This window comes from Pseudocolwellia antarctica, assembly GCF_049933045.1.
Classification (GTDB): domain Bacteria; phylum Pseudomonadota; class Gammaproteobacteria; order Enterobacterales; family Alteromonadaceae; genus Pseudocolwellia.
In genome coordinates this window covers 4,440,700-4,498,370 of the sequence record NZ_CP187926.1, presented here as the reverse complement: position 1 = coordinate 4,498,370, position 57,671 = coordinate 4,440,700, and the positions used below count along the sequence as shown (strand labels likewise).

Below are 57,671 nucleotides of genomic sequence, written 5' to 3'. Positions count from 1 at the left end.
CTATTTCATCAACCTTTGATTCAATATGCAGTGGATCGAATATCTTCTTACCTAGCATTTGATAACCACCACAAATACCCATTACTTTGCCGCCATAACGAAGATGTTGGTTTATCTCTTGTTGCCAGCCCTGCTCTTTTAAAAATTTAAGATCGGAGGTTACGTTTTTACTACCCGGAATAATAATTAAGTCTGCACCTTGAAGTGACTGACCTATTTTGATGTATTGCAGATCAATATTAGGTTGTAAGCGTAAAGGGTCAAAGTCAGTGTGGTTACTCATATGTGGCAATAGAGGAACGAGGATCTTCACCTTGGCTTGACTCACTTTATTGTCTAAAGCCACAGCATCTTCTGCGTCTAAAGCTAAATCGTGTAGATAAGGTAAAACACCTAAAACAGGTTTTCCTGTGCGTTCTTCTAGCCAAGTTAAGCCTGATTCAAGCAGTTTAATATCACCTCTAAAACGGTTGATGATAAAACCTTTAACGCGCGCTTGTTCCGACTCAGATAACAACGCTAAGGTTCCTACTAAATGCGCAAAAACACCGCCTTTATCAATATCAGCGACAATGAGTACAGGGCAATCTACCGCTTCGGCATACCCCATATTCGCTAAGTCATGGGCGCGTAAGTTAATTTCAGCTGGACTGCCTGCGCCTTCAACCACAAGGATCTCAAATTCATTGGCAAGGCGTTGATGAGACTCAAGCACTGCTTGCATCGCAACTTTTTTATAGTCGTGATATTTATCTGCTTCCATATTTGAAATCGCTTTACCATGCACAATAACTTGTGCGCCAGTATCACTATTAGGCTTTAATAAAATAGGATTAAAATCGATGCGTGCTTCTACTTTTGCCGCGATGGCTTGCAGAGCTTGTGCTCGACCAATTTCGCCACCGTCTTTAGTTACTGCGCTATTAAGCGCCATATTTTGCGGCTTAAATGGCGCAACTTTATGACCTTGATTAACCAAAGCTCTGCACAAACCCGCTACTAGCGTACTTTTACCAGCATCAGACGTTGTGCCTTGTATCATGATGGTTTTCATTAAATTTCACCTCGTGAAGGTTCTGTTTGCACAGAAGTAACAGATTTTAATGAAAGGGGTAAGCCTGCCATAACAAAATCAACTTTATCAGCCACTTCAGCTACAGCTTGATGTAACCAGCCTGATTGATCAACAAACTCACGCGATAAATTGCCCATAGGCACTATGCCGTGCCCTACTTCGTTACTGACTAAAATAATATGGATATTTGGGTGTTTTTGGCTATTGATAAGAGACGTTAAAAGTTGCTGTTTTTCTTGCTCGAAATAAGCTAAATCATGTTGGCACAAACAGTTAGTCAGCCATAACGTGAGGCAATCAATAAGAATGCAATGCCCAATATTTTGTGTGTTATCAGAAGAAGTATTTATAGCCTGATCAACAAGTGAATCTATGGTTTCAGCTAATAAAAGTGGCGACTCTAGCGTTTGCCATTGCTGCGGACGATCTTGTTGATGCAGTGCAATACGCGTTTGCATTTCTTTATCAAGAGCTTGAGCTGTAGCAATATAGGTAACAGGTAGGTTTGATTTTTTAGCACACTGTTCTGCAAGCGAGCTTTTGCCCGATCGTGCTCCGCCTAAAATTAAATGTACTTGTCCCATAATGAGTCCGCTTATATTAGTTAGCTGTGCTGTTAGTTAGGTATTAGTTAGGTATTAGTTAGCTTAAGTATGACTTAGCACTAGCATTATTTAGTTAGTGTAAGGACAGAGAGGCAATAGAACATTTCATCGATTAGAAAAACAGATGAATTAACATGTTCGAGTAGACCCGCTCGACCTAATAGCAAAATTAATCCATCGGATTTGAATCCAATATGAATCACTTGCTATTAATTTCATACATTTTCACCTGATATCCTGACTTACAGCATCTCAACATACACCTTCCCAAGTTAAACTCAGTGGTTTGTAAGTATGTCGCTCTGTTTACAGTTGCGGGTACAGTTGTGGATTTTCACCACATTCCCAGTTTTATTCCTCATTTTCATCTTATCGTTAATATGATTTTTTAACGTTTAAGCTGAACGAAATAAATATGAAAATATATGACTTATTTGGGGCGAGATTATCAACTGCTAGCAAAAAATAGCAAGGTTTATTTTGTACTAAGCCATTAAGATTGAGCATAAGCGAAGGGATGTTGTCTTAAGAGGATCTCTCTTAAATTAATCGAATAAATAACAACGCATAAAAAACGCTCAAACATCTAACCGATGCTGAGCGCTTTATTGTTATTTTCTACAATGATTAACTGAAAGTTAAAACATTTAAGTGAAGTAAAAAACCCCGCAGCAAGCTGTCTCGCTTAGGCTCGTCTTTCACTACGTGAAAGCGGGGTATTAATTAACCCTCTATCACCATAGTTGGAATTGATCATCTGTTATTGATTCTCGCTTAAGTTTTTTATAAGAATCATCTCCTTGATTCTTCACATAATCTTTTATTATTGACTCATTTCCATGCTTACCTACGCTGGTAATAAAGTATCCATCTGACCAAAACTCCCCTCCCCATAATTCCTTTTTAACAAATGGGCATTTCTTAAAAATCTCTCTTGCCGTAATACTTTTAACTATTTGCGCTATTTTTTTAGGGCTATACATCGGGACTGATTGAATCAAAAAATGAACATGATTTTTATCTGTTCCTATTTCTATGAACGCAATTTCATACCTTTTAGATATTTCTTCACAAACACCTTTCAGTACCTGATCAACTTCATCAGTAAATATCGCTTTGCGATATTTAGCTGGACAAACAAGATGATACATTAGAACTGAAACATTATGACTTTTATGGAGAAATATACTCATCCTAATACTTTAGCGCTTATCCCAAATCGCAGCAAGCTGCGGGGAATTAAACCCCAAAGAGATTAAAATCTGAAGTTTAAACGTGCGTAATAACTCATACCGTCAAAACCGTATGGTAAAGCTCTAACTGGATATTTAAATGCACCATTGGTTATAAAATCAAGCGCTTCGTCTTGACCTAATTCATCAGGCGTTTTATCAAAAAGGTTATTAATACCTGCAGAAATCGTAAAGGTTTCATTAATTTGATAATCAAGGTTCACATCAATTAACACAGCTGATTCAACTGTACTTGTTGGTTTAAACTCACCTGTCGGCGATAAAAAGCCAGGTAAGCCAATGTGATCGTTACCGAAGTAAGTGATTTCAGTTTCGCCAAAGTAGTTAGCTCTGATCACAGCAGACCATGCATCTTGTGCGTAATCGAATGTTAAGGTTGCACGTTCTTTTGGCTGCCCGTCAGTTAAAAAGCTACGTTGTAAATCATCTAACGCTACTGACTCTGGAACGCCTTCTGTCGTATTAACGCTGTCAATTTCTGTTTCGTTAATGTTACCCGCGAAAGTAATACCGAAATCACCAGAATACAATTCAGTATTGTAAGCAATAATGATATCTACACCTTCAGTAACCGAATTAACTGAGTTAGAAAAATAGTTAGCTTGTATAGCACCCGTTGCTTCTAATGCCGCTGATGCCTCTGCGTTAAATGCTACATCATCTGCATTAAGTAAGCTTCCTAAGGTAATTCTGTCGTCAATTTCTACACGGTAAGCATCAATGGTTACTGATATTTCATCAGATACTGTGATCACTGCACCTAAACTAAAGTTTTTCGACGTTTCTAAATCTAAACCATCAACACCTAATGCCGCAGGAAATGCAGAACCGGCTGTTGCTGTAAACGATGGTAATAAAACACCACCATCACCTAAGTTAGCCGTAAAAGCAGTGTAAGCACTTTGTTGAAGCGACGGCGCTCTAAACCCCGTAGAAACAGCACTACGAAGTGAAAAGTTTTCAGTAACGTTAAAACGTGTTGATACTTTACCAATTAACTTATCACCTGAATCAGAGAAGTCTTCATAACGAAGTGCTGCGCCAATATTCCAGTCTTCCATTAATTGCGCTTCAGCATCTACATAAAATGCATAGCTGTGTCTGCCTGCTTCACTCGCTGCATCAGGTCTTAAACCTGGGTAAGCTTGAAAACCACATTCAGCAAAAACTGAATCATCAATTACCGAAGGAAACGCTACGTCTTGATTAGCAATCCCACAAGCGTAAGAGGCTTCTTCACCAGGAACAATTGAGTAGTTTTCATCACGATACTCAGCACCAAAAGCAAGATAAAGAGGTTCATCCCAGCCTAAATCAATTAAGCCAGTAACATCAGCATTAACCGTTAATTGGTCGTATCTGAAACCACCTGAATAACCAGAAGTTGGCCCTGCGTTAGCTGCAATGTCAGTGTCTGTAGCATCTGGGTTTTCACTTAAGTATTCAGCTGCGTAAGAAGCATTAATAGTGTTTGCTGAATGGAAGTCATAATCATTTTGACCATAAGTTGCTGAAACATCGTAATCCCACTCATCATTTATTTCACCGCGAACACCTATGGCTGTTGAAAGATCTTCTGCTTCGTTGTCTATTCTAGGTAAGAAACCATCGGCATAAACTTGCGGTACGTTTTTAACTGCATCGCCAAAATCACGATAAAAACCGTTACCTAATGCCGTACGATTTGAAAAACCACCAAAAGCGTATAATTCCATATTACCTACTGGGATCATGGCATTATAAAAAACCGACGTAAATTCTGAAGCCGAGTTACCTTGGATCCAACGAACATCGTCAGACAATTCGCCAGCAAGCACTGTTGAACTTCCACCTGTATCTCGTTCAGCTCGGTTAGTACCGTCTGCGTCACGATATTCAGCTGAAAGGTTTATAAAACCACCTTCAGTGCCAATATCAAAACCTGTGTTTAAACCAAAAGATATTGTATCGCCATCGCCCTCACCTGTTGAGCCAGCTTGAACAAAACCTGTTGTTTCATTAGTTGAGTTTTTTAGTTCTAAGTTAATAACACCTGCAATAGCATCAGAACCATATTGAGCCGCAGCACCATCACGTAAAATTTGTACATTTTTAAGTGCAGTCATTGGAATAGAGTTCATATCTGTTCCCGCTGCGCCAGCACCAACAGTTCCGTTTAAGCCAAAAATAGCTTGGTTATGACGACGTTTACCATTAATTAACACTAAGGTTTGATCTGGTTGAAGACCGCGTAAAGTTGCAGGTCTAAATAAATCAGAACCATCTGAAACTTGTGTACGGCTAAAGTTAAACGATGGTGCACTGGCTTGTAAACTTTGACCTAACTCGCTAAAGCCACCTTTTGTTAGTGATTCAGCGGTAATAATATCAATAGGAGAAGTCGATTCTGTAGCCGTACGTGTTGATACTCTAGAACCTAAAATAGCGATTTTTTCTACATCTTCATTTGTTTTCACTTCTGCAGTTTCAGCAAGTGCAGGTAAACCAACAAATAAAGTACTTAATGCGATAGAAATGGCATGTAAATGGAATTGTTTTTTCATGTTGATACTCTTTAGTTTGAGTTTAATTTATTTTATTTTTTAATGTTTTTATTGCCTGTATTCTAACCACTGCACCTTAGTGATGCAAAAAATATGTCATGCCTGCTTATATAAAAAACGTCTAGCTAAGGTCAAATAATTTAACTATGTAATAAAAAATAAACGCATAAAAAGATCAAATAAATATTGATTTAAATCAATAAAGGTTTAAACTTTCAGAAATTACTGAAACTTCAGAAATAACAAATTATGATAATAACAGATAAAATAGAATCGTTTGTAATGCATTGCGGAGAAATGGGCAGTCGTTGGGGTTTTAACCGAACCGTTGGCCAAATGTATGGTTTGCTTGTGATAAGCAAAGAGCCATTAAGCGCAATACAAATTTCTGAAGCGTTAAATATTTCTCGTGGCAATGTCAGCATGGGTATTAAAGAACTGCAATCATGGCGACTTGTTCAAGTTCAACATAAGCCAAAAGATCGCAAAGAATATTACTCTCCTGCCGGTTCTATTTGGGAAATGGCGATTCGTGTATTTGAAGAGCGCCGCAAACGTGAAGTTGACCCAACCCTGTCTTTATTACGCGATAATTTATTGAACGAACCTGCTAATGAAGAAGAGCAATATGCTCAAGTAAAAATGCATGAAATACATGAATTGCTTGAAACCATTACCCATTGGGCAAGTGAACTTCAAAGTATGAGTCCTGACAAATTAAATACCTTGATGAAGCTTGGCGCTGGGGTAAGTAAAGTAATTGATATTAAAGACAAATTACTGAAGAACAATTAACGATACTTTATAAGCACAACCAATCAGCTCAACCTCACTTATCGCTATTGGCTACCAAGCCATAGCGATCTTTTTAAACATGTTTTAACAACAGCCCACAGCGTGCTGCATAGGGCTAATGGAGTAAAAAATGTTAGATACCTTGATTTTATCTCGCATTCAATTTGCGACTAATATCAGTTTTCATATTCTGTTTCCAGTTATCACTATCGCCTTAAGTTGGTTCTTACTTTTTTTCAAAGTACGATATGTCCAAACTAATGATCCGGTATGGATGCGAGCTTATCGTTTTTGGGTAAAAATATTTGCCTTAACTTTCGCTCTTGGCGTTGTAAGTGGCATTACCATGTCGTTCCAGTTTGGTACTAATTGGCCAAAATTTATGGAAACTGTCGGTAATATTGCAGGTCCATTATTAGGTTATGAAGTGCTAACAGCCTTCTTTTTAGAAGCTGGCTTTTTAGGCATTATGCTATTCGGTATTAATCGCGTATCGCCATTAGTGCATACCCTTTCAACCTTTATCGTTGCTTTTGGTACCACATTATCGGCTTTTTGGATCTTAGCGCTTAACTCTTGGATGCATACACCGCAAGGTTACGAAATGCGTGATGGTGTTGCTTTTCCTGTTGATTGGTTAGCGATAATTTTTAATCCATCATTTCCGTATCGCTTTACCCACATGCTTATTGCTTCGGGCTTAACCGCTGCTTTTTTAATTGCAGGTATTAGTGCCTATCGTTTATTAAAAGGTGACGACAAACGAGCACCTAAACTGACCTTAAAAATAGCTTTAACCGTGGCGGCTATTTTAGCGCCAACACAAGCATTAGTGGGTGACTTTCACGGCCTAAATACCCTAGAACATCAACCACAAAAAGTTGCGGCAATGGAAGGCATTTGGCATACAGAAAAAGGCGCACCTTTGTTACTTTTCGCCTTACCGGATGCTGCAGCAAAAACTAACCATTTTGAAATAGGCATTCCAAATATGGCGAGCCTTATTTTAACGCATGACTTAAATGGTGAGATAAAAGGTCTAAACGAATTTGAAGGTAATCACCCGCCTGTTATGCCTGTGTTTTTCGCTTTCAGGATTATGGTTGGTCTCGGCTTTCTGATGTTATTTGTAGCATGGACTGGACGTATTCAACTCTGGCGTAAGAAGGAGTTATCTCCTTGGGTATTAAAAACCTTACTGTTTATGACATTCTCAGGCTGGGTTGCGACATTAGCTGGCTGGTATGTAACAGAAATAGGACGCCAACCTTGGTTAGTTACCGGTGTATTAAGTGTTAAAGATGCAGCAACAGATATAGCGCCTTCAAATGTAGGTTTATCATTAATCTTATATTTAATCTTGTACACGGTGTTAATGATTGCTTACTTACATACCATTTTCACTATGGCAGGTAGAGCGGTTGAAATTGAAGAAATCAGCGATGATGAAATCACCAAACCCATTATCACATCAGCAATAGAAGGACTCAAATAATGTTTGAAGCTAACACACTAGCCGTAATATTTGTCGCTTTGATGGGACTTTCAATTCTTCTTTACGCCATTTTAGACGGCTACGATTTAGGCGTAGGTATTTTACTTCCTCTTAAACAAGAAGATAACAGCGATACCATGATCGCCTCTATCGGTCCTTTTTGGGATGCTAACGAAACTTGGTTAGTTTTGGCTATAGGCTTGCTACTAATCGCTTTTCCTGCTGCTCATAGTTATATATTTAAAGAGCTGTATTTACCGACTGCTGTTCTATTGATTAGTTTAGTGCTGCGAGGAGTCGCTTTCGATTTTAGAGCTAAAGCCGCATTCAGCCACAAACCTACATGGAACAAAGTGTTTAAAATGGGATCGTTACTCGCCTCTATGAGCCAAGGCTATATGCTCGGCATGTATGTAATGGGTTTTGAAAGCACATTTGCTGCCTACAGCTTTAGTTTACTCAGTGCTTTAGGTGTTGCCGCGGCTTACAGTTACATTGGTGCTTGTTGGTTAATAATGAAAACCGAAGGCGATTTACAAGTGCAAGCTGTTGCTTGGGCTAAAAAGTCGGGTTTAATTTGTTTCATTGGTATATTAGCTGTATCAGCTATCAATCCAATTATTAACCCTAATGTATTTGATCGTTGGTTTGAAACGCCTAACATGTTGCTACTTTTGCCTTTACCTTTAATCTGTTTTGGATTGTTTGTTTACAGCTTTTTTGTACTTAAAAAACTACCTGCTAAAAATGACAAAGGCTGCTGGATACCTTTCACCGCAGCATCAACAATATTTTTACTGTGTTTTATCGGTTTAGGTTTCAGCTTCTTTCCTTACATAGTGCCTAACAAATTGACGATTTGGGAAGCAGCTTCAGCACCAGAATCATTAAGCTTTATTTTATGGGGCGCTATTATTGTTGTTCCTGTGATCTTCAGCTACACCGCATTTTCATATCGCGTGTTTTGGGGCAAGGTACAAGAATTGAGATACCATTAAAAAATAAAATCAAATAACCCTATCTAGTTAAGGTTAAGTAAGGAGTAAGTCGTTTTTTAATGACTTACTCCTTTTTTTTCATCTTTAATTATCACAACTCCCCCCTTCTTTACAATCATTTCAGCACAAGGTTAATTTGAACAAATTATTGCATTCAATGTTATTTTTACGTAGGATAAATTAACTATAAAAACATATCATTATAACATAACTTACTTACCCCAAAATTTGAGAGATTGAGCATGATTAAATACATCAAAAAAGGAAAACAAGAAGAAGAAAAAAAGGATTTTTTACAATCAGTTAAAACAACTGTTGAAAATATTATTGAAGATATCGAAACAGATGGCGACAAAGCTGTAGCTAAATATTCAGAGACTTTTGATAAGTGGAAGCCTGAGTCATTTAGAATAACAAAAGAAGAAATAGCAGCTTGTTACGCTGAACTTGATGATAGTGTTATAGAAGATATTAAATGGGCACAAGAGCAAGTACGTAACTTTGCCCAAGTGCAACGTGATTCAATGAAAGACGTTGAAGTAGAAACAATACCAGGCGTTATTTTAGGTCATAAACATATTCCTATGGAAAGTGTAGGTTGTTATGTACCAGGTGGTAAATATCCTTTAGTTGCGTCAGCACACATGAGTGTTGTTACCGCAAAAGTTGCCGGTGTAAAACGCGTTATCGCTGCTGCTCCTCCATTTGACGGTAAGCCATCGCCAGCGATTGTTGTTGCTATGGATCTCGCTGGTGCTGACGAAATATATTGTTTTGGTGGCGTACAAGCTATCGCGGCAATGGCGATTGGTACAGAAACTATTGCCCCTGTAGATATGATTGTGGGTCCAGGTAACGCTTTTGTTGCTGAAGCTAAACGTCAACTATTTGGTCGTGTAGGTATCGATTTATTTGCAGGTCCAACTGAAACATTGGTTATTGCAGACGACAGTGTTGATGGTGAATTATGTGCGGCTGATTTATTAGGTCAAGCTGAACATGGTCCTACATCTCCTGCTATTTTATTAACCAATAGTGAAAAGCTAGCTCATGAAACGATTGCAGAAGTAGAACGACAGTTAACTATTTTACCAACAGCAGAAGTTGCTGGTGCCGCTTGGAAAGATCATGGCGAAGTTATCGTATGTGACACTTACGAAGAAATGATTAAGGTTGCTAACGACTTAGCTTTTGAACATGTTCAAATAATGACAAGCAATGTGCCTTATTTTAAAGAAAACATGCGTAACTTTGGTGCCCTATTTTTAGGACCAGAAACCAATGTATCTTATGGCGATAAATGTATTGGTACCAATCATACCTTACCTACACGCAAAGCAGCACGTTATACAGGTGGTTTATGGGTTGGTAAATTTATTAAAACTTGTACCTTCCAAAAAGTAACAGAAGAAGCATCTGTGGTTGTTGGTGAGTATTGTTCAAGACTTTGTGCGGTTGAAGGCTTTGCTGGTCATAAAGAACAAGCCGACATACGTTTAAGAAGATATAAAAAATAAACACGACTGCTTAAATTAGCACTTGCTTATAAGCATCTATAATATGTTCAACATTATGGATGCTTCCTTGCTGCATTCGTTGATAATGCCTTAACGTTTTACTTAAATATTTTTTAACGGTTTGAGCTTGTTGCTCTGTATTGTATTCCCATAGTTCTTTCCCTACAGCATCTACATTACGATAATCGGCTTTCTTTGTTGAAACATAAATCACTTCGTAAAAACGCTTATTTTCTTCAACTAGTACTTCCTTTTTCAAACCAAAATCTAACTCGATTAAACGTTGTCGTAATGCAAATTGATGATGTACAGGACACAATAAAAAGTCGATATCTACACTTTGATGCTGTGCGTAAATAGCATTAATAAACTCCATCATTAAGTCACCTCCCACGCCAGCAATAATAACCAAAGGTTTACCTTTATATTGCGCTAAAGGCAACGTGGCTACATCAATACAGTGGGTTTTCCATGAAGCTATTTCTTTTGAAGGAGGGTAAAACTGTTCAAGCTTATTTTCTAGTTGCGCCATCAGTTCAGGCACAATATCTACAAAGTGAATTTGGCTCTTATTATTACTCTCACTTGCATTGAAGCTATCAGCATTACACCGAGCTAAACGAGATAATAAAGCAGCGCCCAAAAAACCATGATCACAGCAACAGTCCCAAATATGATCATATTCAGCAGTTACCATTTGCTCTATTTGTTTTAGTCTTTTACTGAGTTTCAACGTTCGAATATCGATTTTATGAGCAGATAGTCGGCATTGTATAGTGAATCAAGTCATACCAACAAGTGCTTATTAATTGAATTCATCCCCTATTAAACAAGGGTTTTATTGACATTAACCAAGGCAATCTGTAAAAAGGTCTTCGGTCTCTGCATGCTTACTTTATGGGTAAATAACTTATAGAAAATAGCATCATGGAATCCAGTGCTGATAATCTTAATTGCTTATAAATCTGGAGCTGTCCTCGCAACTGTATGTATTGTGAATAAAACATTTCAATCACGAATATAAGCCAGATACATGACGCAGATACCCACTGTTTTGAGCGAGAATACTCAATTTAGCACAGCAATTTTCTAGCCTTTTTTTATAGCTAGCTCTATTTTTTTGAAATAGGGTTCAGTTCGTTATTACGATGCTAGGCTAGCACTCAAATATACACGCGCTGTTCTTTATTTAATTCTCTCACTTATTTTTAATTTATTTTGAGAATTTATGCGCTTCCTAATCTTATCTTTACTCTTTATTAGTTCCATCTGCTCTGCGGTAGAAGATGACTATTTACTTGTACTCGCTTCACAACGTAACTCAGAAACTATCGCTGAAGCTGCTCGTTTATTTTATATCGAGCATCCTCAACACAAGCAATTAATGATCAAAGCACGTAGCGATGTGCAATTATGGGAACTATCACCCGAAGAGCGCTCCGCATTAATAACTAACAGCCGAGCTATTTTAGGTTTTGGCTTATACGGCGCTAGCGTGCCTAATTTAAAGTCATTACTCAGCCAATTCAAAAAGCCTAAGTTAGTCATTAACAGTGATCATCGACTGGTTATTCTAAGCCAATTCAGCACTTATCCTATATTCACTCATTCAAAAGAAATGCGTGAAATAACCAAAAACCAGCCAGGCGATAACTTCTCAGAAGATCTTCAACAGCAAATTACCCAATATCCAAACAAAGCAATATGGCTACAAACCAGAGGTTACTGGAAAGCAGGCGGAGCCAACAACAGCGCTGAAATGTTCGCGTCAATTTTTAATGCCTTAGGTGAAAACATAAACTTTGAAGCACCAGTACCAACACCTGAATTGCGTTGGGTTATTAATAACAACTTTTATAATCAACTCACCAACACCGAACTATCAAAGCTTAATCAACAACCTATTGTTGCCATTATTGATCACGCAGGTGGTGCACGCCCTGCAGATACTAAGCTACTACGCGAAATTTGTGATATCGCTACCAATCAATACAATAATCAATGTTTAGGTGCTATCGCCGCTTGGGGTAAAGCTGGTGTAGATGCAGTTAGACAACTGGTACCGATTAAAGAACGATTAAGCGCAGTGATCATGCTGCAAGATTTTGTTATTGGTGGTGGCGATGGTCGCTCAGAAGTTACAGAATTACTCACGCAACTTAATGTTCCTGTGATCAAAGCAATCAAACTACGCGACCGAACCGCTATTGAACGCCAGCTTTCATCAGACGGTTTAGCACAAGACAAAGTTTATTACCAAGTCGCAATGCCTGAACTACAAGGCGCTAGCCAACCTTTAGTAATAGCAACCGCAGGTGCTGCAAACGACGATCCGCTAACAGGTATTCGTGTACAAGGTGTTACCGCTGAAACAAGCTCGATTCATTCGTTATTAACGCGTACACAACGTTGGAACCAACTACAAACGAAAGATAATGCTGATAAAAAAGTCGCAATTATTTATTACAACCACCCTCCAGGGCGCCACAACATAGGTGCTGATAACTTAGACGTACCAGCATCGTTATGGCAAATATTAAATCAACTAAAAGCTGCAGGTTATAACACAGGTCAGTTACCAAAATCACAAGAAGAACTACTCGATATGATGCAAGCTCGCGGTGTTAATTTACCACGCGACTCTGGCGCTCTAGCAACCATGAGCCAACATATTGAACGCATGACAAGTGCAGAATATAGCAGATGGTTTAAAACCTTACCTGCTAGTGTTCAGCGCGAAATGGAACAAGGCCCATTTGGTTTATTACACGAGCAACTGACCGCAGCCATCAGCCAAAATAAAGGTAAGCTAGCCTCCGATGCGCTGCATCATACCGTGGAAGAAATGCATCATTTACTCGAAGGTGTTGATCACAAAGGTCGCACTCGTGCACTCGCTTTATTAGATCAGCTAGAAACTTGTTACTTAAACGTGATCAAAACACCAGAGCAACAAACCTGCATGGGTGAAGCACCGAATATTATTGATGCACTACAAAAAACAGGCATTGAAGGTTTAGGTGGTTGGGGTAAAGCCCCTGGTAAAGTCATGACCTTTAATGACGAGCTACTTTTACCCGGTTTAACCTTCGGCAATATATTTATTGGTCCACAACCACCAAGAGGTTGGGAGATTAACGAAGAGCTTTTACACGCGAATTTGGCTTTTCCACCACCACATCAATATTTAGCTTTTTATCATTTTTTACGTAATAAATTTAAGGCAGATGCTTTTGTACATTTAGGTCGTCATTCAACCTACGAATTTTTACCTCGTCGTTCAGTAGGTTTAGCACCAGACGATTACTCACGCATTATTGCAGGCGATGTACCGGGCGTTTATCCTTATATTGTTGATGGTGTAGGTGAGGGTATTCAAGCCAAGCGTCGTGGTTTAGCTGTGATGGTAGATCACCTAACACCACCTCTTGCTAGCACGCCACTTTACGACGAGTTGCTACAGCTTCGTCAACTGATAGAAAGCTTTGAAGCCAGCCACGGTACTGATAACGAAGTAATTGCTACACGCCTCGTTAAACAAATACGTGAGAAAGTCGACAAACTCGAACTTAAAGAAGAACTTGCACAAGCCATGTCGGCAGAACTTGCTGTTATGGGCATCAGTTTTGAAGAAGTCGACGACGATATGATGGTGCATGAAGTCGGTCATTACCTTACCGACTTACAAGAACGCTTCATGCCATTAGGTTTACATATTTTTGGTAAAGACTGGCAAGAAAATGCAGTAGAAATGATGCTTAATTCAATGCTTAGCCGAACAGACAGCCAAGACAGCGTTTTGAAAAAAGATATAACCGCTAGATTAGTCGCTTCACCAAAAGCTGAAATGACCGCCCTACTTAATGGTTTAAATGGAGGATTTATTACGCCGGGTCAAGGTAACGATCCCATAAGAAGCCCTGCAAGTTTGCCTACAGGTCGTAACTTCTATGCCCTTGATAGCTCATTAATCCCAAGTCGTGTTGCATGGCAGCTTGGTCAAGAAATGGCAAAATCTGCAAGAAAAAACAACGAAAAATCAGCTGATAAACGCGAAGCCTTAATTCTTTGGGCATCAGACGTAGTACGTGATGAAGGCGTAATGATCGCCTTTGGTTTAGACATGTTAGGACTTGAACCTGTATGGAATAGTCGAGGTTTAGTTAAAGGTTTAAAACGCCAAGCTAACTTTCCAAACAATAATCTAACCGAAGATGGCGAGAAAAATCGAGTACGTCGCGATATGGTATTTACCACTTCAGGCTTATTCCGCGACTTATACGGGCAGCAAATGTTGATGTTAGACAAAGCGACATTAATGGCAATAGATGCCAGTGCTGACACCATCAGAACCGATTACCCTGCACTCAGTTTATCATTAGCAAACGCATTAGAAGTTTTGGGTAAAGAAGCGATAGGCGGTAACGAATCACTTAAAATAAACCAAGTTGCAGCTAACTGGGTGATTCAAGCTAAAGAGTTACTTGCCGCAGGTTTTAATGCTAAAGATGCAGGGATTAGTGCAAGTTTACGTGTATTTGGCGATGCTCCTGGTAGTTACGGTGCAGGTATCAACCGTTTAGTTGAACGCTCGGGAGCATGGGAAAAACGAGAAGAACTCGCTAAAGTTTATACCCGACGTTTAGGCCATAGTTATGGATTGTCATCGTTTGGTACGCCAGCACAAAACACTTTCAAGCGAGTGTTAAGTGATGTTGAAAATACTTACTTTGGTCGTTCAAGTAACCTTTATGGCTTAATCGATAACAACGATGCTTTTGATTATCTTGGCGGCTTGAGCTTAGCGGTAGAAACCTTAACAGGAGAACCACCTAAAAATTATATAATTGATCATGCCGATCCAGACAACGTAAAAACAAAACGTTTAGGGCCAGCACTTCGACAAGAACTTCGCGGTCGCTTCTTAAATCCTGCTTGGCTAAAAGCGCAAATGAAGCATGACTATGCAGGTGCTCGTACTATGGGTAGTGAGTTTCTTGAATATTTATGGGGCTGGCAAGTCACCAATCCTACTTTAGTAGGTGATTGGGCTTGGGAAGAAGTTAAAGCCGTTTACATAGACGATCGTTACGATCTTCAGCTCGATGAGTTTTTAGAAAAAGGTCATAACGCGCATGTTAAAAGTAACATGCTCGCCATTATGTTAGTGGCAGTTCAAAAAGATTTTTGGGATGCAGATAAAGCCACTATCGAGCAACTCGCTGCTAGCTTTGCACGCTTAGTTAAAGCTAATGGTTTACCCGGAAGTGGACATTCAGATCCTGACAATCCTATGTTGCCATGGTTAGAGCAACATTTATCTCCAGAACAATGGCAAGATCTCGCGCAAGTTATCGCTTTAGCCAAAGGTAACGATACACAAGTTGAACCTGAAGAAGTACATCGTGTTGCCGAGCTTAAATTCAAGGCCGAAGAGCTAGCGCCAGAAAGCCCTGATAATGCTGGCAGCGCTAACGCTGAAGAAAAAAAAACATCTGAAAACGAATCAGAAACAAACAACTCAACATGGCAATGGTGGCTAGCCCTAGTGCTTATTGCCTTTATACTTATCAGTTTTTATCGCGGAATAACAAAAGCCAAAAGCCTAAAAAATAGATCTTCAACGGGAGAGCAATAACATGCACACGGAATACGGAATGATATTAGGCTTATTGCATCAATTTGTGGGTTGGTTACTTTATCCTGTTATTTTGGTTTTAGCTTTAGCAGTAATAGGTGTTTTATGGGAGCTAGGTTTAGCTTTTGCTGAACGTTATTATATTTTAAAAGCTTTTATCCAAGCCGCTCACTCGACGGCAACTTCAACTAAAACATTGAAAATAAGCCATACTGAAATTGAACAAGAGTTTCAATCTCATGCAACCAAACGCTTAGAGCGTATCGACTTGTTCGCACGTTCTGGTCCAATATTAGGTTTAATGGGCACCTTGATCCCTTTAGGTCCTGGATTAACAGCCTTAGGTTCAGGCAATATCGATATTTTAGCAACTGCCCTCACCGTCGCGTTCGATACAACTGTTGTCGGGTTATTAGTTGGTTTAGTCGCCTATACCATAGGTCGAATTCGTCGACGTTGGTATGATCAAACATGGCAAAAAATCACTTCGGTTTCTTCTGCAAATAATCTAGCTGAAGCGTCAACTCAAGAGTAAATTTAGGAGAATAATATGTCTAATAAATCTTCGTGGCAGTCTTCTCAATTTGCTGAACAAGACACCGACCCACTCGCAGGCTTTGCTAATATAATGGATGTAATGTTAGTTTTTGCACTTGGCTTAATGCTAGCTTTAGTGGCGCAAAGTAAAGAACTACAAGAAAAATTCTCTATAGAATCTAATAAAACAGAAACAATTGAAATAACAGAAGTAACTACAGGAACTGAACTCGTTGATGCGCCAGAATCAATGTCAAACCCAGTGAATGCAAAAGCCAACGGTATGGAATCATTAGGACAAGTTTATAAAGATCCTAAAACAGGGAAGCTTATTTTAATTAGTGGTGGCTAACGAATGTGAAATCATAAAACTTATTTTAATGAGCTAAAATAAGTTTTATTCGTAATCAGATCTTTTTATAAGAAAATTTTCAGGCCAAACTTCTCTTACCTGACTTTCCCATGCTCTATCTATTTTGCCATTAGGCAACATTCTTAACCAATACTTTACCCATTTACGCACTATTTTTCCTGTTTTACTTAAGGTAAGTGGCGCAAATACGCATTTATAACTATGACCTTGATGTTCAACTATTTGATGATTTTTAGCTCTTCGGTGTAAAGCCATTAATTTTACACTAACAGTTTCAACTTCAGATAAAGGTAAGAGTTCAGCTTTTTTCAAATGCTTTAATATTTTAGCTTTTTTAACTGCTACAAGATTATAAGCATCAATATGAGGAGTGTAGAGCAAGCCCGTTAATCCATAAATAGATTTAAGTTCGCGGTCAGCAAGATCTTTAAGAGGCTTTAGTTCTTCATTAATATTATCTAAATCGTTCATTGAAAACATAAATTAGTACAAACCTTAAAAGGGTTAAGAAGAGTGACTCTACAGAGCTCAATATGAAATATTTATTCAAAGAAGATAAGTGCTTTATTTAAAAAAGCGAACACATTAAACATGAATAACGTTAGTGACCATACTAACATTCATCAAGCCTAATTAGTGCTGTATTTTTGTAGGATATTTTAGCGAGAGTGTTCAATTCGAGATGAAGATTTTGGTAGATTAATGCTGTAAATCGTACTATCGGATTTTAGCTGGTCTTTATATTTAGCAGCTATAGCACTTGAATGGGTATTCTCAGTATTAAGTGTGATCCTCTCTCTCGAATTTAATTTAAATATTTAACTTGTCGCTAACCAAGATAAAAATTGTTTAAAGTCTGATGAACTTGAAAAAGTAACATAACTTAATCCATGGCCATCTTTTATCGCTACGCGATTTTGATTAACAGAAATTGAATGCACTGGTTGCATCACACGGATCTGTTGTCCGTTATAATTGTAAGACATATAAAACTCTAATATATAATACCAATCACAATAATTAATTGATCATTTATACTTGTTTAAATGACCAACTACATCGTTATTTATTTAATAATTAGAACAACTAGTTATTAAAATAAATGTCTTGTATTTGAGCATTTAATCGTCGCATAAAACAGCTTAATTTATTAATGCGTTTGGTATAAGTGTTGTTATTGGGGAGTTGATCACGCAATAAGAACAAAGTGTTATTATTGTTTTTGCTCAAATATAAAGATTTTACGCTGAAATATTTCTATGGAGACTAAACAATAATGGAATAAAAAATCTAATGAGAACTGACATGTTTAAGGAAGGCAGAGCAAGAAGAAATTCATAAAAGGTTCAATGTTAACGGCTAAAAATCATATGTGTTAACTCGAATTGAGATGGAGTCTATAGGATGTTCAAATAGTAAACAAGGTTTATTTGAGTTTAATTTTTTGTGATTTTAGCTGTAATAACGATACTTAGAATAATAAACACCGCACCTAACCAAGCATAAATATCAGGAATATGATGCCAAATATACCATCCCCATAATGCATTAAACGCAATGCCAATATAGCTTACAGGCGCAATAACGCTTGCTGGTGCATAAGTGTAAGCCAGAGTATATAAATACATACCAAAGTAGAGTGAAATAGACACTACCAACACCCAAAGCCACGACGCTTGATTAACAACAATCGCATCACCTTTAGCTAAAACCAGACCTAATGAAAATACGCTGGAAAAAAAGAAGTAAACAAAAAGCGCTTCTTTTGCTGATACGTGATGACTCAACATACGCGTACTTACCATAGATATAGCTAAGCCAATTGCTGATGTAAAGCCAACCAGATGCCATATATTTATGTTGGTTGGGCTTGGGCGCATAATAATTAAGACACCCAAAAAACCTATAAATAAAGGTAACCAACGCCGATGAGCAATCCCTTTTTTGTGTAAGGCAAGCACCACAAAAGGAACACATAACGGCGCGCAAGTTCTTAAAATAGAAGCCTCAACAAGCGGAATATGATTCAAAGCAGTGTAATAACATAGTAAAGCTAAAAAGCCGCCAAAGCTTCGTAAAACAAGCAGACCCCAAACTTTACTGGGGCGATAAATCTTACTCTTAATCACTTGAGGTAATAACAAAAAGGTACATATAAGACTTTGCCAGAATAACAAGGTAGAAATAGAAATACTCAGTTGCACCTGCTTTGCTGCAACTGTTGCGATAGACATAATAAAAGCACAAGCAAGTGTTAATAACACAGCTTTTTTTATGTCTGTTTTCATGATTGCACTCATTAAATCAACCTATTTACTTGCATCAAGCCTAGTGTTTCATCAGCCTAAGCTTACAACAACTTTAACGCTAATATATTTTAACTAAAGACAGCGCTTTGTATCACTTTAAAACATTTTTTAATGGTGTTAGGTAGTCTTCAAAATATCGCCACTGCTCTGTTGCGCTTTTATAAATAGGTTGGCGAACTTGCTCTGAACTTGGGGTTTTAATATTACGCTTGGTTTTATGAAAATCGATACACGATTGTTCGAAATCCAGCCCACAAAAATCTAAAAGGCGATTAACTTCTTTATCTAAGTCTTCCACTACATCTTCATGATTCACTGTCAGCACAAAGTCAGGCAGCACCTTTTTCCAATGGTTCATTAGCTTCAAGTAGGCTTTATAATAACGCCCAATATCTTCAAGGCTGTAGCTAAAGTCTTGCCCTTCAGCGAATAACTGTTTAAAACCACTAAAACAACAAGCCATGGGTGATCGCCTAGCATCTATAATTTTAGCGTTAGGCAGTATAAGTTTGATCAAACCTAAATGCAGAAAGTTATTCGGCATTTTATCAATAAATAACGGAGCGCTTTCTCTATAAACACTTGTTTCATTAATAAATTGTTGTCCAAAACGTTTAAAGTAATCGGTATTAATTTCAGCTAAGTTTTTCGGGTATTGATTGTCGGTATTGTCTTTTTTATTGTTTCTACCACGTAAACGAGACGCTAAACCTAAAATATTATGCAGCTCCATCGTTCCGTCAACTTGACTATGTGATGCTAATATTTGCTCAAGTAGTGTTGAACCTGCACGAGGTAAGCCAACAATAAAAATAGGATCTGGTACATCGAGCCCTAACTGACCACGTTCTTCAAACAGTTCAGCAGTGCAATATTTTATTTGTTCGTCGACTTGTTGCTCAATTTTACTAATGTCGAAGCCATTATTTGCGTGTTGTAAGCTGTTACCTTCTTGATAAGCTTCAAATGCTTGACCGAAGTCTTTACGGTCTTCAAAGGCTTTACCTGTAGCGAAATGCAGCTGAATTTTATCGATTAACGCTAAGTCTTTATTAGTTCGCTTAGCTTGCATTTCAGCTATTTCTTCATCGCTAAAACGATAGGTTTTTGTATTCGCTAAACTCCAATAGGCATCACCGTAATTAGGATTAAGTTGATAAGCTTGTTGATAAGCTTTAACGGCTTCTTCTATATCGCCTTTGGCTTTTAATGCATGACCTAATTGCAAATACACACCTGAAACTAGCGTGTTATTTACTTCTGTTTTAGCTGTTGCTTGCGCTATAACTTGCTCAAAAAGGATGACAGCTTGTTCTATGTGTCCTAAACCCGTTAACACATTAGCATTAGCTAATTTAAAACTAAGATTGTCTGGTTGTAATTTGAGTGCTCTTTCAATTTGTTTAGTCGCAATTTTGTATTTACCCAAACGAATAAGTAAATTGATATAAAGAGAAAGTGCGTGAATATGATCGGGCGATAACTCTAGTGCGCTTGCCAATAAAAACTCAGCATCGTCATAAATTTTTAACTCTAAGCCTATTTCAGCAAGTAAACACATACCATCGATATGCTGCTTATTATTTTGTAAAAAGTGACGACAAATCTGTTCTGCTTTTAATAATTTCTTTTCATGCATTAACTCTGTAACAGCAAGTAAGGCAGGAGGAAGTTTTTTTAATTTGGCTAATTGATTAGCTGCTTTTTGAATATTTTCAGACTGCTTTAATTCTCTATAAATTTCAATAAGCTCTTGCCAACTAGCGACTAGACTCGGGTTAAGTTCAGTAGCCTTCTCAAAAGAAATTTGAGCTTCTTTAGGCTTTTTCAAAGCAATATTGATATAACCTAACTCTTGGTAGGCTCTACTATGTTTTTCATTTAGTTTTATTAACTCGTTAATACTAAGCAATGCTTCAGAGAAGTTTTTAGCATAACGCTGGGCTACGGCAATTAAATACCATAACTCTATTGATTCTTGATCATCTAAGCTTTGTTCTAAACACTGCTTACCTTGTGAGATTGCTTCAGTAAACTTAGCTGTTTGAATAAGTTGCTGAATTGATTTTAATGCTATATCAATTGATACATTAGCGTTATTTTCCAAGGCTTTGGCTCCACAAAAGAATACAAATAGTGTGCAAGTTAGCACAGCGGTTTAAATAATAAAAAATGCCGCTTGATTATAACATCAAACGGCATTTGCAACGAAACTACATACTATGAATAATTTAAGTTTATTTTTATTAAATAACCTTTAATCAATGTACGGCTTAATAGAAATCGTACGAGAATCTAAAACCTATAGTACGAGGTCTGTTAGATACAACTTTCGGCGTATACTGCTGAGTATCAATATACAAAATTGCACTTTCATCAGTTACGTTGTCAATAAAAAGCTCTGCTTTCCATTCATCGTTAGTTACACCAAAGCTTAAGTTAGCCAAAATATAACTGTCTTGAATATAACGACCACCAGCAAAAGTTTCACCATTACTGTCTTGGTAGTTTACACCAGCAAATACATCAGCTTCTTTTTGGATACTTAAGCCTGAGCCTGTACCATAAATTAACTGCGTAGCATCTTCGATCATATATGCATCCATGGTCATACCAGCAAGTCTATCTCCAGTATAACTAATTGATCCATTTACATAACCTGTTAAGTCACCTTTAAGCTGATAAAAATATTGAGCTTGTAAGTTACCTGAAAATTTCGCTGAGTAAGGTAATCTACTTCCTTCTGCAGGAGCAATGCCATCAAGCTGATCATTCACTGACGTTAATTCAGTATCAATGAAGCTAAATGCACCTGAAATAATCAGATTATCAGTAGCAACCCAAGTAAAGTCACCGTCAATACCTTTAATTTCAGCTTCGCCTACGTTATCAGTAAATACTAAGAAACTGATGTTGGTTGGATCATATCGTGATGTTTGTAGATCCGAGATTTGTGAATAGTAAGCTGTCGCGTTAAAACGTAATGATTGATCAAATAATGTTGATTTAAAACCCACTTCAAAATTATCTAAGCTATCTGTCGTTGAATAAACAGGAATACGGAAGCCTTCAAAAGCACCTTCTTGACTGGTAGATGAACCACCACCCACTCGGTTTGTAACCGGCGGTCTAAAACCTTCTGAATAAGAAGCAAACAATAGAACATCTTTTGATACTTGCCAATCTAGCGATGCTTTAATAATAGTGTCATCAACTGTTAGCTTACCGCTACTATCAAGTAAGCTTGTATCTAATTGACCGCTAGCGATTGCTTCTTGAATTGAAGCGGCTTCATCGGCTCCAAAAAATTCAGTTAATGCTTCAGGGCTACCATCACCAAAGGCTTGTAATCGACCACTTACATCAGCACTTGTTGTAGCACCTTTATAAATATCATCAATTTGATACCAACGAGCACCAAAGCTTGCTGTTACAGTATCTGTAATATCAAACTCTAATTGACCAAAAACGGCAATTTGATCTATCGTGTGGCTAACATCATTAACAAAGCTCACTTCAGAAGGGAATGGACCACCATTACTGTTAATACCATCACTTCCTGCAAGTGTTCTTGCTAAATCAGGAAATTTATCTGTATTGGCTATTTTAAATTGACCTACGGTAGATAACTCTTGAGAATCATAAAATATACCCGAAGTTAAACGCCAGCGGTTTTCAGCAGAAGTATTGAAACGTAATTCATGAGTAATACGTGATGAACTAGTTTCTTCTTTATAATACTTAGTTGGATCAAGACACTCTTCAGTTTCTGGAGCACTAGCATCATAGTTACAAACATAAAAAGAAGAATAAAAACCACCATTAGTATAACCAGTATAATCAATGGTTGAATTGATATCTCGGTTTAAGTAACCACCCGTATAAACAATATCTAAATGCTCAAGGCGCCCTTCTAATGTCCAAGTAGTTAAACCAAAATCATCATTATTGTTTTCTGGTGTGAAACGGTTTGTTGAAGTTTCGCCTTCAAGAGTTGGGTCATAAGCAAATACACCTTCAGTATCAAGAGACTGCTGTGTATGTTGAACTAATAAGTCCCACTCATCGTTTATCAAGTACGATAAACCAAAACGAGCACCGGCATAACTTGCTGTGTTGAAGTTGTCTTCTACTAAAGCAGCATTTTGTGGTGAAGTGATAGGTGTATTTTCAGGATCTGCTAATTTTGAGAAGCCAGCAGAAATTCTATCAATAACAACCGCACTTCCAATGTAACCACCTTCGCCAGGAACATTAAGTGTGTTGTCTATCCAACCACCTTGAAAGTCATTATACGCTGTAACTCGCACAGCCAATGAATCGTTTAAAGGCATATTAAAATAAGCTTCAACCGAGTTACTTAAATCGCCACCTTTAGTAGAGCTAATGCTTGTATCAAAACCAGCAGCAAAATCATCATGGGTAGGTTTATTGGTAATTAAACGAACAGTACCTGATTGAGAACTAGCACCAAAAAGTGTGCCTTGTGGACCGGGTAATACTTCTACGCGTTCAACATCGGTTGCGTAAATATCTAAGTTACGACCTTGCATTGATACCGGTTGTTCATCTAAGTAAAACGCTACAGAAGGCTGTAATGCTTGTACTGATGATACTGAAATATTGGTTTGGGTTGTTGCTGCACCACGAATATATATTTCGTTTTGGCCAGGACCTGTACCCTGAAATACTACATTAGGTAAAAATTCTACATATTGATCAAAATTGGAAACACCTAACTTTTCTAGGCTGTCGCCAGTTAACGCGGTAACGGTAACAGGAACTGCTTGGATAGATTCTGAACGCTTGGTCGCAGTAACTTCAATTGTCTCGATTTGAGCTTTTGGTTGTTTTATTGCTTCTTCTGCATAGATGTTGCCTGATGCCGCTATCGCTGTAAGTACAGCATAATGCAGCTTAGTGAATTTCATATGTTTTCCCTTGATATAATTTTTAATGTTAATTAAATATAGTTAGAACTCTAACTATATTTAACATCTAGTATAGTGTAACAATTTATGAAAGTCTTTTCATGACCTTAACTACATTAATTTATTCAGGATTTTTATGGTTATAATACTTAATATTATGCACACATGACTTAAGCAGATATAATATCAACACAAATAAAATTCAGGGGAATATTTTGCCTTTAGACACAGAGAGTAAACTCAATAAGAAGGTGTTTTTTAGTGCCTCTTTCATCATTATCGCACTCATACTATATACCGCTTTACTACCTACACAGGCGAAAGACTTATTTACGCTTATTCAAGCAAGTATTATTGAAAATGGCAGCTGGTTTTATGTACTTGTTGTTGCCTTTATTTTCTTCTTTGTTTCTTTTCTCGGTTTCTCTCGTTATGGCGACATACGTTTAGGACCAGATCATGCAACACCTGATTATCCCTTAGTTACTTGGCTTTCTATGTTATTTGCTGCAGGAATGGGGATTGGTTTAATGTTTTTTGGCGTTGCAGAACCCTTAATGCATTACTTGTCTCCACCTACTGCAGCTACAGGCACAGTAGAAGCTGCTCGCGAAGCGATGAAAATGACATTCTTCCATTGGGGATTACACGCATGGGCTATCTATGCGGTTGTTGCATTAGTACTCGCATACTTTAGTTATCGCCATAACCTACCTCTAACTTTACGTTCAGCACTTTACCCTTTAATTGGTGACAGAATTTACCAATGGCCAGGGCATCTAGTCGATGTGTTTGCCGTAGTTAGTACTGTTTTTGGTGTTGCTACATCCCTTGGTTTAGGTGCTTCACAGGTAAACGCTGGATTTGGTTATTTATTCGGTATTGAAGTATCTACCACCAACCAAATACTTATTATGTGCGGTATTATATCTTTAGCGGTTGTATCTGTTGCTACGGGTTTAGATAAAGGTGTTAGACGTTTATCTGAGGCCAATATGATTTTAGCTGTTATTTTATTAACACTTGTTTTCATCTTAGGTCCAACTGTATTTTTACTACAAGCTTACCTACAAAACATTGGTGATTACTTAGCTGATATTGTGCATAACACCTTCAACTTATTTGCTTATAAAAAGACAAATTGGATTGGTGGTTGGACTATATTCTACTGGGGCTGGTGGTTAGCATGGGCACCTTTTGTTGGCTTATTTATCGCTCGTATATCTCGCGGTCGTACCATCAGAGAATTTATATTAGGTGTTATGCTTATACCTACTGTATTTACGTTATTATGGATGACTATTTTCGGAAATAGCGCTATCGACTTAGTGTATAACCAAGGTGTTGTCGCCTTAGGTGATATGGTCAGTAAAGATTCCTCTGTCGCATTATTTGTATTTCTTGAGAACTTCCCACTTTCTTCAGTACTTTCATTCTTTAGTGTATTGATGATTGTTATTTTCTTCGTAACGTCATGTGATTCAGGCGCTATGGTTGTTGATATGCTGTGCTCACACGGAAGAAACGATACACCATTATGGCAACGTGTTTATTGGGCGATTGGTATAGGCGTAGTTGCTGGAATATTAATGTTGGTGGGCGGATTAAGTGCCCTTCAAACCATGACCATAGCCAGTGCACTGCCCTTTGCTATTGTATTAATTATCGCGATTATTGGTTTGATTAAAGCTTTACGTGTTGAAGCCTTTAAGCAAGATAGTCAATTAGCTACCGTGATCCCTCATTCAAGTAGTGTTAATGATGATAGCTGGCAAGATCGTTTAAAAAACATTGTTGATTTTCCAAATAAAACCAACGTTAATAAGTTTATTAAATTAACCGTTGAACCGGCATTTAACTCGGTAGCAAAAGAGCTTAAACAAAATAATATTAATGTTGAAGTAACACACGAAGACGGCTTAAGTTTGATTGTTTATCAAGGTGAAGAAAGCGTATTTATTTTCAGAGTAAAAGCCCGTAAACATTCACAACCTGACTTTGTTACCGAAGACGATGAAGACGAACAAAGCTACTACCGAGCAGAAGTTCATTTAGTTGAAGGTGGGCAAGATTACGACATTATGGGTTGGTCTAAAGCAGCAGTGATCAACAACATTATTGATCAATATCACAAGCATCTACATTTCTTACACTTAATGCGTTAAAAATTAAGTGCTAAGTATTAAAGCTCAGACTTTAATACTTGGTTTTAAAACTTAGATATTAAGACTTGAGAGCGTCAGTATTGTTAACAATATTGACGCTCGACTGAATAGTTATATTGATTTGAACCCACTAATACATACCTTTTATCACTAAATTAAATTCAGGATTAGAGCATAGTCACTATTAGGCTGCATATTTATCAACAAACTCTTTTACTACAGGTAAGACTGAACTCACTAAAAGTATAGCCATAGACACATTGAATATTTTTTGATGCTTAGGAGATTTTAAATACTTTTTAAGTCCTGCACCAAAGACTAACCAATCCCCAACAGATGAGGCAAACTGAATTTAACACCATGATTTAGTCCTGATGTCATAATCATTATATTATTTGGCCCCGGGGTAATACTTGTAGATAGTGCAAACAAAAAAATAGCAGAAAAAAATTCCATTAATTAATGAGTTCCCTTGTTAGCTAATACCTCACTTAGAGGCAAATAATTGTTAATTAAAATGTGTAACGAAACTAAGTTTTAAGCTCTACTTAATTGCCTTATAAGGTAATAAAACCAAGCATACTCAAAATAAAGAATGGAACAAAAAGAACTACAGCAGATCCTATAAGGCAAATAAGGCTAATGCCAAAAACTTTCCAATTGGATTCGAATTGGTATTTTTCTGATTCAATAATAGCCTTCTTAGTTATTTGGTGTTTTTCGGCGACTGCACGAGCGATAACAACATAAACAACGGTAAAAGGTGCACTTGGGAAATCATCGGGTAAAATAGATAAAATAGATAAGAGAGCAATTATTAAAGCTACCCCAGCGTAAAGCGTATTTCTTTTACCTTCATTGTTATTCAACGAGCTGAAATTCGTCATCAAAAAGTAGATCAACCCGACAGGTCCTCCAACAAGTGCTCCACATGCGATTTGTGTTGGTGAATAAACGTTTACTTCAGCGAGATCAGTTGAAGTATTTTCAATATCAGATTTTGGGGTTGCATAAACATTACTTTCCATAGTATTTGATTCCTAAAATTGTATGCTTAACGCTTCATTCAGAAGCCCATTTTTTTGTTAAAATAAGTGAAGGCAAGCAATATCCAGATATTTAAGTACCTAGAAATATATTGTTAGCTGTCTATTCCAGCATCTAAATATTTCAAGACTCGTTTAATGTCTGACTTTAAATAAAGCTTAATATTTATAAATATAGATTGTTTGTTAATATCGGTAAGATAAATACCACTCCTGTTAACATAACTTTCATTAGGTTCTAACTTTTCTAAATTCACGCATACAGTTCCACCAAAACTAGTAGTGTAATTGATGTTATTATCAATAATTTCTAATTCAGTAAACCATGGTTCAAAAAGGGCCATTAATGCGTGTAAAATTGAAGTAATAACAATAAATAAGAATGCCCCAACACGGAATTCATCACTTAATCCAAAAGAACTAAAAACCATTAAAATGATCGAAAAAGCAATATTTGGAACTAACCTATAATAAGTGATTAGGTGAATGCGCTGTCTAATTTTAATACTCATACCTTATCAAGACTTCTAATGCCTGATTCAGAGACTAAAAATGGTTGGCTGTAAAAAGCATAGCTAGCTATTTTTTCAGTTTAAATAACTTAGGTAAACTTAAGTACCTACACAGATAACAAACCTTTTAAATAAATTACTAACTTCATCTTTATCCGAATAGATCTTACCTTTATTAGGAAATACTTTCTCTATACAAGTAGCTTCAAATGATTTTAATTTATCATGACATGAAGCCACTGTATGACCTCCAGCAACTTGGTAACTAACATCATTACAGAAAAGTTTTGCAGTACTTACAGAAGCAGTTATAACTTCACTTGTTGAGACCTCTCCACCATTTATCAAATATTTAAATAGCATTTTACTATCAGTCGGATCGAAATCATTCTTCGGTGTAGAAGAAAAATTTCATATTATTCCTTTATATGATGGTAGGTTGTGGTTTATCTAACAGTTTAATGTAAGTGATTAAGTGAGTCAGTTTATAGTTATTTCCCTCTCAATATCATATTGAAATGGAACACTCTAGTTAGTTAGGATTTTAAGCCTAATAACTTATTCTGAGGTCAGGTTAACTATACTGGCACTTAACGTATCTAACTCTAATAATGGCGCTGCGTCTAACTCATTAGCGTTCATCATATCCGCAAGACGTTCAACCGACGACAACAATTGCGATTGTTCCCAACCAGCTAAATTAGCAAACTTTTTAATGAAATGTTCTTGAAGAGGTTGTGGCGCTTTTAGCAAAATAGCTTCGCCATTTTCAGTTAAATATAAACCCACTTTACGCTTATCTTTTGTGTCTCGTACTCTTGAAACAAGATCTTTGTTTTCTAAACGGTCAAGAATATTAGTTACGGTAGCCGCACTTAGGTTAATGTTTTTAGCAACTTGTCCTGAATTAATACCCGAGGTTTTTACTATCTCTTGCATAATTAATAATTGCGGACTCGTTAGGCCTGACGTTTTGCTCAGGTGTTTAGAATGCAGATCAATTGCCCTGATAACTTTTCTTAGTGCAATTAATAACTCTTGATGTTTTTCCATAAAAGGTAAGACTGTAAATATTGATTTTACTTAGTTTAATCAAAATCAAAAGGGGATCACAGGTAAATTACACTTTAGGGTGATTTATCTGGGGTTAAAATTATTTATTAACTTATATCTGCATTTAAACTGACTTTAAAAAGAGACACTAAAGGTTATCAGGTCGCCTTCATTTAACTCCACCGAAACTTTCATATCACCTCGCTCAGCCAAAGTTTTAACTATGGCTAAACCTAAGCCAAAATGCGTTTCAGATGTTCGAGCATTGTCTTTTTGCCATAACGGTTCAAACATGTTTTGTATATCTGTTTGAGTTAAATTTTGCATTGGTACATTAGCAACGTTAAGTACGGGATGTTGTTCAACAAGGCTGAGTTTAATATTCACTTTACTTGCTTCAGGACTATAATGTACGGCATTGTTAATGAGGTTTGTGATTATTGCTTCAACTGAAAACACATCATTCACAATAACTAATTCATCAGGAATATTACGTTCTATTCGCTGCCCAATATTCGGCTGTGAAATAGCTAAACGTTCAAGAATGGCTGAAATAGTTACCGATAAGTTTATGTTTTCAAGAGTTAAATGAAATTGCTCTGAGCCAACTTTATTTAACAACAATAACGATTCAACAATGTTTTTCATACGTGTTGAAATAGACAAAACATCATCTTTGTAATTTTCTAGCACTTCAGCATTATCAGGATACTTTATCGCTATTTCACTCACACTCATTAGCTCGGTGATCGGTGTTTTAAGCTCATGTGCTATATCTGAGGTAAGGCGTTTTTCATTTTTAAGTAGTACTCTGTTTTCAATCAAAAATTGATTCAATTCATCGATAATTGTTTTTATCTCACTCGGAGGAGAATCAATGATAAATGTTTCAGATTCGTTATTTATATCTATTTCCCTAATCTGCTGGTTAAGCAATATGATAGGTTTTAGTCCATTTGAAACAATTCTATTTACTAAGTATCTAATGAAAAATGCAGTTCCAATCGCGGTAAGTAAAAAGACAACATCAATCAGAATTAAAATACGTTCAAGGGTTGCGCTTGAACGAGCAAAAACAAGATAAATAGGCGGATGAAATTCATTAAGGTTGTCATCACTATATTTACTATCACCTGTGGAGTTTTCGTTTTGAGGGATAAACTTAAAGAGAAACACTCGCCCACTCCTGCCGTCAGGTAAGTCAGACTCAACAATGGCATTTTCACCTAATAATAAGTCGACTTTATTGAAGTTAAATTCAGAAGCTGCATTTAAGGTTTGTGAATATTTCAGGAGCTTTTTGTTTGACCAGATTTGAAAGTATTCGGCGTTGTCGCTGCGGTTAAACTCTGTCATTACATCCGTTAGCATAGTGAGTTGGATGGCATTCTCTTTATAGCTGATTAAATTAACGAGGCTTTTACCTTTCTGCTCTAAAGACTCATCAAATTGTTTATCAACATAACTATCAACACTAATATCTAAAAATAGTAAAACCAAAAATAAAATGATGGTAATAAATGTTGTTAGTTGTCTAACTAAAGATTGCTTAATTGATGCCATTTCTAATCCTAAAAATTCGTTTATCTGTCAGTTGAAACTTCAGTAGCAACATAACCAAAACCACGTTTGTTTTTAACAGGGAAAGTGGCAGAGAAATGTTTTAATTTTTTACGAATAGACGAGATATGAGCTTCTAATGAGTTTTTATTAACCGCATCGTATTTGCCAACGATGTATTCACCCATTTTTTCGGCACTAACAATCCGCTCTTTATTGATAAATAAACATTCTGTAATTTTATATTCTGTTGGTGTTAACTCTATTGGTTGGTCTTGGTAACTAAAGACTTTAGCTTGTAAATCAACAACAAAATCATTAATAGTAATTGTATTAGAGGTTCTTAATAACTCACCTCTTCTAGTTAACGCTATAATTCGGGCGTGTAACTCATCAAATGAGAAAGGCTTAGTCATGTAGTCGTCAGCGCCTATTAATAAACCATCAATACGATCAGTGATGTGATCTTTAGCCGACAGTATCAAAACTTTACTTTGTTTTTTATGCTTTCTTAAGGTTTTTAATATCGATAAGCCATCTACACTTGGCAGCATTAAGTCTAAAATAATAACGTCGTAATCATCGGCTAATGCCATAGACAATCCGTCAGCGCCATCACTCGCTTCATCCACAGCAAAACCTAAGCCCACCAAGCCTATACGCAAACTACGTCTTAATTTATCAGAGTCTTCAACAAGTAAAATATTCATACTAAAAGTTATCGCTATTTTTTACTATTTTATCATTCGATTCTTAAGGTTGACTGAATTTTAAGGAGGTAAATAACTCAATACCTATTTATTTAATACTTCAGCATTCCTTAAGTTTCCCCTCAGGTGATCTTAAGTTCAACTTGATAATTTAGCGGTAAGAGTTATTACACTTATCGAGTTATCAATGACAATACAAAAACATAAAGGCTTTAAACGTATTTATTTAGCGTTTATTAATTCATTACAAGGTTTTAAATGGCTTGTAAGAAACGAAGCTGCTTTTCAACAAGAGTTATTACTTATCGCTATGTTATCTGCGATTAGTTTTTTCTTACCTGTGAGTTTATTAATACATTTATTACTAATTGTATCGTTACTTTTTGTACTTTTGATTGAAGTAATAAATACCGCAATTGAAGTTGCTATAGATTGCATAAGTACTGAGCACCACCCTTTGTCTGGATTAGCTAAAGATCTAGGCTCGTTAGCCGTATTTATTAGCTTAGCTATCGCAATGACTACATGGGGTGTTGTTTTATGGCAACTTTAATAAATAAGCAAACAAATGTTGATATGAATTTTTCAGCAACGGCTCCATTAAATAACACCTCTACTTACTCTGTTGGTTTCGCTATTAAAAAGCTGACTCGATTATTAGGTCCCGTTGGCATTATTCTACATTTTTATGTATATGCACTCGTCTTACTTTCAATTTCACGCTTGGCTTTAATTGTATGGCAGGCAGAAAGAACGTTAGCTGAAGATTCATGGCCACAAATTTTATTGAATGGTTTACGTATTGATATATCGGTATTGTCTTACTTGTTTATCATTCCAGTGTTAGTGACTTGTATTGCTTTATTTTTTAATTCAAATAAAGAAACTTTACGTATATTTATAAAAATTTGGCTAATTACAGCGGTTACCGCATTAGTCTTTTTTGAAGCTATAACACCTACCTTTATTTTAGAATACGATTTAAGACCTAATCGCTTATTTATTGAGTACCTTATTTACCCGAAAGAAGTATGCGCTATGCTTTTTACGGGATACAAAGTTGAGATAATAAGCTGTTTGATCATTATTGCTTTAGCGATAAAATTTCTCACCAAGTTATTTAATACACATTGGCAAGCGAGTACAAATTTACCTAGAAAATATAAAGCGGCATTAGCTATAGTTTTGATATTAATGTGTGCCTTAGGCGCTAGAGGCACTTTACAACATCGCCCTATTAACCCAGCGATGATGGCATTTTCGACAGACCACTTAGTCAACGAGCTTACCTTAAATTCTCTTTATTCAACTTTATTTGCCTTAAAACAAATGCAACTTGAAATGAGCAGTGCTGATTTTTACGGTGATATGCCATTTGAAGAAGCTCTAGCTCAAGTACAGCAAGCATCTAACCTTGCTCCTGAGCAGTATTTAAATAAAGAAGTGCCAACACAAGCTTTTCATCAAGCCAGCTACAAAGGTAAACCTAAAAATATTGTAATACTACTTCAAGAAAGTTTAGGTGCTAGATATGTAGGAGCTTTAGGTGGTTTGCCTTTATCCCCTTCGTTAGATAAATTAATGACTGAAGGTTGGAATTTAACAAATTTATACGCAACAGGTACGCGTTCAGTACGAGGTATTGAAGCGATAACAACCGGTTTTTTACCCACCACATCTCGTTCGGTAGTTAAGTTAGGTAAATCTCAAAACAACTTTTTTACTATTGCTGATTTTTTACAAAAACAAAATTATCACACACAATTTATTTATGGTGGTGAAAGTCACTTTGATAATATGAAAAGCTTTTTCTTAGGTAATGGCTTTGCTGATATTGTTGATCATCCTAAATTCAATAAAATAGCATTTGAAGGTTCTTGGGGGGCATCGGATGAAGATTTATATATTCAAGCTCATCAAGAATTCACTCAGTTAGCTCATAACGATCAGCCTTTTTTTAGTTTAGTATTTACGAGTTCAAATCATACACCTTATGAATTTCCTGACGGTAAAATAGACTTATACGATAAAGACAAAAATACGCGAAACAATGCCGCCAAATATGCAGATTATGCGTTAGGCGCCTTTTTCGAAAAAGCTAAAAAATCTAACTATTGGGAAAACACCATATTTTTAATCGTAGCAGATCATGACTCCAGAGTAGCAGGAGCTGAATTAGTACCTATACAGAATTTTCATATCCCTGCAGTATTTATTGGTGAAGGTATTGAAGCTAAAAAGGATATTCGATTAACTAGCCAAATTGATCTAGCCCCTACCTTATTATCTCTTGCTGGAATAAGTGGGGATCATCCAATGCTGGGTCACGATTTAACTCAAGAAATACCTGATAATAAATTACGCGCTTTAATGCAATATGATAAAAACTTTGCGTACATAACAAACACTAACAAAGTATTTTTACAGCCAGATAAAGAGGCTTTAGTGATAGGGAAAAACACCTTGCCTGAAGACGAGAAAAAAAGCCTAATTACACGAGTAAAAGCTCACGCTATTTTAGGCAGTAAACTGTATCAAAACCAAGCTTATAAATGATAGATACAGATAAATATTTATAATCCTATTTATCAATAACTAAATCATTTACACGTTAACGAATTAATGAATAAAAAGAGGAGAAAACATAAAGAAAGATGAAGGAATAATTCAGTAGTTCTTCAGTTTAGATTAAGTCTTATTTAAGTATTAAACGGCACAATATTATTTTTATTAAAGAGATAATATTGTGCAAAAATTATTAGCTAAAACCCTCACCTTAAATTCAGTTACCCTGCTGATAAGTATTTATTTCTCATTAGTTTTTAACTTCCCTTTTTTACAAAAAACTTATTATGACTTAGCTAAACTAAATAGCTTTGATTGGGCTTATTTAGTCTCCTTACCGATTTTTTTAACTTGTATATTTGTGCTGTTTTTTAGTTTATTACCTAAGCAATACATTTATAAAATAGTGGTGAGTATTTTCATCCTTTTATCTGCTGCGTTTTTTTATGCCATTAATAGTTACGGTATTATCTTTGACTATGGCATGGTTGAAAATATGCTTGAAACATCAACATCTGAAGCTTTTACCTACCTTAATCCTTCAGCTATTATTTATGTAGGTTTGTTAACCTTCATTCCGTTACTATTCTTATTCAAAATAAATAAGCAAAAACAAACATATAAAGTTAGTATGATTGAACGACTAAAGCTGATTACTGCTGCCCTTGTTATCATCTTTATTATTGCTGCTAGTCTTTACTCTAGCTATGCATCGGTTAATCGAAACAACCGAGAATTAGCCAAATATATTGTGCCCTTTCCAACCCTAGTTTCTAGCTATAAATACGTTAAACAAAATTACTTTTATGAGCCTAGCGTTTTTAAAATATTAGATGCTGAGCCTAAATTTAAAAAGATTAATACTGGCGATAAAAACGTGATTGTTATGATAGTTGGCGAAACTGCGAGAGCAAAAAACTTCTCTTTAAATGGTTATGAAAAAGCGACAAATGAATATACAGCAAAACTCAATATTCAGTCTTTCAAAAATATTTACTCCTGCGGAACGGCAACAGCAGTATCAGTGCCTTGTATGTTTTCATTATTAAACAAACCAGAGTTTAATAAGCAGCTTGCAGCATCACAACAAAACTTATTAGACATAGCTAAACTAGCCGATGTAGACGTTTTATGGATAGACAATAACGAAGGCTGTAAGGGCGTATGTAAAAGAGTAGCAACCATTGAAATAGATAAAAATCAAAGTAACTCTTTATGCGATGGAGATTATTGTTTTGACGAAATATTACTGCCACAACTTGAGCAAAAGTTAACAAATTTAACCCACCAAACCACATTAATTGTATTACATTTAATGGGCTCACACGGACCAACCTATTACCGTCGCTATCCTGATAAATTTTCAACCTTTTTACCTGATTGTCAGCAAAGTGATATTCAAAACTGCACCTCTGAACAACTTGTAAATACTTACGACAATACGATTCACTATTCTGATTACGTTATTTCAGAAGTTGTAAACATATTGGATAAGTTAGTTAAAACAACTGAGCAATCTACTGCTAACAATAGTGAGACATTACGTAATTCAACAGCAAGAAGTACAACTCCTAAAAGAATAAATGCTGAGATGTTATATGTATCAGATCATGGTGAATCGTTAGGCGAACACGGCTTATATTTACATGGATTTCCTTATTCAATAGCACCGAGTGAGCAAACCCATATTCCTATGCTTTTTTGGTCGAATAACAGCGCTCATAAAATAAAAGGTCTATGTGCCCAAGCAAGCAGTAAAAAGGCCTTTAGCCATGATAATATATTTCACACTATGTTAGGTTTACTCAATATTGAAACAACAAGTTATCAAGCTAAAAAGGACATTTTTAACTTATGCATTAGCTAGTTTTAATGCTAAGTTAAATCATATAAATTGCATGCTTACTGTCACGGCAGCGAGATGACTAAACAAGGATCCGTAATTATAGTGATGAAAAATCTCTCATTTTTATTTCTCATTCTTTTTGCTTTAGATACTCAGGCGGTGTCTTTTGAAGATGATATTGTTTCGGCTTTGTTAGAAAGAACCACACATAATGTTAGTTATGATGGTGCTTATTTATCAATTCCTTACCCTAATGGTGACGTTCCTGACAATATAGGTGTTTGTACTGATGTTCTGATCCGTTCTTATAGAGAATTAGGAACAGATCTTCAAAAGCTTGTTCATGAAGATATGCTGGATAACTTTAATTTATACCCATCCAAACGTATTTGGGGATTAAGTCGAACTGATAAAAACATAGATCATAGGCGAGTACCTAACCTACAAGCCTTTTTCTCAAGGCATGGAGAAGTTTTAAATATATCTGATGATGCAAAAGATTATAAAACAGGCGATATAGTAAGCTGGGTATTACCTGGTAACCTTCCTCATATTGGCGTTATTATTAATCGTGTATCAGCGCAATCGGGCAATCCCCTTATTGTACATAATATCGGTAGAGGACCTAAAGTTGAAGACATGCTTTTCAATTATAAAATCACAGGTCATTATCGATATGTTCCAGAAAAATATAAAACTCAGCAGTAGTAATATAATAGTAAAAAACGATTCACTATTAACGTTTTCTTCAACGATCTTTTAAGGGTTATTTATGATTTATTCAACGACTGAAACTATTCCAGGTAGAGATATCAAAGAGATAGTGGGTATTGTTACGGGCAATGTTGTTCAAGCTAAGCATATTGGACGAGATATTATGGCAGGCTTAAAAAGCATTGTTGGTGGTGAAATTAGAGGCTATACCGAAATGTTAACCGATGCTAGAGATATAGCGATTCAACGTTTGATTGCCAATGCGAGCGCAAAAGGCGCTGATGCAGTTGTAGGCATACGTTTTACTACAAGTTCAATAGTGGATGGTTCGTCTGAAATAATGGCCTTTGGAACCGCTGTAACATTAAAATAGATAAATGATTAATAATACCAAACGGATTAATTTATTGAACAACTTAGAGCTACATTAGCAAGCTTAGAACAAGCAAAATTGATTAAACATAGTTATTCTATATTTTTTAATTTTGTGATGTTATCAGTTTGCTAATGAGCTCCCGAAGGGCGAGAATTTAAAGGCTCATATACCGCGTTATTGATTTTGACAAGGTTCCTACATGGATGTAGGACATTAGGGTAACGCAGGAGCAGTTACCGAGAATAACCATTCTCTTCAATCAATGCCTCGCCTACATGGATGTAGGTGCTTAGGTTCAGTCTGGAACTATGAACCTGTGCCTCTAAGCCTTTAAATTCTCGCTAAGTGAGCAATAAATTAATCCGTTTGGTATAACACTCTCCCTGCAATAACAACAAAAATAAAACATAAAAAAAGCCTCAGTATAACGACTAAGGCTTTCATGAAAAGTGCTTAACTTTTATCTATAAGCTTAACTTTGTATTTGTAAGCGATAGATAATGTAAAAACTTAGGTGATGTTATTGCATATCACTTTATTAATGACCATTTTATTGGTTATCAATAATGATCTCAACACGTCTATTTTTGAATCGACCTTCTTCTGTATTGTTATCTGCAATAGGAAGTAATTCACCATGACCTTTAACTGTCATATCCGTTTCTTTTATTGAAGTATGTTCAGCAATAATCTTAGCAACGGCTAATGCTCTACGTTCAGAAAGTGGTTGGTTTTTAACTTGTTTACCTTTCCAATCTGTATGACCTTCAACGGTTAATTTTGGATTTTTGTATTGTTTTAACTTTTCAGAAACCGCTAATACTTGCGTTAGGTATTCTGCTGAAATAACATCTGATCCATTATCAAACTGAATGTTTAAAGTGATTTTATTTAATACAACACAACCAGTTTCATCTACAATGGCGCCTTCAAGCGTTGCAGGACACATATCCAGCTTGTTACTCACGCCATCCATATCAGAGTCAGCTTCAAGAATAGGTACAAGAGCTACAGGCGCTGCTTTAGCCGGCATAATTGATGTCTCTTTCTTTGCAGCTGTTTTAGTTCCGCCAAAATAATAACCTAAGCTTAAATTCAATGTTTGAGCATCAAGATCATAAGCCGTAATATCTAATCGACTGAACCAGCGATCTGCAAATCGCCATTGAACGCCAGCACCTATTGTTATTTGTGAGCCATGAGTTTGTTCAACATATTCACTAGTTGATGTTTCCAAATAAGCTAAGCCGCCCTTAAGATAAACATTCCATGTTGAATGCTCATCATAAAACCAATACCCCGCATTTAAAGCCATAACACTATAATCCACAATAAGCTTACCCGTGATCGCAGGGTTTAAGTTATAAAGCTGAGCTGAGCCCATATCTTCATAACTGAACTCGCCAAACCAATGGTCAGTAAAACCATAACCCAAGAGTAATTTCAGGGAATGATCATTGTTATCCTCTACCTGCCATGTAGTTTTTCGTTCTTCAGGGTCAACATGTGACAAACCTACGCCAGCACCTACATACCAACATCCAACCTGTGTTGTTGCGTTTTCAAGGGTACAAGTATCTTTTGCTTGCGCACTTGTTGAGGTTAACGCTAATGCTGCTAGTAGCAGTGTTCCTGCTTTTTTTCTGTTACGTAATATAGATATCATTATTAGTCCTAATATAGCTAATAAATTCATTGACCCAGCTCCTTTAACGCCTGTTTCTACTTTACCGTTGTCTTGCAATGCATCGTTTATACCATCATTGTTAAAGTCACCATTTTCAATATCATCAGGAATACCATCATTATCTGAATCTATATCTATGCTGTCAGGGATGCCATCTCCGTCAGTATCAACTAAACCTTCATCAGCATCTGAAATACCGTCGCCATCGCTGTCTAAATCTAGGTAATCAAGTTGACCGTCATTATCAGCATCGTTGTTAAATAAAACTCTATCGTCAATACCATCAAGATCAATATCGATACCCTTTGTAAAGTCGACATCAAAAGCATCATCTATACCATCACCATCACTATCATTGTTCGTGGCGATAGCATTCATTTGCTCTTTATTATCGCTAATACCATCGTTATCTGAATCGGTATCTATGGCATCATATATACCGTCAAGGTCTGTATCAGTAAGAGCAAAGATTAACTCTCTAAAAGCCTTGTCTTCCCAAGCATCGTCAACACCATTTAAATTAGCGTCAATACCTGAACGAGCAACGTTGTTATTTTCAAATGCATCGGAAATACCATCGTTATCACTATCGCGATCTAAATAATTCAGAATGCCGTCATTGTCACTATCAAGGAAACCTTCAACAGTGTCTAAAATCCCGTCATTATCGTCATCTAAATCAAGTAAGTTAGATATGCCGTCGTTATCGTAATCACTACCAACAGCTGAGCCATGAATACCTGCCAAGAAATCAATCGAATCATCAATACCATCTCGATCAAGATCAAAGGTAATATCTATGCTGCCGTCATTATCAAGATCTAACGACTGTTGAGAATTACGTGATATATCAAATACACCATCGCCGAAGCTTGTTACGTCTCTGTAGTTAGCGAATCCATCGCCATCTGAGTCATCAGGTAATGTATTAAGTTGGCTACCTACATCTGCAATACCGTCAATATTTTCATCAAGTACTGGCGCTTCTTGCGTATCGAACCAACCATCGTTATCACTATCAAGATCATGCATATCGAAAACTGAATCACCATCGGTATCTATCAGTAATATGTTATCAACAATGCCATCTTTATTAAGATCTATTCCTGAGTTGTAATCAATATCAAAACCATCGTAAATACCATCACCATCAGTATCTTCGCTGGTAACATTAGCCTCAACTGTGTCACTTATTCCGTCATTATCACTATCAATATCAATGAAATCTGCAAGGCCATCTTGGTCATGATCATAAGCACGTAAACGTGTATCGTTTATACCATCGCCGTCAGCATCTATACCTGGTACAAAATCGATGTCAAAACGGTCATCAATCCCGTCTTGGTCTTCATCTATACCTAAGGTATAATCAACATCATAACTATCATTTATGTTATCTGAATCAAGATCCATAAACCCTAAAGTAGCTTCTAGAGCATCTGGTACAAAGTCACCATCTGAATCTACATCTACATAGTTAGCGATACCATCATTGTCGGTATCAAGCAATTGAATCGTATCAACAATTCCATCATTGTTGGCATCAACGCTTGTGCTATTTTGATCAATGTCGAAAGTATCGTCTATGCCATCATTATCACTGTCTAATCCTGATATATTGGCTTCAAAACCATCCACTAAACCGTCATTATCGCTATCAATATCTAAGTGATTAGGAATTCCGTCGTTATCTATATCTCCAGTGCCTTCAATAATATCTGGAATACCGTCAAAATCTTCATCAGCACCTTTGTCAAAGTAATCTGATACACCATCGTTATCAGAATCTAAAACACCTTCTTCAATATCTGGAATACCATCGTTGTCAGAGTCGGTATCTTGATAATCTAAAATGCCATCGTTGTCGCTATCTAAAGCTCCTTCGTCTTTATCAGAAATACCATCGTTATCTGAATCAGTATCTTTGTAGTTTGGAATACCATCGTTATCACTATCTAAAGTACTTTCGTCTGCATCTGGAATACCATCGTTATCAGAGTCAGTATCTTGGTAATCTAAAATACCATCTTGATCGCTATCTAAAGCACCTTCGTCAGCGTCTGAAATTCCATCATTATCTGAGTCAGTATCTTTGTAGTTAGGAATACCATCTTGGTCACTATCTAAAGCACTTTCGTCAGCATCTGGAATACCATCGTTGTCTGAATCAGTATCTTTGTAATCTAAAATTCCATCGTTATCACTATCTAAAGTCCCTTCATCAGCATCAGGAATTCCATCATTGTCTGAATCAGTATCTTGATAATCTAAAATGCCATCGTTATCACTATCTAAAACACCTTCGTCAGTATCTGGAATGCCATCATTATCTGAGTCAGACTCTTTGTAGTTAGGAATACCATCTTCATCGCTATCTAAAGTTCCTTCATCAGCATCTAAAATCCCATCATTATCTGAGTCAGTATCTCGGAAATCTAAAATGCCATCTTGATCACTATCTAAATTACCTTCGTCAGCATCAGGAATACCATCGTTATCTGAATCTGTGTCTAAGAAATCTAATATGCCGTCTTGATCACTATCTAAATCACCTTCATCAACATCTGAAATACCATCATTATCTGAGTCATTATCTTTGTAATCCAAAATACCATCGTTATCAGTATCTGAAATACCTTCGTCAGCATCTGGAATACCGTCATTATCTGAGTCAGTATCGCGGTAATCAGAAATACCATCTTGGTCGGTATCTAAAGCACCTTCGTCAACATCTGGAATACCATCATTGTCTGAGTCAGTATCTTTATAGTTTGGAATACCATCATTATCAGTATCTAAAGCACTTTCCTCAGCATCAGGAATACCATCATTGTCTGAATCGGTATCTTTGTAATCTAAAATACCATCTTGGTCACTGTCTAGAACACCTTCATCGACATCAGGAATACCATCATTATCTGAATCAGTATCTTTGTAATCTAAAATGCCATCTTGGTCAGTATCTAAAACACCTTCTTCAGCATCTGGAATACCGTCATTATCTGAGTCAGTATCTTTGTAATCTAAAATACCATCGTTATCAGTGTCTAAAGCACCCTCGTCAGCATCTGGAATACCATCATTGTCTGAATCAGTATCTTTGTAATCCAAAATACCATCGTTATCAGTATCTAAAACACCTTCGTCAGCATCTGAAATGCCATCGTTGTCTGAGTCTGTGTCTTGATAATCTAAAATGCCATCTTGGTCGCTATCTAGTGCTCCTTCTTCAGCATCTGAAATACCATCGTTGTCTGAGTCTGTGTCTTGATAATCTAAGATACCATCTTGGTCACTATCTAAAGTTCCCTCGTCAGTATCTGAAATACCATCATTATCTGAATCAGATTCTTGATAATTTGGAATACCATCTTGATCGCTATCTAAGCTCCCTTCGTCAGCATCTGAAATACCATCATTGTCTGAATCACTATCAAGGTAGTTAGGTGTATTATCTAAATCTGTATCGATAGCGCCTTCGTCTGCATCTGAAATACCATCGTTATCTGAATCGCTATCAAGGTAGTTAGGAGTACTATCTTCATCTGTATCGATAACACCTTCGTCTGCATCTGAAATACCATCGCCATCGGAGTCGCTATCAAGGTAGTTAGGAGTACTATCTTCATCTGTATCGATAACACCTTCATCAGCATCTGAAATTCCGTCGTTATCTGAATCGGTATCAATATAGTTAGGTGTACTATCTTCATCTGTATCAATAACACCTTCGTCAGCATCTGAAATACCATCGTTATCAGAATCGCTATCTAGGTAGTTAGGTGTATTATCTAAATCTGTATCTATAGCACCTTCAGTTTCATCTGGAATACCATCATTATCTGAATCTGTATCAAGGTAATTAGGCACTTCATCTTCATCGGTATCTACAACACCTTCGTCAGCATCTGAAATACCATCGCCATCTGAGTCAGTATCTAAGAAGTTAGGTTTTTCATCTTCGTCTGTATCTAAAATACCTTCTTCAGCATCTGAAATTCCATCACCATCTGAATCAGCATCAAGGTAATTAGGCACTTCATCTTCATCGGTATCAATTGCACCTTCACTCGCATCTGGAATACCATCGTTGTCTGAGTCGGTATCAAGATAATTAGGTGTATTGTCTTCATCTGTATCTACAACACCTTCTACTTCATCTGGAATACCATCGTTATCTGAATCGGTATCGATGTAATTAGCTCTTCCATCTTCGTCGCTGTCGATATTGCCTTCATCTTGATCGCTAATGCCATCATCGTCTGAATCTGGGTCAATGTAGTTGGCAAGGTTATCTTCATCAGTATCTATAGCGCCTTCTGTTTCATCTAAAATGCCATCGTTATCTGAATCGGTATCAAGGTAATTAGGTGTATTGTCTTCGTCAGTGTCTATAGCTCCCTCTGTAACGTCAGGAATACCATCACCATCTGAATCTGTATCTAGGTAATTAGCTATGCCGTCATCATCAGTATCAATAACACCTTCGTCTTCATCGGAAATACCATCGCCATCCGAATCAGTATCACGGTAGTCTGGAATGTTGTCTTCATCAGCATCTAAAGCGCCTTCGTCTTCATCAGAAATACCATCGCCATCTGAGTCTGTATCAAGGTAATTGGCAATATTATCGCTATCAGGATCACCAACACCTTCGTCAGCATCTGAAATGCCATCGCCGTCTGAATCACTATCAAGGTAGTTAGCGGTATTGTCGTTATCGGTATCGACAGTGCCTTCTATTTCATCTGAAATACCATCGTTATCTGAATCTGGGTCTATGTAGTTAGCAAGTTCATCGTTATCAGTATCTATAACACCTTCGTCTTCATCAGAAATACCATCGCCATCTGAGTCAGTATCACGAAAGTTTGGAATACCATCATTATCGCTATCTAAAGTTGTACCTTCAACTGCATCTGAAATGCCATCATTATCATCATCAGGATCGTTTATATCAGGTATGCCATCGCCATCTAAATCTTCTAAAATGATAATTGAAATGGTGCTAATAGTTGAAACGCCACCGTCATTATCAGTAACGGTATAAGTGAAGCTGTCGTCACCAAAGAAACCCGCATTAGGTGTATAGGTAAGATCAGGAGCTATACCTGTTAGTGTTCCATTTGCAGGAGTGCCAATCGCATAACTAACAACGGTGCCATCACTGTCTGTAGCAACCAAGCTAAAATCGACTGATTCATCTTCTGTCACTTCAATTGTTTGTGCTTCAGCTATAGGTTTTGCATTCGGAATTACAGTTAAGCTAATAGGATCGAGTGTTGCACTATTAAGTCCATCACTCACCGTGATGAGTATATTGTCTGAGGTACCTGCATCAGCATCTGTCGGTGTACCGCTTAGCTCACCTGTTACAGGGTTTATTGTTAGCCAGCTAGGGTTATTACTGACACTATAATCTAATGTTGCGGATTCAGGATCAGATGCCGTTGGCGTAAATGAATAGCTATCACCAGCTCTAAGGCTAGAGACTGGGCTAGTGCCTGAAATTGTAGGAGGTTCATTAACATCTTTAACATTGATGTTATAAGTAAGAACTTCTGAACCTCCGTCTGATCCCGTTACGGTAACAAGAACTTGGTAGGTATTACTTCCCGCACTTGAGCTAGGTACTTCAAAATCAGGAGAATTTTTAAAGGATAATGTGCCAGATATTGGATTTATATCAAAATCGCCAGCATCTACACCCGCTAACGCATAACTCGGCGTACCACTAACGCCGCTTGAGTCGACAATAGTAACACCAATTTTGTTCTCAAAAACACTGACATTACTTGTTGAACCTGAAGTGAAGTTAGTCGCTGCTGCGTCAGGACCAAAGCTATTAGTACCATCGGATGCCGTTAAATTATATGAAGGCGCAAGACCATTATTATCATGAACAAATTGAACTAAACCATTATCAATATCAGCTTGAGTAAAGCTTGTTATTTCTGTACCCGCATTAGCTATATACTCAAACTGACCATTTAATATATTGGTTACATTGATAGTAAGCTCTGAAGCATCATTGTCAGCATCAACAAATTTAATGTTATCGCTAGAAATAGTGAGTGTATCGCCATTCTCTAAACTTAAATTATTGTTTACAACAACAGGTGCACCATCTGTTGGTTTATTCGGGTGATCTTCAACATCGATAAACATTGAATAACTACGATTTAAACCATCACCATCTTGAATAAATAAAGATAAGTTTCTTTGTTCAGTTGAACGTAAAACAAAGGTATCTGTGTAAGTTAAACTACGCACTAAGGCTTGAATCGCTTCAAGTGTTACATCACCAAAATCAAGTCTTAATGCTTGACCTGCACCATCTTCAAATGGGTCGATATCAGCAATTTTTACGCCTTCGTAAAATACTTCGTAATCAGTACGGCGTATTTGTCCTGGACCATCACCTTCAGATTCAATATCAAGTACTTCATATTGACCGTCTGAAAAAGTAACATTGAAACGAATATAACCATTATTAAGATGGTCGACTACGTTACCTGAATTATCTAAATCCGTAACAACTGAGTCAGTACCATCATCAACAAGTTCAGCAAAAGTTGATGCATAAACGGTTCTATCACCTTCTATATTAGCGATCTTAGGGGCGTTAGGATCAGGAACTATAAAGTTTAAAGTTAAATAGCTTGTTGCTTCAGTACTATCATTATCACGAACTTCAAAAGTGATTGGGTAAGTACCAGGATCTAAATCGACAGTATCGCCAATATTACCCGGTGCAAAAGTAAAGTTACCTTCAGCCCCTTCAGTTAAGGCTCCTTTTAAGTTACCAAGGCTAGATGTATCAACAGCATCGCCAGTAATAGAAAATTCAAAACTATCGCCTTTCTCTACAATAATGGTGCGACTTTCAGGTATATTATCGCCAGTTGTAAAAGTAACGCCTTTTTGATTTTTTAAACTTAAAATAAGATCCACATGACTTTTAGACTTAACATCACCATTACTATCTAAATCTTCTGCAATAAAACCAGCACTATATAAACCAGTGTCAGCTACAGTGCCAGCTGGTAATGCGTTATAATCCCATGTAACCACCCCTGTACTTGCATTTATACTGATGCCAACAGGATTTGTATAACTCTCACCTTCGCCACCTAATTCATCTTCATTCGCTAAGCGATAACGAACTTTATCGCCATTCGAATCAATAGCGCTTACAGGGAAAGAAAAAGAATCAGCTCTATCGCCATTTTGATCAAGTAACGGCGCCTCATATAAAATAGGTAAATCAATTTTTGGTGGTAAGTTACCATCTTGCATCAAGATAGTGGTTTGAATTTTCCACGTTCCCTCACTGTTATTTTTCAACTCCTTAATTCTATTACCACTGCCATAATAAACAAGATAACTCGTTTCAGGATCAAGGTTATTAGCTGTAAAAGTTGTTTCATCAAAACGGTAAGCTTCAGTACTTCCCTCTTCACCGAATGTTATTGGGTCTGAATATACGGGACTAGAAAGTGTAGGAAAGCCATTAGGAGTCGTTAAATTACTAGGTCGACAACCATTACTGTTACTTAAGCCAAGACCACACGCTGTCTTAACCGTAATTTCCACATCATCTATCAAACCATCGTTATCAAGTTCAACGGCTCTCCATGAAATAGAGCCACCACGGAAGTGGGCTAATGTAAAAGTATATTCACTTTGAAATGCAGGCGAAAACATAACAGAAGCATCTACTCGACCAATGGTGTGCTCTAAATTCCAGTTACCACCTAAAGAAGCATGACCTGTCGCATCCGTTGAAGCCGCTACATCGGTACCTGTTTGTGCTGCAATGATTAAAAGTAAGTCTTGTCCGCTAGCGGTTGCGGCTAAATCACAACCATAAAATAAAATGTCTGCGCCATCGAGTAAGCTGTTATTAATATTCGTTAACTGTTTTTCATATGTATGAATGTTATTAGCGTTTATTGATTTACCAGAAAGATTTAAAACACCTGGTTCCGCATGAGAAAATATATGCACCGTATCAACAGGCTTAATGGCTAGTTTATGCGCAATTTGCTTAAAAGGGTCACCTGAATTATCTAATAAAAGATAATCAGTATTCTCAGGCAAATCGTTAATGATTTTTTGGAAGTCAGGCACTCCGCGATCAATAACTAATAATTTAGTTTCTGCGGACGCAAAAGATGATTGAGCTGCCAACAATAGCCCAAACATGAATAGATAAAATACTTTAGCTATATTTGACATTAAACTTCGAGATACCATTTAGCATTCCTTGATTCTTCATACATCAGATCTGATTCGTAACTAACAAATCAGAAAATTTATCTTTATTATAAAATTTATGGGTTAATTTAAAGGTAGAACAATTTTATGGGGCTCGCTAATCAGGCGCAGCTGATAAACGATATTTAAGACTTATATTGATGTTTTCATTTGTCTTTTGGACAGGGAAAAAATTAAAACAATAAGTACCTGGTTTTTTTGTAGTGATTTCCCCATTTTCTTCTTCTATTGAGTCAGATTTAGAGAAGTAATCGGTTTGATATTCATTTTTTTCATTATTTGGATGAACATGAAAATCATACATCATCGAAGATTCAGCTTTAAAACTATATTCCAGCTTATACTCCTCTAAAATATCGACACAATGCTCTGTCGCCCAGTTATCATAAGCTTTCGCGATAAGTGTTAAATTTTGCCATTCATTAGTAACCGCTTTGTCACCGCCGTGAGCAGAAGCAAATAAGGAAATAAAAACTAAAGATAAAAAAGAAAACTTTAAAGGTCTAAAATTGATCAGTAAATTGAAGAGGCAAACTTTATTTAGACAAAGTTTATGTAGTAAATGTTCTTTCACGGGACTTCCTTATGCTTTGAATATGTATTTGGGAAAAGCTATTCAAAGTCAGTGTTAAAATATGATTCTCAATTTAAGCGTAGACACAAAACCTGAAATATTCATATTTGAGGGAAAGATTTTAAAATAAAATATTTTCTCTTTTAAGCTAGTAGATATATTTCATAATTCAAAAATTCGTCTTCAAAAAAGTAGAATAAAAACCATGCTTATTAGGATTTTACAATAAATTAACGTTTCAATTACATTTCTGATTATTTTTTCATCAAATACAGAAAGGAAAGTTTATGGCTTCACGTTTAAAGCATTAATTGAAACGCAAACATGTATTTTCTTCTTTATAAATTGCCATTATATTTGCCATACTTTCTATACGAATCGAAATTTAAACCCATAGGGCGAGTAATTACGCGAAAGCCTGAAAATAATCATTAGTGTACTAAGCTTTAATAATTCTTCTCTTTGTCACCTCTCTACTTTCACAATCCTCTAGTAGCCCTTTATTTAGCATTCACCAAGCAAGAAACTACATTTTTAAAGGCTTGAGGTTATTTACAGTAAACGTGCCTCGTTTGATAATTTTGTTAAAAACCGTTAGAATAGAAATTAATTGAACGTTCAATTAAAAAAAAGAAATAGAACATATGCCTAAAGTAGGAATGAAACCAGTACGTAAACAGCAGCTTATTGATGCCACGTTAGAATCGATAGGTGAATACGGTTTACAAAGTACAACGATTATTACCATCAGCCGTATTGCTGGCTTATCGTCAGGCATTATTAGTCATTATTTTGGTGGTAAGCAGGGTTTGATAGAAGCCACTATTATGTATCTTTTAGACAAACTGAGATTATCTTTGCTTGAGCGTATTTCAGTTAAAAACCTTACAGCAGATGAACGTTTAAAAATAATTATAGAAGCCAACTTTACGCAGTTTCAGCAATCAACTGCGGCAATAAAAACCTGGCTTAGCTTTTGGGCAGAGTCGATGCACGACCCTAAGCTGAAAAGATTGCAGAACATTAATAGTAGGCGTTTACACAGCAATTTACTTTTTTCATTTCGTCAGTTACTCACTGAAGAGAAAGCACAAAAAGCCGCAAAACAAACGGCAGCCATGATTGATGGCTTTTGGCTACGATGTGCTTTAAGCGCACAACCTGATGAAGAATTTAAGCAAGCTGAACAATTATGTAAAAACTTTATAGACGACCAACTTAACCATTAAATTAGCGAAAGCGGAGAGAAACTTGTCAATAATACGTTATAAAAATTATGTCGATGGTACTTATATTGAAAATGCCAATGGTGAAACATTTGACGTGATCAACCCAGCAACGGGTAAAGTGATCTATCAAGTAGAAATTGCTGATGAACAAGTAAAAGAACAAGCGATAGCAAGCGCTAAACGTGGTTTTGCCACTTGGTCAGCAATGAGTGCGATGGAACGTAGTCGTATTTTACTTAAAGCCGTTAATTTATTACGCGAACGTAACGACGAGCTAGCAGAAGTTGAAGTGCTTGATACAGGTAAACCTTGGCAAGAAGCTTCAGTGGTTGATGTATTGTCTGGCGCTGACTCGATTGAGTTTTTTGCTGGATTAGCTCCAGGTGTTGAAGGTAATCAACAATCTGTAGATGGTGATTTTTATTATACACGTCGCGAACCTTTAGGTATTTGTGCGGGTATTGGCGCTTGGAATTACCCATTACAAATCGCATGTTGGAAAGCAGCTCCTGCATTAGCTTGTGGTAATGTAATGATTTTCAAACCTTCTGAAGAAACACCACTTGGCGCATTAAAACTTGCTGAAATATTTACTGAAGCAGGTGTTCCTAACGGCGTATTTAACGTTGTTCAAGGTGCAGGCGAAGTTGGCGCATGGTTAACTCATCACCCTGAAATAGCAAAAGTTTCTTTTACTGGTGAAGTAGGTACTGGCAAAAAAGTAATGGCGGCGGCGGCAAGTACCCTTAAAGATGTAACGATGGAACTTGGCGGCAAATCACCTTTAATTATTTTTGATGATGCAGATATCGACAATGCAGTTTCTGCCGCTATGTTAGGTAACTTTTATACCCAAGGTGAAATCTGTACAAACGGTACGCGAGTATTTGTGCAAAAGTCGATTTACCCAGTATTTATTGAAAAGTTATTAGAACGTACAAGCAAAAATATCGTGATTGGCGATCCTATGGATCCTAATACTAACTTTGGCGCGCTTATCTCTGAAAAGCATCAAAAACTCGTACAAAGCTACATTGATATTGGTATTAAAGAAGGCGCTACATTACTACATGGCGGTAAAGCGCTTAAGCCAGCTAATGCTCCTGATGGTTACTTTACAGCACCAACAATTTTTGGTGATTGTACTGACGATATGACCATTTGCCGTGAAGAAATTTTCGGTCCTGTTATGAGTGTACTAACCTTTGATAATGAAGATGAAGTGATCAGCCGAGCTAACGACACAGAATTTGGTTTAGCCGCAGGTGTATTCACCCAAGATATTACGCGTGCTCATCGTGTTGTTCATCAAATGGAAGCAGGTATTTGTTGGATCAACAACTACGGCGCTTCACCAGCTCAAATGCCTGTTGGCGGTTATAAGCAGTCAGGTATTGGTCGTGAAAACGGCTTAGCAACACTGAATTACTTTACTCAAATTAAAGCGGTATATGTAGGATTACAGAAACTTGATAGTCCATTTTAGCCATTAGCCTGACTTCAGGTTAATTAGCGAAAGTTCGGTCATTACAAGGTTTCAACTTCTTTAAATTATTAAAACGGGTTTTAAATGAATAGCGAAAAATTTGATTACATTATTGTTGGTGCAGGTTCTGCGGGTTGTGTACTAGCAAATCGGTTGAGTGAAGATAGTAATAACAATGTATTACTGATTGAAACGGGTGGCAGCGATAAAAGTATTTTTATTCAAATGCCAACTGCTTTGTCTATTCCGATGAATACCAAAAAATATGCTTGGCAGTTTGAAACCCAACCAGAACCGTTTTTAGATAATCGTCGGATGCATTGCCCTCGCGGTAAAGTTCTCGGTGGTTCATCTTCAATAAACGGTATGGTTTATGTGCGTGGTCACGCGAAAGATTTTGATGAATGGCAAGAACATGGCGCTCAAGAGTGGGATTATGCTCATTGTTTGCCTTATTTTAAAAAGTCTGAAGATTGGGCTTTTAGCGCAAATGAATACCGTGCAAAAGATGGACATCTTGGTGTTAACAACGGCAACGAAATGAAAAACCCTTTATACCGTGCGTTTATCGATGCTGGTGTTGAAGCGGGTTATGCTGAAACCAAAGACTACAACGGCGAGCAGCAAGAAGGCTTTGGCCCAATGCACATGACGATTAAAAATGGCGTGCGCAGCTCAACCGCAAATGCTTATTTACGCCCAGCGATGACACGTAACAATTTAACCGTGATCACCCATGCTTTAGTGCACAAAGTTTTACTTGAAGGTAAGAAAGCGGTTGGCGTTAGATACGAACGTAAAGGTAAAGTTGTTGATGTAATGGCGAGCAAAGAAGTGATTTTATCTGCAGGTCCTGTAGGTTCTCCGCACTTATTACAACTTTCAGGCATAGGGCCTAAAGCGGTACTTGAAGCAGCTAATATTGAAGTTAATCACGATTTACCTGGTGTAGGTAACAACTTACAAGATCACCTTGAGTTTTATTTTCAGTTTAAATGTAAACAACCTATTTCGCTTAACGGTGAATTAGATTGGTTCAGTAAACTTAAAATTGGTGTTCGCTGGATTTTAACTAAAAAAGGTTTAGGCGCGACAAATCACTTTGAATCGTGTGGCTTTATTCGTTCAAAAGCCAGTGTTGAATGGCCTGATCTACAATATCATTTTTTACCTGCAGCAATGCGTTACGATGGTAAAGAAGCCTTTGCAGGTCATGGTTTCCAAGTACATATTGGGCATAACAAACCTAAAAGTCGTGGGCATATTAAAGCGATTTCAGCAGATCCTAAAGCACATCCAGAAATCTTGTTTAATTACCTTGAACATGAAGATGATCGCGAAGGTTTCCGTGCCTGTGTTCGCTTAACGCGCGAAATAATTAACCAACAAGCATTCGATGAATATCGCGGAGAAGAGATTCAACCAGGTATTAACATTCAAACTGATGAAGAAATCGATACTTTTGTTCGTGAGTTTGTTGAAAGTGCTTACCACCCTTCTTGCTCATGTAAAATGGGTACAGACGAAATGGCTGTAGTTGATCCGCAAACGCGAGTTCATGGTATTATAGGGCTTCGTGTTGTTGATTCATCAATCTTCCCAACGATTCCTAACGGCAATTTAAACGCGCCAACCATTATGGTTGCAGAGCGTGCTGCTGATATGATTCGTGGGCGAGAAATACTTGCACCTTCAACAGCTAAAGTCACTATTGATCCTAAGTGGCAAGAACAACAACGTTCAGCAGCACCCAAAAGAACAATCAGCTAAATTTACACATTTTCAAAACATGAAATAAACGCGAGTATCTTTCATTTATTAATTTTCGCCGTCATGTATTTTATATGACCGCGAAAATTAAGATTTAAAGCCTAAAATAACAAAATTAATTAGGCAAATTGAATACTCAGACAATAAGCAACAGAGGAGTTAATTATCTTAATACACATAAAGTGCACTTCAGGGAGACAACTATGACCACTTGGTTATCAGCAGGCATGTTATTTACATTTGCCGCCATCATATTCGTATTATATCGATGGGGAAATATTCGTTGCGTTGGTGTAACGCCCGTAAGAACCTTTACTTTTATTGCTATATTATTTACTTCAGGCTTAGATGTGGGGCTCATCATGTTCCCGTTAACTGAGTTTGCTGGCTACGCCGATTTAGCCACCAGTCCTGAATATGGATTTACTAATCCACTGTCTATCGAATTTGGCTTTTGGGCCTTTCTTATCTGGGCTTTTTACTTCTTAACGTGTTTTTACTTTTGTGTTCTTGAGCCACGCGTGCGCTTTTTCGAGATCCCTTTAGTTAAAATTATCAATAACGTTGTCATCATAGGTACCTGTGCGTTTACCGCCAATTTATTACTGATTAATTTACCTTGGTATATGCCTGATATTGGCGATGGTGAATCGATTATTGGTACCTTTTACGCGATTGTTTTCCTTGTAATTGCCTTTGCCGTTTATTCAAGTACCAACATACGTTATGTACGTATTTTAAGTTTATCAACAACCTGGTTATTCCTTGGTTTAATTGCCTTAATGTGGGGCGGAGCTTTCCTTGGTGAAGGTTCAAGCGTAGCTGATTTTGCTAATACGTTCTCAATGCTAGGTGGTTACTTTGGTAACATCCATGAGTTTGTTTTACCAATGAACGACTACCATGAGTTTTATCTTTATTGGTGGTTCGCTTGGAGCATAATGATCGGTCAATTCACTGCACGTTTTGTTAGTGGTTTACGTACCTATCAAGTACTTGTGGCTATGATGGTATTTCCGTCTATTCCAATCGCAATTTGGTTTACCGTATTGTATTACTACAACTTAAACGGCATAGAAACCGCAGGCTTTTATAACATCGCTATGGTTATTGTTGGTATTACATTCGTGATTAACTCGCTCGATTCTTTAGTGCGCTTATATACTGATAACTTAAACATAGGTGTAGCGCGTGTAGGTAAAGTGAAATACTTAATTGGTAACTTAGTTGCATTGAGTTTGCTTACCTTGCTATTCAAATTAGATTTCTTACAAATCCAATGGGTTGGCGCATTAGTAGTAGGAATGTTTTTCGCTTGTTTTGGCTATATATTATTTGCCAAATTCAAAGATGTGGCGGCAATTGAAAGCTCGCCAAAAGAAAACAAAATTGATTTTACAAAAATTGAACATGTAACTTAAAGGGAAATTTAATAATGAAAAAAACAATAATGACTTTAGTAACAAGTGGCTTATTAGCTGCTTCTTCAAGTGCTTTAGCTGAAGTATCAGCAACAGTTAACCTTGCTTCAGACTACACTTTTAACGGTGTGAGCCAAACCAACAACAACCCAGCTCTTCAAGCAAGTTTAGATTACGCTGGTAATGATGGTTTTTACGCTGGAGCTTGGGCATCAACTATCGATTTTGGTAGCGGTGAAGATTCAAATCTTGAGTTTGATGTGTACGCAGGTAAGTACTTTCAATTAGACGATAAAATTGGTTTAGACGCAGGTATTGCTTATTACACATACCACGGTGATTCTATTTCAGATACCTATAACTACCCTGAAGCTTATGCGAAGTTTGGTTATAACTCAGACTTGGGTGATACCGAATTAAACTTTTGGTACAGCTGGGATTACTTTGGTTTTGATGTAGGTCACTACATTGCCATGGTTGCTCATACAATTGCAGTAGCCCCTGGTCATAACGTTAGAGTTAGCTTCGATCGTTCAACGTCGCAAGATGAAAACAGATGGAGCTGGGATGGCGGTTCGTCATACAATCATTACCGTGTTGAATACATGACTAGCTACAAAGGTTTTGATTTTAACGCTGCTCTTGAAGATACCGATATGGGTTGGGATACTGCCGACACGCGTGTTGTGTTATCTGTATCTCGTACTTTCGGTTTATAAAAACCTGAATCTAATACGAAAAGATCACTAACCTTTCAGTGAACTCTTACCTAAAAGCTCTTATATCTCAGATGTAAGAGCTTTTTTATTTATAATACCAAACTGATTAATTGCTATTAATTGCCTCTAGCACTTCCTGCCCTCTCACTATACCTGTATTATCTGCGCCATAAATTACGACGACAACCTTTGTTGAAAACACATTAGTTAGATTGGACCATCTTATGACCAAAACACACAAACCCAATAGTGCCAACATGCTCAAAAGAGCGCATACCAACATGCCTTTAGGCGTTGCCGATAGCTACCGTTACTGGGGCGAAGACAACACCGTATTTTTGAGTAGTATGAAAGGTTGTACGATCACCGATTGCGACGAACAAACCTTTGTAGATTTTCGTTTAGCTTATGGTCCAATCATTTTAGGTTACCGTGATGAACGTGTTGATAATGAAGTTATCAATGCGATTACCAACATAGGCACTATTTCTGGTTTCTCTACAGGTCTTGATTCTGATGTGGTTGAACTAGTGAAATCACTATGTCCTAACATCGATAAAATGCGTTTTGCTAATTCAGGAACTGAAGCCGTTATTGGCGCTGTGAGAACCGCTCGTGGCTTTACACGTCGCAATAAAATTGTTGTGGTTGAAGGTGGTTTTCATGGTTTACATGACGAAGTTATGTGGAAGTCGGATGTTGATAACTGGGAAGTAGATGATAATAAGTCGCCTGAAGTTATTCCTTTTGGCGCAGGTATTCCACAAAGCACACGTGAACATCAAGTCAGTGTTCCATTAAACGACTTTGAAGCGATTGATGCTGTATTTGCAGAATATGGTGCTGATATTGCAGCTATCTTGATTGAACCTATCATGGGTAATTGTGGCTCTATTGCTTCAACGCAAGAATATATGCAAAAGCTACGTGATATTTGTGACAGCAATGGTTCATTGTTAATTATGGACGAAGTTAAAACAGGATTTCGCGTCGCTAAAGGCGGTGTACAAGCTTTATATAATATTCACGCTGATTTAACCACTTACGCTAAAGCTATGGGTAATGGTTACCCTGTTGCTGCTTTTGGTGGTAAGGCTAAAGTGATGGATGCTATATCTTTCGATAAGGGTGGCGTTACACATGGCGGTACTTATACGGCTAATATGGTAGCGTTAAGTGCGGCAAAAGCGACATTAACTTTATTAAAAGAAACTGATGCGTTAGCCACTATCGATAGTGTGGGTTTACGCATTCAAAACTTACTTTCTCGCGTATTTACTAAGTTTGATGTTGAACATTGTTTTGCAGGTCCTAATGCCATGTTTGGTGTGCATTTTGGTGCTAACGTGCCGCAAAACTACCGTGATTGGAAAAAAACCAATAGCGACTTATATACACAGTTCGCTCTTAACTTAATCGACAATGGTGTGATGCTAGAACCTGATTCACGCGAACCTTGGTTTATTTGTGAAGCTCATCAAACCATGGATTTTGAATGGTTAGAGCAAGTCGCTGAAAAATCTATGGCCGATGCCATTAGCGCTAGCTAACCTTTTAACCTATTTCTTTCGCATAGCTCTTAGAAATAGCTCTTATAAGTAATAATTACCGAAGCTGAAAATATTAATTTAAGCTTCGGTAGTCCATCCCCTCTTTAACATCACTCCCTAACTTCATACGCCTTAGTAAACTCAAAAGCCTTTTCAATTTCATTGATTTATTTAAATATTTACAGTAAAACTAGTTAAGTCTTCTTATTATACCAAACGGATTAATTTATTGAGTAACTTAGAGCTACATTAGCAAGCTGAGAACAAGCAAAATTGATTAAACATAGTTATTCTATATTTTTTTAATTTTGTGATGTTATCAGTTTGCTAATGAGCTCCCGAAGGGCGAGAATTTAAAGGCTTATATGCCGCGTTATTGATTTTGACAAGGTTCCTACATGGATGTAGGACATTAGGGTAACGCAGGAGCAGTTACCGAGAATAACCATTCTCTTCAATCAATGCCTTGCCTCTAAACCTTTAAATTCTCGCTAAGTGAGTAATAAATTAATCCGTTTGGTATTATTTAAAACTAATGGCTTGAAGATAAAAACCTAACTTTATAGTCATACTCTGTAAACACACTTTATAAATTACCTCACAAATGGAAGCACCTATGCTTTGGCAATCTTTCAGTACCTTGTTACTAAACTCTATCAAGCAAGTTGAAACCGGCTTAGCTGTTTCAAAAAGTATTGACCAACAAATAGATGAGTTACTCCAACCCGTCGCAGAATTATTTACTAGCATCATATTTTATTCATTCAATGTTGCGGGTGCGTCAGTTCCTATTATTGTTTTATGGCTGATTGTCGCTGCCGTTTGTTTCACTCTATATTTTGGTTTTCTTAATTTTCGTGGCTTTAAACATGCCTGCAAAGTGATAAAAGGTGATTATTCAGATCCTAAAGATCCAGGCGAAGTTAGTCACTTTCAAGCCTTAACCACAGCCCTTTCAGGCACAGTAGGTTTAGGTAACATTGCAGGTGTAGCTATTGCTATTTCTATCGGCGGACCAGGCGCAACTTTTTGGATGATAGTTGCAGGTTTGATGGGCATGTCCACCAAGTTTCTCGAATGTACTTTAGGCGTTAAATACCGACAAATTAGCGAAGCAGGTAAAGTTCGCGGCGGTCCTATGTATTATCTTAGAGATGGCTTATCAGATTTAGGTCATAAAAAACTAGGCAAAGCCTTAGGTGTATTTTTTGCTATCTGCTGTGTTACCGCATCTTTATGTGGCAGTAATATGTTGCAGTCAAACCAAGCTTATCAGCAATTTGTTACCGTGATGGGTGGCAGCAGCAGTGTTTGGGCAGATAAAGGCTGGCTGTTCGGTTTAATACTCGCTATTTTTATTGGTTTTGTGATCATCGGTGGTATTAAAACCATCGCTAAAGTTACCTCAAAAGTTGTCCCTTTCATGGCGGGTATTTACCTATTGGCTGCGTTATTTATTTTAGCGGTTAACGCCAGCGAAATACCTCATGCATTCAGCTTGATCTTTAACGGCGCTTTCTCTCCAACAGGTGTTGTAGGCGGTATTATTGGTGTAATGATCCAAGGTTTTAAACGCTCAACCTTTTCGAGTGAAGCAGGGGTAGGTGCAGCTTCTATCGCACATGCTACGGCATCAACTAAAGAGCCTATTCGAGAAGGTTATGTTGCTCTACTTGAACCTTTTATTGATACCGTTGTTATTTGTACCATTACTGCGTTAGTCATCGTGATCACGGGTGCATATACTTCGGTTGAAGGCATAGATGGCGTTGCGCTTACTTCTAGAGCTTTTGGTAGTGTTATTTGGTGGTTCCCGTATTTACTCAGTGTTGCTGTTTTATTATTTGCTATTTCTACCATGATTTCGTGGGCGTATTACGGCTCAATTGCTTGGGGGTTTTTAGTAGGCGACAGCAAGCTTTTAGATTTGGGGTATAAGTTTATATTCTGTTTATTTACCATTATTGGCGCATCAATCAGCTTAGATTCTGTTATCGCTATTTCTGATTCCATGTTCTTTTCTATGTCTATCGCTAACATTATCGGTTTGTATATGTTGGCACCTCAGGTCAAAAAAGATCTTAAAGTCTATCAATCTAAATATACGAATTAACCTATTTATACTTGAGAGGCTAATCAACAAAACAACTCTGACAATAGTCAAATCGCTATTGTCAGATATTATTCAATCATCACTCCCCTACTTTCATCTTTCTCAAGATCCTATTAACTCAACATAAACGACAAAAATATTTACAAAATACTTTATAAAGAATAATGATAACTATTATCGTTTACATTGACATTAAGTACGTTGTTTAATAAAGTGCTCAGCATCA

At 37.0% G+C, this 57,671-nt stretch carries 38 protein-coding genes, 1 pseudogene and 2 riboswitches (1 of these 41 running past the window's edge); of the genes and pseudogenes, 20 read left to right on the top strand and 19 right to left on the bottom strand.

All coding sequences use genetic code 11. The annotated features are described in order from the left end of the window. The 4 genes from ACPUVN_RS19500 to ACPUVN_RS19485 all read right to left on the bottom strand — a co-directional run. Positions 1–1,054, bottom strand: the 5' portion of a protein-coding gene (locus ACPUVN_RS19500) for a cobyric acid synthase (protein ID WP_426358634.1). Its footprint begins 440 nt before the window's first position; only the first 1,054 of its 1,494 coding nucleotides appear in the window; the start codon lies at positions 1,052–1,054; its stop codon lies beyond the left edge, outside the window. Next, positions 1,054–1,659, bottom strand: a complete 606-nt coding sequence (gene cobU, locus ACPUVN_RS19495; protein WP_426358635.1) for a bifunctional adenosylcobinamide kinase/adenosylcobinamide-phosphate guanylyltransferase — start codon at positions 1,657–1,659, stop codon at positions 1,054–1,056. The genes ACPUVN_RS19500 and cobU overlap by 1 nt, the downstream gene beginning before the upstream one ends. A gap of 233 nt (positions 1,660–1,892) precedes the next feature. Then, positions 1,893–2,072, bottom strand: a riboswitch (cobalamin riboswitch). Positions 2,073–2,414: 342 nt separating this feature from the next. Beyond that, a complete protein-coding gene (gene tnpA / locus ACPUVN_RS19490) occupies positions 2,415–2,873 on the bottom strand; it encodes an IS200/IS605 family transposase (RefSeq protein ID WP_426357663.1) in 459 nt (152 codons plus the stop codon). Between the two features lie 62 nt (positions 2,874–2,935). After that, entirely contained in the window at positions 2,936–5,476 is a 2,541-nt protein-coding gene (locus ACPUVN_RS19485) for a TonB-dependent receptor plug domain-containing protein (protein WP_426369693.1), read from the bottom strand. A 249-nt stretch (positions 5,477–5,725) separates the two neighbouring features. On the opposite strand from ACPUVN_RS19485, the gene ACPUVN_RS19480 reads away from it, so the two are divergent. The 4 genes from ACPUVN_RS19480 to hisD all read left to right on the top strand — a co-directional run bounded on the left by ACPUVN_RS19480 (position 5,726) and on the right by hisD (position 10,281). Next, positions 5,726–6,271: a GbsR/MarR family transcriptional regulator gene (locus ACPUVN_RS19480; RefSeq protein ID WP_426358637.1), complete on the top strand. Its 546-nt coding sequence runs from the start codon at positions 5,726–5,728 to the stop codon at positions 6,269–6,271. Between the two features lie 130 nt (positions 6,272–6,401). Further along, the gene (locus tag ACPUVN_RS19475) at positions 6,402–7,766 is read left to right on the top strand and encodes a cytochrome ubiquinol oxidase subunit I (RefSeq protein WP_426358638.1); all 1,365 of its coding nucleotides are present in this window, start codon (positions 6,402–6,404) and stop codon (positions 7,764–7,766) included. Continuing rightward, positions 7,766–8,764 (top strand): cytochrome d ubiquinol oxidase subunit II, encoded by a 999-nt coding sequence (gene cydB, locus ACPUVN_RS19470; protein ID WP_426358639.1) that lies wholly within the window; start codon positions 7,766–7,768, stop codon positions 8,762–8,764. The genes ACPUVN_RS19475 and cydB overlap by 1 nt, the downstream gene beginning before the upstream one ends. Positions 8,765–9,006: 242 nt before the next feature. Next, positions 9,007–10,281: a histidinol dehydrogenase gene (gene hisD, locus ACPUVN_RS19465; protein WP_426369692.1), complete on the top strand. Its 1,275-nt coding sequence runs from the start codon at positions 9,007–9,009 to the stop codon at positions 10,279–10,281. 10 nt (positions 10,282–10,291) lie between these two features. Here the strand turns inward: hisD and ACPUVN_RS19460 are convergent, their stop codons facing one another. Then, a complete protein-coding gene (locus ACPUVN_RS19460; protein WP_426369691.1) occupies positions 10,292–11,014 on the bottom strand; it encodes a tRNA (adenine(22)-N(1))-methyltransferase in 723 nt (240 codons plus the stop codon). A 135-nt stretch (positions 11,015–11,149) separates the two neighbouring features. After that, positions 11,150–11,336, top strand: a riboswitch (cobalamin riboswitch). 173 nt (positions 11,337–11,509) lie between these two features. Between ACPUVN_RS19460 and ACPUVN_RS19455 the strand changes: the two genes are divergently transcribed. The 3 genes from ACPUVN_RS19455 to ACPUVN_RS19445 are packed head-to-tail and all read left to right on the top strand — an operon-like array spanning position 11,510 to position 16,808. After that, a complete protein-coding gene (locus ACPUVN_RS19455) occupies positions 11,510–15,919 on the top strand; it encodes a cobaltochelatase subunit CobN (protein WP_426369690.1) in 4,410 nt (1,469 codons plus the stop codon). Between the two features lies 1 nt (position 15,920). After that, positions 15,921–16,454 carry a MotA/TolQ/ExbB proton channel family protein gene (locus ACPUVN_RS19450; protein WP_426369689.1) on the top strand — a complete coding sequence of 178 codons (534 nt, stop codon included), beginning with the start codon at positions 15,921–15,923 and terminating at the stop codon, positions 16,452–16,454. 15 nt (positions 16,455–16,469) lie between these two features. Further along, positions 16,470–16,808 (top strand): DUF2149 domain-containing protein, encoded by a 339-nt coding sequence (locus tag ACPUVN_RS19445; RefSeq protein ID WP_426358644.1) that lies wholly within the window; start codon positions 16,470–16,472, stop codon positions 16,806–16,808. Positions 16,809–16,853: 45 nt separating this feature from the next. On the opposite strand, the gene ACPUVN_RS19440 is transcribed toward ACPUVN_RS19445, so the two are convergent. The 5 genes from ACPUVN_RS19440 to ACPUVN_RS19420 all read right to left on the bottom strand — a co-directional run bounded on the left by ACPUVN_RS19440 (position 16,854) and on the right by ACPUVN_RS19420 (position 24,069). Further along, complete coding sequence (locus ACPUVN_RS19440; protein WP_426358645.1) at positions 16,854–17,309, bottom strand: hypothetical protein; 456 nt, start codon at positions 17,307–17,309, stop codon at positions 16,854–16,856. Positions 17,310–17,647: 338 nt separating this feature from the next. After that, on the bottom strand, positions 17,648–17,815 hold the full coding sequence (locus ACPUVN_RS19435) for a hypothetical protein (RefSeq protein WP_426358646.1): 168 nt from the start codon (positions 17,813–17,815) through the stop codon (positions 17,648–17,650). Positions 17,816–18,265: 450 nt separating this feature from the next. After that, the gene (locus tag ACPUVN_RS19430; RefSeq protein WP_426358647.1) at positions 18,266–19,117 is read right to left on the bottom strand and encodes a DMT family transporter; all 852 of its coding nucleotides are present in this window, start codon (positions 19,115–19,117) and stop codon (positions 18,266–18,268) included. Positions 19,118–19,229: 112 nt separating this feature from the next. Continuing rightward, the gene (locus ACPUVN_RS19425; RefSeq protein ID WP_426369688.1) at positions 19,230–21,245 is read right to left on the bottom strand and encodes a tetratricopeptide repeat-containing sulfotransferase family protein; all 2,016 of its coding nucleotides are present in this window, start codon (positions 21,243–21,245) and stop codon (positions 19,230–19,232) included. A 166-nt stretch (positions 21,246–21,411) separates the two neighbouring features. Further along, positions 21,412–24,069 (bottom strand): TonB-dependent receptor, encoded by a 2,658-nt coding sequence (locus tag ACPUVN_RS19420; protein ID WP_426369687.1) that lies wholly within the window; start codon positions 24,067–24,069, stop codon positions 21,412–21,414. A 212-nt stretch (positions 24,070–24,281) separates the two neighbouring features. On the opposite strand from ACPUVN_RS19420, the gene ACPUVN_RS19415 reads away from it, so the two are divergent. Further along, positions 24,282–26,234 carry a BCCT family transporter gene (locus ACPUVN_RS19415; RefSeq protein WP_426360600.1) on the top strand — a complete coding sequence of 651 codons (1,953 nt, stop codon included), beginning with the start codon at positions 24,282–24,284 and terminating at the stop codon, positions 26,232–26,234. Positions 26,235–26,558: 324 nt separating this feature from the next. On the opposite strand, the pseudogene ACPUVN_RS19410 reads toward ACPUVN_RS19415, so the two are convergent. The 7 genes and pseudogenes from ACPUVN_RS19410 to ACPUVN_RS19380 form a co-directional block, all read right to left on the bottom strand. Next, positions 26,559–26,690 (bottom strand): annotated as a pseudogene (locus tag ACPUVN_RS19410) (LysE family translocator); the annotation flags it as partial. A 101-nt stretch (positions 26,691–26,791) separates the two neighbouring features. Continuing rightward, the gene (locus tag ACPUVN_RS19405) at positions 26,792–27,262 is read right to left on the bottom strand and encodes a hypothetical protein (RefSeq protein ID WP_426369686.1); all 471 of its coding nucleotides are present in this window, start codon (positions 27,260–27,262) and stop codon (positions 26,792–26,794) included. 113 nt (positions 27,263–27,375) lie between these two features. Next, the gene (locus tag ACPUVN_RS19400) at positions 27,376–27,792 is read right to left on the bottom strand and encodes a hypothetical protein (RefSeq protein ID WP_426369685.1); all 417 of its coding nucleotides are present in this window, start codon (positions 27,790–27,792) and stop codon (positions 27,376–27,378) included. A gap of 99 nt (positions 27,793–27,891) precedes the next feature. Next, a complete protein-coding gene (locus tag ACPUVN_RS19395; RefSeq protein ID WP_426358651.1) occupies positions 27,892–28,155 on the bottom strand; it encodes a hypothetical protein in 264 nt (87 codons plus the stop codon). Positions 28,156–28,350: 195 nt separating this feature from the next. Beyond that, the gene (locus tag ACPUVN_RS19390; protein ID WP_426358652.1) at positions 28,351–28,845 is read right to left on the bottom strand and encodes a MarR family winged helix-turn-helix transcriptional regulator; all 495 of its coding nucleotides are present in this window, start codon (positions 28,843–28,845) and stop codon (positions 28,351–28,353) included. 135 nt (positions 28,846–28,980) lie between these two features. Next, positions 28,981–30,408, bottom strand: a complete 1,428-nt coding sequence (locus ACPUVN_RS19385) for an ATP-binding protein (RefSeq protein ID WP_426358653.1) — start codon at positions 30,406–30,408, stop codon at positions 28,981–28,983. A gap of 20 nt (positions 30,409–30,428) precedes the next feature. Further along, a complete protein-coding gene (locus tag ACPUVN_RS19380) occupies positions 30,429–31,115 on the bottom strand; it encodes a response regulator transcription factor (RefSeq protein ID WP_426358654.1) in 687 nt (228 codons plus the stop codon). 187 nt (positions 31,116–31,302) lie between these two features. On the opposite strand from ACPUVN_RS19380, the gene ACPUVN_RS19375 reads away from it, so the two are divergent. From ACPUVN_RS19375 to ACPUVN_RS19355, 5 genes are all read left to right on the top strand, one after another. Beyond that, positions 31,303–31,668: a diacylglycerol kinase gene (locus ACPUVN_RS19375; protein ID WP_426369684.1), complete on the top strand. Its 366-nt coding sequence runs from the start codon at positions 31,303–31,305 to the stop codon at positions 31,666–31,668. Positions 31,669–31,691: 23 nt separating this feature from the next. Next, complete coding sequence (locus ACPUVN_RS19370; protein ID WP_426370587.1) at positions 31,692–33,671, top strand: LTA synthase family protein; 1,980 nt, start codon at positions 31,692–31,694, stop codon at positions 33,669–33,671. Between the two features lie 190 nt (positions 33,672–33,861). After that, positions 33,862–35,547, top strand: coding sequence for a phosphoethanolamine transferase (locus ACPUVN_RS19365; protein WP_426358656.1), 1,686 nt, complete (start codon positions 33,862–33,864; stop codon positions 35,545–35,547). Positions 35,548–35,631: 84 nt separating this feature from the next. Continuing rightward, positions 35,632–36,234, top strand: coding sequence for a DUF1287 domain-containing protein (locus tag ACPUVN_RS19360; RefSeq protein ID WP_426369683.1), 603 nt, complete (start codon positions 35,632–35,634; stop codon positions 36,232–36,234). 64 nt (positions 36,235–36,298) lie between these two features. Then, positions 36,299–36,613 (top strand): heavy metal-binding domain-containing protein, encoded by a 315-nt coding sequence (locus ACPUVN_RS19355; RefSeq protein ID WP_426358658.1) that lies wholly within the window; start codon positions 36,299–36,301, stop codon positions 36,611–36,613. Positions 36,614–37,166: 553 nt separating this feature from the next. Here ACPUVN_RS19355 and ACPUVN_RS19350 read toward each other — a convergent pair. Together ACPUVN_RS19350 and ACPUVN_RS19345 are read right to left on the bottom strand one after the other, a co-directional pair. Next, positions 37,167–46,562: a DUF4347 domain-containing protein gene (locus tag ACPUVN_RS19350; RefSeq protein ID WP_426369682.1), complete on the bottom strand. Its 9,396-nt coding sequence runs from the start codon at positions 46,560–46,562 to the stop codon at positions 37,167–37,169. A gap of 118 nt (positions 46,563–46,680) precedes the next feature. Next, positions 46,681–47,157, bottom strand: coding sequence for a hypothetical protein (locus tag ACPUVN_RS19345; protein ID WP_426358660.1), 477 nt, complete (start codon positions 47,155–47,157; stop codon positions 46,681–46,683). Between the two features lie 644 nt (positions 47,158–47,801). Between ACPUVN_RS19345 and betI the strand changes: the two genes are divergently transcribed. From betI to ACPUVN_RS19310, 7 genes are all read left to right on the top strand, one after another. Then, positions 47,802–48,386, top strand: coding sequence for a transcriptional regulator BetI (gene betI, locus ACPUVN_RS19340; RefSeq protein WP_426358661.1), 585 nt, complete (start codon positions 47,802–47,804; stop codon positions 48,384–48,386). A gap of 22 nt (positions 48,387–48,408) precedes the next feature. Continuing rightward, positions 48,409–49,872: a betaine-aldehyde dehydrogenase gene (gene betB, locus ACPUVN_RS19335; RefSeq protein WP_426369681.1), complete on the top strand. Its 1,464-nt coding sequence runs from the start codon at positions 48,409–48,411 to the stop codon at positions 49,870–49,872. Between the two features lie 84 nt (positions 49,873–49,956). After that, the gene (betA, locus tag ACPUVN_RS19330) at positions 49,957–51,642 is read left to right on the top strand and encodes a choline dehydrogenase (protein WP_426358663.1); all 1,686 of its coding nucleotides are present in this window, start codon (positions 49,957–49,959) and stop codon (positions 51,640–51,642) included. A 203-nt stretch (positions 51,643–51,845) separates the two neighbouring features. Then, positions 51,846–53,063, top strand: a complete 1,218-nt coding sequence (locus tag ACPUVN_RS19325; protein WP_426358664.1) for a BCCT family transporter — start codon at positions 51,846–51,848, stop codon at positions 53,061–53,063. A 14-nt stretch (positions 53,064–53,077) separates the two neighbouring features. Further along, positions 53,078–53,782 carry a TorF family putative porin gene (locus tag ACPUVN_RS19320; RefSeq protein ID WP_426358665.1) on the top strand — a complete coding sequence of 235 codons (705 nt, stop codon included), beginning with the start codon at positions 53,078–53,080 and terminating at the stop codon, positions 53,780–53,782. A gap of 224 nt (positions 53,783–54,006) precedes the next feature. Further along, positions 54,007–55,332, top strand: a complete 1,326-nt coding sequence (locus tag ACPUVN_RS19315) for an aspartate aminotransferase family protein (RefSeq protein ID WP_426358666.1) — start codon at positions 54,007–54,009, stop codon at positions 55,330–55,332. A 616-nt stretch (positions 55,333–55,948) separates the two neighbouring features. Next, on the top strand, positions 55,949–57,445 hold the full coding sequence (locus ACPUVN_RS19310; RefSeq protein ID WP_426358667.1) for an alanine/glycine:cation symporter family protein: 1,497 nt from the start codon (positions 55,949–55,951) through the stop codon (positions 57,443–57,445). The last annotated feature ends 226 nt before the right edge of the window (positions 57,446–57,671 follow it).

Excerpts from the sequence above, each read along its gene's own strand:
- ACPUVN_RS19395 (WP_426358651.1), bottom strand. The coding sequence starts at position 28,155 with ATGCTATTTAAATATTTGATAAATGGTGGAGAGGTCTCAACAAGTGAA.
- ACPUVN_RS19315 (WP_426358666.1), top strand. The coding sequence starts at position 54,007 with ATGACCAAAACACACAAACCCAATAGTGCCAACATGCTCAAAAGAGCG.
- ACPUVN_RS19450 (WP_426369689.1), top strand. The coding sequence starts at position 15,921 with ATGCACACGGAATACGGAATGATATTAGGCTTATTGCATCAATTTGTG.
- ACPUVN_RS19405 (WP_426369686.1), bottom strand. The coding sequence starts at position 27,262 with ATGGAAAGTAATGTTTATGCAACCCCAAAATCTGATATTGAAAATACT.
- ACPUVN_RS19485 (WP_426369693.1), bottom strand. The coding sequence starts at position 5,476 with ATGAAAAAACAATTCCATTTACATGCCATTTCTATCGCATTAAGTACT.
- ACPUVN_RS19375 (WP_426369684.1), top strand. The coding sequence starts at position 31,303 with ATGACAATACAAAAACATAAAGGCTTTAAACGTATTTATTTAGCGTTT.
- ACPUVN_RS19380 (WP_426358654.1), bottom strand. The coding sequence starts at position 31,115 with ATGAATATTTTACTTGTTGAAGACTCTGATAAATTAAGACGTAGTTTG.
- ACPUVN_RS19445 (WP_426358644.1), top strand. The coding sequence starts at position 16,470 with ATGTCTAATAAATCTTCGTGGCAGTCTTCTCAATTTGCTGAACAAGAC.
- tnpA (WP_426357663.1), bottom strand. The coding sequence starts at position 2,873 with ATGAGTATATTTCTCCATAAAAGTCATAATGTTTCAGTTCTAATGTAT.
- ACPUVN_RS19480 (WP_426358637.1), top strand. The coding sequence starts at position 5,726 with ATGATAATAACAGATAAAATAGAATCGTTTGTAATGCATTGCGGAGAA.
- hisD (WP_426369692.1), top strand. The coding sequence starts at position 9,007 with ATGATTAAATACATCAAAAAAGGAAAACAAGAAGAAGAAAAAAAGGAT.
- ACPUVN_RS19420 (WP_426369687.1), bottom strand. The coding sequence starts at position 24,069 with ATGAAATTCACTAAGCTGCATTATGCTGTACTTACAGCGATAGCGGCA.
- ACPUVN_RS19400 (WP_426369685.1), bottom strand. The coding sequence starts at position 27,792 with ATGAGTATTAAAATTAGACAGCGCATTCACCTAATCACTTATTATAGG.
- betA (WP_426358663.1), top strand. The coding sequence starts at position 49,957 with ATGAATAGCGAAAAATTTGATTACATTATTGTTGGTGCAGGTTCTGCG.
- betI (WP_426358661.1), top strand. The coding sequence starts at position 47,802 with ATGCCTAAAGTAGGAATGAAACCAGTACGTAAACAGCAGCTTATTGAT.
- ACPUVN_RS19350 (WP_426369682.1), bottom strand. The coding sequence starts at position 46,562 with ATGGTATCTCGAAGTTTAATGTCAAATATAGCTAAAGTATTTTATCTA.
- ACPUVN_RS19435 (WP_426358646.1), bottom strand. The coding sequence starts at position 17,815 with ATGTCTTACAATTATAACGGACAACAGATCCGTGTGATGCAACCAGTG.
- ACPUVN_RS19385 (WP_426358653.1), bottom strand. The coding sequence starts at position 30,408 with ATGGCATCAATTAAGCAATCTTTAGTTAGACAACTAACAACATTTATT.
- ACPUVN_RS19320 (WP_426358665.1), top strand. The coding sequence starts at position 53,078 with ATGAAAAAAACAATAATGACTTTAGTAACAAGTGGCTTATTAGCTGCT.
- ACPUVN_RS19390 (WP_426358652.1), bottom strand. The coding sequence starts at position 28,845 with ATGGAAAAACATCAAGAGTTATTAATTGCACTAAGAAAAGTTATCAGG.
- ACPUVN_RS19360 (WP_426369683.1), top strand. The coding sequence starts at position 35,632 with ATGAAAAATCTCTCATTTTTATTTCTCATTCTTTTTGCTTTAGATACT.
- ACPUVN_RS19370 (WP_426370587.1), top strand. The coding sequence starts at position 31,692 with ATGAATTTTTCAGCAACGGCTCCATTAAATAACACCTCTACTTACTCT.
- cydB (WP_426358639.1), top strand. The coding sequence starts at position 7,766 with ATGTTTGAAGCTAACACACTAGCCGTAATATTTGTCGCTTTGATGGGA.
- ACPUVN_RS19310 (WP_426358667.1), top strand. The coding sequence starts at position 55,949 with ATGCTTTGGCAATCTTTCAGTACCTTGTTACTAAACTCTATCAAGCAA.
- ACPUVN_RS19430 (WP_426358647.1), bottom strand. The coding sequence starts at position 19,117 with ATGAAAACAGACATAAAAAAAGCTGTGTTATTAACACTTGCTTGTGCT.
- cobU (WP_426358635.1), bottom strand. The coding sequence starts at position 1,659 with ATGGGACAAGTACATTTAATTTTAGGCGGAGCACGATCGGGCAAAAGC.
- ACPUVN_RS19355 (WP_426358658.1), top strand. The coding sequence starts at position 36,299 with ATGATTTATTCAACGACTGAAACTATTCCAGGTAGAGATATCAAAGAG.
- ACPUVN_RS19440 (WP_426358645.1), bottom strand. The coding sequence starts at position 17,309 with ATGTTTTCAATGAACGATTTAGATAATATTAATGAAGAACTAAAGCCT.
- ACPUVN_RS19475 (WP_426358638.1), top strand. The coding sequence starts at position 6,402 with ATGTTAGATACCTTGATTTTATCTCGCATTCAATTTGCGACTAATATC.
- ACPUVN_RS19455 (WP_426369690.1), top strand. The coding sequence starts at position 11,510 with ATGCGCTTCCTAATCTTATCTTTACTCTTTATTAGTTCCATCTGCTCT.
- ACPUVN_RS19325 (WP_426358664.1), top strand. The coding sequence starts at position 51,846 with ATGACCACTTGGTTATCAGCAGGCATGTTATTTACATTTGCCGCCATC.